This window comes from Sediminibacterium sp. (genome assembly GCF_030695065.1).
GTDB lineage: Bacteria > Bacteroidota > Bacteroidia > Chitinophagales > Chitinophagaceae > Sediminibacterium.
The window spans coordinates 57,672-115,342 of sequence record NZ_JAUYTR010000016.1; the positions used below are offsets into that span (position 1 = coordinate 57,672).

Consider the following 57,671-nt stretch of genomic DNA (forward strand, 5'->3'; position numbering starts at 1 on the left):
GGTAAAAGCTTCAGTAATATGAAGTTGATTGTGAATTTGGTAAATGGGAATATTCATTTTCTAGAAAAAGATGCCGAGTTTCAATTTATTGAACCAGTTAAAAAGATTACCTTATTTCATAGTGATGAGGGCCTGATTGATTCTACTGTTTTTATTAAAATGGCTGCTAATAATGCTGCTTTGTATGAACTAAAAGCCTATGGTTCTTCTTGCTATTTATTGAACCTTGTTCAAAAAAAGGCAGCTGATACCTATGATTATGGGAAGTCATCGGGCGGGAAAGAATTCCGCGTTTTTAATGAACCCTATTTATATCATTTAGCTACTTCAGAATTAATTGAAGTAAAAGGGAAAACCTTACTGGAATTATTTAAAGGGGATGCAGATAAAATTCCAACAGCGTATAATAAAGCCAAGAAAAAGCCAAACCTAAAAGATATTGCTGCTATAATAGCTGCATGGTAAGTAAAGATTTTTTGTTAAAATTATTTTAACAGGCAACGGCACGTATTTTGCCTGCATCTATCTTCTATATAAGCCAACCATTTATTTTTGGCTTTATTCCTAAAACTATTTGCTTGATAAAATCATGCTGTGTAATGCGGCCTGTAATATTATTGACTTAATAAAAAATAAATGGATGGCATAATACTACACTAAAACCTTAAACCATGAAAAAAACAAACCCCCTTTATTTTATTGCTGCTGCAGCAATTTTAGTGTCTTTTGTGTTTACTGCATGTAACAAATCTGCATCAGTAGAAAATCCAATTGGAACCCAGTCTGTATCCCTTTATTTAACGGATGCCCCAGGCGTTTTTGACAATGTTTTTATTGATATTAAATCGGTTTCATTGCTGATTGATACAAGTAAAGACACGCGTAAAAAGGATACTTGTAATTGGGATCGAATTGGAAGTTCTAGGCATGCAAAAAATGATTCGTCGTTGGTATGGCAAGACCTTGGTGTTAAAGCTGGCGTATATGATATCTTAAAGTTGCGTAACGGGGTAGACACTTTATTGGCTAGTAATACAGTGGTAAAAGGCGCTATCCGATTAATTAAAATAGAATTGGGTACTTCGCATTCTTTAGTAAAAGACAGTATCACCTATCCATTGAATATTCCTTTTAATGAACAAACCTATGTGTTAATCAAATTAAAAGGACATGAGTGGGACGAGTTCATGCCTAATAAGTCTAGACTTTGGTTAGACTTTGATATCAGCAGGTCTATCGTTGAAAAGAATAACCAGTTTTATTTAAAGCCTTTTATTAAGTTCTTCACAGTAAAAAATACTGCAGGCATTTCTGGTAAAGTAACTCCAAAAGAAGCACAGGCAGTTATTACTGTATTCAATAATAAAGACACGGCTTATGCATTGCCAAATCATGAAGGGTACTTTAAAATTCGTGGTTTAGCCGATGGTACTTATAGTGTTTTTGTAAATGCATCCAATGGATATGCCGATACTACCATCAATAATGTAATTGTATCTAAAACCAAAGAAGCCCAACTAGGTTTAATAACCCTCAAAAAATAGTTTGTTCATATTACCCTCGATTGTAAAAGTCCCGGCAGCATTTGTTGTCGGGATTTTGTATTTTACAGCATGCAAGAAAATAAATTTCTTTTATACGGGGCATATGGATACACTGGTAAACTTATTGCTTCAATGGCTCATCAATTTGAGTTGGAGCCTGTTTTAGCAGGAAGAAACGAAGCTGCTTTGTCTACAATGGCTAAAGAATTGTCTTTGGAATACATAGTAGTAGACTTAGATGATTCAGATAAGTTGGTTGAAGTGCTGCAATCATTCAAGGTTGTATTGCATGCTGCAGGACCATTTATGCATACGGCGCTAAAAATGGCTAAAGCTTGTATAAAAGCTGGGGTTCATTATTTAGATATTACCGGTGAAATAGGGGTGTTTGAATTATTGAAAAAAATGGGAAGCCATTTTGAGCAAAGCGGTAGGATGGTTATGCCAGGTGTTGGTTTTGACGTAGTACCTACCGATTGTATGGCAAAATTTCTTTTTGATCAAATGCCCAACGCATCGCATTTAAAATTGGCTTTTGCTTCTGTTGGAGGAAAACTTTCTCATGGTACTGCAACCACTATGGCCGAAGGAATGGGGGAGGGTGGTGCAGTTAGAGAAAACGGAAAAATAGTTAGAAAACCACTTGGTCATAAAGGGATGTGGGTCAATTTCAGTAGCAAAAAATTATTTACCATGACCATACCTTGGGGCGATATTTCCACTGCATTTACAACTACTGGTATACCCAATATTGAAACGTATACTTCTGTTTCCCCTAAAACTTTTTCTATGTTAAAATGGCAAGGGTTTTATAATTGGATATTGAAGCTTTCGTTTGTTCGCAGTTATTATAAAAAGAGAATCAAGAAAATGCCTGCAGGCCCAGACGAAGCAATGCGTAAAAAAGCAAAATCTTTGGTTTGGGGTGAAGTAACCAACGCAGATGGGCATACTTTAAGCGCCAATTTAGAAGGCCCAGAAGGATACACATTAACTGCATTAAGTAGTTTGATCATACTTAAAAAAGTACTTTCAGGAAATTTTAAGCCGGGTTATCAAACGCCTGCAGCTTGCTATGGAGCCAATTTGGTTTTAGAAATTCCTGGTGTTAGTAGAACAATGGCTTAATCTTCCTTTATTTAAAGCATATTTGCCACAATTGTTAATGTGTAGATTATGGCATCCAATAAAAAAGCAGCAGTTGGTTTTATTTTTATTACTATACTAATTGATGTTATAGGAATAGGGTTAATTATTCCTGTTGTACCCAAGCTTATTGAGGAATTGGTTCATAGTAGTAGTGCCAGTATTGCTTCTCAATATGGGGGGTGGCTTACTTTTTCCTATGCTTTCATGCAATTTTTGGTTTCTCCTATTTTAGGTAATTTAAGTGACCAATACGGAAGAAGACCCATCTTATTATTTTCATTGTTTGGTTTTGGAATTGATTATTTGTTTGTGGCATTTGCGCCAACTATTACTTGGTTATTTGTGGGTAGAATTGTTGCAGGCATCACTGGGGCTAGTATTACCACTGCATCTGCTTATATGGCCGATATTAGTACACCAGAAAATAGGGCGCAAAATTTTGGAATGATTGGAGCTGCTTTTGGGTTAGGTTTTATTATTGGACCTATGTTGGGTGGTTTGTTGGGCGAATATGGTTCAAGAGTCCCTTTCTTTGTTGCAGCTGCATTAGCATTAGCCAATTGGTTGTATGGTTATTTTGTTTTACCAGAATCTTTAGATAAAAACTTACGTAGACCTTTCGAGTGGAAACGGGCTAATCCGCTTGGCTCTCTAATGCAATTAAAAAAATACCCTGCTGTAACGGGTTTAATTGGCTCTTTGGTGTTGATTTATTTGGCTGCTCATGCAGTACAAAGCAATTGGAGTTTTGTAAATATTGAGAAATTCAAATGGACGCCTAGAATGATTGGAATATCCCTTGGTGTTGTAGGGCTATTGGTAACAGTAGTTCAAGGTGGATTAGTTAGAGTAATTAATCCCAAAATTGGGAATGAAAAAAGTGTTTATTTAGGACTTACTTTATATACTACTGGGTTAATTCTTTTTGCTTTTGCAATGGAAAGTTGGATGATGTTTGTGTTTTTAATTCCTTATTGTTTGGGAGGAATTGCTGGCCCTGCATTGCAGTCGATAATCTCTGGGAATGTGCCCGCTAATGAACAAGGTGAGTTGCAAGGTGCATTAACCAGTTTAATCAGTGCTACTTCTATTGTTGGTCCTTTAATCATGACCGGTTCGTTTGCTTATTTTACTGGCCCATCGGCACCATTTTATTTTCCTGGGGCATCATTTTTATTGGGAGCATTATTTATGTTATGCAGTTTAATTTGGGCGTATAATGCTTTGCATATTAAACGGGTGAAAAAATAAAAATGGCCCTGCAGATTTGCAGGGCCAGCATATCCCCCGATATGCGTCATGAACTATTTAAAGCTTTTTTAAATCGGCTATTATACTACCTAGCGTTTTCTTTTGTGGCTTCAACGAAAGCACTGGTGTATTGTTTAATGCTTTAATGCTTTGTTCGCTGTAATAGAATTGAGTGCCAATAAGCGAAATAGTAACAATATGAATTTTCTTTTGTAAAGGTATATTGTTTGCTGCAAAACTTCTGCTTGATAATTCAGGCTTTAATTGAATTACGCTATTATAATCGTCTGTGGTAATAAATGCAATGGTATTTTTATTCGTGAAATTAGGAGGGAGAATGATATTGAATTTTCCTTTATTCCCAATATTGTACAGGGGCCTTGCTAAAGAAATCCATCTTAGTTTGTTGGTGGTTATTTCATATCGTTCAATTTCTTTTGAACCGCTGTTGCCAGGTTGTTTAAATACCGATTGCAGGTAATCTAATGCAGTATTCTCATTCCAATTAAATAAAGGGTCTACCAATAATTGTGTGGTGTAAACAATAGACTCGTCGCCTTTGTATACTTTCATGTTTTGTTTTACGATATCGTCTTTATTGCCAACTCTAATTTTATAATTAACACCTGGTGCAATGCTTAACTCTTGTCCATAGGCAGTTGCAATAATACAAAAAGCAAGGTCTGATTCAAGTAAGTTTTCGTTGTTTAAAGAAGATTTGATGGATCGGATGAATTCCGATTTTTCGTCTAATAAAATGACTCTGATACTAATTGCGCCAGTTACAATTGCGCCTGCATTATTAACAAAAGCATTGGGTGGTAAAATTAAACTGAAATGATCTGAAAAAATAATGGTTTTGCCATTTGACCCCAATAAGGTATCGTTGTACTTATAAATAGATGTAGAATCACTGATTCTTTGTAATGCCAAACTGGTTATTGTAGAATAGGACCAGCTGGTATCATTCTGTTCATTACCTGCATAAGTAGTAAAATTTCCATCAGAAATCTCCTTATTGCAGGAAGCAATCAATACCAAGCCAATTGCTGCAAAAAGATAATATTTACTGAGTTTGAATAACATTACTATTGAGATACTTTGTTTGGTTTTATTGTTGCCTACCTTTTGTTTAAATTAAATCTAAGTCCCATTGCTAATCCACCAATACTGAAGCGTTGATTAAAGGCAGCTTCAGGATTAGTCATATTAGATAAATTATACCTTAAGTAAGGTTCAAAAAATAATTGTGTAGCGTAATTAATTCTTTTAGTTACAGTTAATCCTGCATACAATCCTAACCCAATATTACTTTTGTACACCATATTGGTTTCCTTGCTCAATGGCACTGCTGTTAAACTACTGTCTAGTATAACGCCTTGGTACCAGCTAGATAAATTCACAATTACGCCTGCAGTTAATCCAATACTCAAATCGTCATTCCCAACTTGATAACTTGCCAATATTGGAATATCTAAACTTCTGAACCTGTTTTTAACTGTATTGGTCTTGTAACCAACTTGTGTTAAAATACTGGTATCTCTTACTAATAAAGTGTCTCCTGGCGCTCTAATAATAGATCGCACTGTTACTACAGTTGTTGTTCTAGTTTCGTTTTCTGTTCTGTAGGTAAAGCGTTCGTTTATTTGAGAATATTGTAATCCCGTTTTAATGGCGAAGTTGTCGTTTAACGGTTTTACAATTCTAAATCCTGCAGAAAACCCTGGTCTTAAAGACTCACTACTGTCTTTTCTGCTCAATAATTGAGGACTGGCTGTATTATTTGTTACTGATTTAAATGGCATATCAGGTGAAACAAATACTTCTAAATCCCAATCCGTATTTCTCATCTTTCTATCAGTTGGACAAATCACTACATTTTTGAAACTAGATGCATGATTGTATGCGCTCATTTCTTTGTTAAAGAGGGCAGAGAGATTCCTTTTTTGTTTAATGAATGCATTCTCTGCTTTTTGAGATAATTCATACATTTCTATGTCCTCGGTTAATTTAACTTCTTCAGTTAACTCGTTATTGTATGTATTCCGTTCTACAATTGCTTGGTTTTTATTTTTGATGGATTGATCAAAAGGGAAAACCGACTCCGATTGCTTGAATGATTGAGTGATATTTTTCTTATTTAATTTCCAACTTATTTTGTTTTCGGTAGCTCTGTTAATTTTAGAATCTGTAGTTGTTTTTGTTGCGTTGTTTTCAATTACTAACGCAGACTCCGTTTTTTCTTGTATGCTGTCTAATTGGCTAGAAGAGGGTATTTCGTTGTTTACTTGCTTGTTTGCTGGGCTTTCTAACTGAACTGCTTCTGCTTCTTCATTGGTGAATGGGTTCCCGTTCATGAATAGGTATGCAGCTGAAGTACCTGCTAAAACAAGTAATAAGATAGATGCTGCAGCCATGTATTTTTTGGGGAGCCAAAAAAAGATTCTTCTTCTTTTTTCTTCCGCTGGTTTTATTCTATTCCAAAAATCGTTAGGAACAGCGGCACTATGGTTGTATAATTTGTGTTGGATGAATTCGTCAAAACCATCTTTAGGGCCAGATAGGTCTTGAGCTGCAATTTTATCCCATAACCCATTGGGCACACTTGAAGTGTACTGCTGTAGTTTTTGGTTAAAAATGATATCAAATTCCTTATTGGTCATTAAACGGCAATCTTTTGAAGTTGCAGGATTTGTGCCTGCAACATTTTTCGGGCTTTTACCAATTGACTTCTACTGGTTCCAGCTTGAATATTCAACATTTGGGCAATCTCGTCGTGACTATAACCCTCAATCACACTTAGGTTAAACACCATCCTATATCCTTCGGGTAAAGCACCAATCAATTTCAATAAGTCTTCTTCGCCTAAATAAGTAAATGCACTTGGATCAATCGAAGGAAGGTCTGCATGATGGTCGTCAATCTCTTTAAAACTCATTTTCTTTCGTTCTAAATGCCTGATTGCCGTATTCACCACAATTCTTCTAATCCAGCCCTCAAATGAGCCTTCAAATTTGAATTGATTAATGTATTGGAACACTTTTACAAACGCATCTTGTAACATGTCTTCCGCTTCCATATTGTCCTGAGCATACCTCACACATACGCCCATCATTTTACCCGCGTGACGCTCAAATAGCGTACGCTGGCAGGAAGGGTCCTGTTTTATACAGCCTTTTATCAACTCGTGCTCTGTCAAATGAGGTTAATTTAGGGTTGACATAATATAGAGGGCCTGTTCAGTTAAAATGCTGCCTGAGTGGTCTAAACTAGACAAATATGACTAAAAAAGCCCCTATATGAGTAGGGGCAGTATGATTTTATCATTATTTTAAGCTTAGACACTTAAAAATTGGTCGTGAATATAGTCTACCACACTAATTAAGCTCCCCGTTTCTTTATAAACTTTTAATTGTCTATCGGCACCTGTACCAACTTCAAATATTTTGGCTACATGTTCTACCACATGTCTACTACCTAGTTCGTCAACAACATCATCTACAAAATCAAGTAATTCATAAATCAAAGCCTTGGTATCTACTTCCGTTTCTTTCCCAAAATCAATCAATTTGCCTTCAATTCCATATCTGCTGGCTCTCCATTTATTCTCATTAATCAATGATCGTTGATAAATCATGAAGTTGAGGTTCTGGTTTCTGAGTTTATAAATTTTAGCACAAATAGCTTGAAACAAAGCTGCAATGGTCATGGTTTCCATTATATTCATTGGTACATCACATATTCTGAATTCCACTGTATTAAAAAAAGGATGTACCCTTAAGTCCCACCATATTTTCTTTGCGTTGTCTATGCAGTTGGTCTTAATTAAAAGGTTCACATAATTTTCATATGCTTCAAAACTTTCAAAATGATCTGGGATACCTGTTCTTGGGAACTTATCAAAAACTTTGGTTCGGAAAGATTTATAACCAGTATCCCTAGATTCCCAAAAAGGAGAGTTGGTACTTAATGCATATACATGCGGTAAAAAATAACGAGCTGTATTGGCTATATGAATGGCCATTTTTCGGTCTTCCATTCCAACATGTACATGAAGACCAAAAATTAGATTACTCCTTGCTGCTTCTTGTAATTCGTTTACTATTTGGTTGTACCGAACATGGTCTGTAATTAATTGATTTTCCCAATGGCTAAATGGATGTGTGCCAGATGCGCCAACCCAAAGACCTAATTCACCGGCAATTTGTGCAATATTCCCTCTAAGTGAAGCCACATCCTTAAAAGCCTCGTCTATATCTTTACAAATATCTGTTCCAACTTCTACAACGGCTTGGTGCATTTCGGCTTTAACCTTGTCTTTCATAGAGAGCTGACCTACTTGTACTATTTTTTGCTCATGACTTTTTAACTCCCTAGAAATGGGATCAATTACCATGTATTCTTCTTCAACTCCTAAAGTAAAATGCTTAAAACTTAAATTAGACATATGCTAAAACTGATATAGACTGATTAATAAAGTGGCTTTCCGTTGGCGCTTCTTTTTATGTACTCACCCCAAGTTAAATTGTCTTTTCCGTCTTCTTGAGCCAGGGCTTTTTCAATTGCATAATTTGCTGCTGTTTCAACTACCCAGTCAAAATTCTCTTGGCCAACACTTTTAATATCTGCATCTGGTGCAGGATTGCAAAAATCAATTGCATATGGAACTCCGTCTCTTAAAGCCAATTCAACTGTATTAAAATCGTATCCTAGATATTGATTAATCTTAAGTACTATATCCGTCATCATTTTTAGCTTTTCTGCTGAAGGTTTAAAATCTGCAGCATACCTGAGATGGTGTGGGTTTCTGGGTTCATAAGACATGATGCGTACATGCTTTCCTCCAATACAGTAACAACGATAATACTCTTCAAAAACAATTTCCTCTTGAAGCAACATGACCAACTGCCCTGTTTCGGCGTGCTTTTCAAAAAAGTCATTCATGTCGGTTAGTTTGTACACATTTTTCCATCCACCTCCAGCAAATGGTTTCATGTATGCAGGGAATCCTACGTAGTTAAATATTCCTTCCCAATCTAATGGGTAAGACAAATTACTAAAAGATAATTCAGCTGTATCGGTTGGCAATTCTTTAGAAGGGAGAATTACCGTTTTGGGTACAGCTACTTCAATTTTTGTTGATAAACAGTTATTGAAAAATTTCTCATCGGCACTCCACCAAAATGGATTATTAATCACAGCTGTTCCACAAAGTGCTGCGTTTTTTAAGTATGCTCTATAAAATGGTACATCTTGACTAATACGATCAATGATTACTGCATAACCACTGCTTTCTCCTTGAACTACTTTATCTATTTTTACGGGCTCTGCTGTAATACCCTTTACTTGTTTGCTATTGATTCTTTCAACAAATGCATTAGGGAAACTTCTTTCTTGCCCAAAGAGGATACCTATTTTTTTCATAATTGCAGTTTTTAAGGTTGATTTGTAATTTAAGCTATCTATACATAAATAAAAAAATATCGCTATCTATTTTTAATACGATGCCCTATTTTTCATTCATTACCCTATTTTTGATATTATGTCTAATCATATTATTATTCAACCACCTATAATGGAAATGGAGACCAGTGTGGTTCATTCTGAATATTTAGAACGAGATGTTGCCATCAATATTTACTTGCCATCTAAAATACATTACCTAGATCAGGTAAGTCTTTTATTAATAAATGATGGTCAAGATTTAATTAAAATGTCTTTTGATAAACTCTTTACTGAGTTATTAACCAATGGAAGTATTGAGCCAATTGTATGTGTAGGCATTCATTGTGGTCCGGAACGTAAAATGGAGTATGGCACTGCGTATTCTGCAGATTTTGATGGAAGAGGCGCTAAAGCAGGGTTGTATAGTAAATTTATTTTTGATGAGCTATTGCCCTTTATTAGAAAGAAATACAATGCTCCATCATTCAAAGACAAATCATTTGCCGGATTTTCTTTAGGCGCATTAAGTGCTTTAGATATTGCATGGAACAATGCCAGCGAGTTTAGAAAAATTGGATTATTTAGTCCTTCTCTTTGGTGGCGAAGAAAAGCCTATGAAGACGGTTATGATGATGAACAAGATAGATTGATGCATTTGCAAATTCGAAAGGGGAAGTTTCATCCATGGCTGCAATTTTTTATTGAATGCGGTGAATTAGATGAAACTGCAGATAGAAATAATAACGGAATAATTGATTCTATTGATGATGCATTAGATTTAATTGTTGCTTTAAAAGCAAAGGGGTATACCGAAAACCATATTCAGTATTTGCAAGTGGAAGAAGGTAAACACGATATTGAAACTTGGGGTAAAATAATGCCTCAATTTCTACAATGGGGTTGGGGTAAATAAAACCTTGTATAATTTCTACTAATGGTAATAAACAAAAGAGTCCCGAAAAAATTTCGGGACTCTTTTTATTTGTAAGCAATTATATTAGAAAATATAACGAACACCTAATTGCATAGACCATGTGCTGGCTAAGCTTAGGTTATCTTGCCATGGCTTAGTTACCAACTGGCCACCTTGTTGTTGTAAGTTGAATGTAGGACGACCTTGTGCATCATAACCTCTAAAGAGTAGGGGCTGAGCGGTAGTTACAATTTGTCTTACACCAGATGACTTGAACAACATATTTCCAAAGTTGAAAATGTCGGCTGTAACTTGAATGGTATGTTTGCGATTACCAATATTGGTGAAAATGTCTTGAACAACTCTTAAGTCAAAACGACTAACCCAAGGTAAATATGCTTCATTACGACCAGCATACTTGCCAATATTTTTTCTTAAATATGGACTGTTTTGAACAAATTGTTGCCATGCAGCTGTTTGCTCAGCAACAGATCTTGCAGGGTTTCCACCACTAGCAGCTTGTGCAACAAAATTTGGAACATAAGTAATATGCATTAAATCAGAAGCGTTATTTCCATCATTATTAATGTCTCCATTGTAAGTGTAGCTGAAGTTATTTCCTCTAGCAATCTCACCAAATAAGCTGAAAGTAGTAGCTAGATTTTTACCATAGTTAAGCTTGTAAGATAAAGACGTAATGATTCTGTCTGGATTCACATATGCTGAGTTGAATAATTGTTGGTCATTCTGTGTTCCAGTAGTTGGGTTACTCTGCCAAGTAGAAGTAGCCTGGCTACCTGGGTTAGCTGTTAACTCATTTGCATAACTCTTAGTGTAAGCAATCATTCCAGAGAATCCACTTTGAGTGGTCTTAGTTAATTGAACAGTGAAAGATCCACTATTACCTTTAGATGCATTTTCTAATATTATAGCAGATCCAATATTGCTGTATACTCTTCTATCAGCAGTTGTTGCAAATCTACCTCTGGTGTCATCTCCATTCGAAATTACAGCGTTAGTATTACGCTGGTTAGCATTTCTCATGATCACCGCGTTAATATCTTTGGTTAATAAGGCTTCAACTGTTAAACCCCAACCATTGCCTAGTTTTTTATCGAATGCGATATTGGTTCTCCAAATTTGAGGGAAGCGGAATTCCTTGTCCATCAATACTACATTCGCATTATTTGGTAACACGCCTGCAACTGGGCTAAAGCTTCCGCGGTAAGCATCTGGATTTGGGTTGAATAAGAAATTACCTAATAGAGCAGGATTCGTAACCGCCTGACTAGCTTGGTACATTTGGCTATTACCTGGCATATTGGTTAAGTATACAAAAGGAATTCTTCCTGTAAATAAACCGGTACCTCCTCTAACAACAATGTTCTCATCGTCAATTTTGTAACGGAAACCAATTCTTGGAGAGAAATAAACAGAGTTTTGCTTAGGCCACTCACTGGTTTTGAAATTGGTTGGTACGCCATTTCTATCAGGGAATGAAAGTGCCGATACATTAGGATTCTCTAATGGAGCTTCTGGGAATAATACTTTATCAATTCTTATTCCGTAAGTTAACTTGAAGTTTTCGTTCACGTTAAATTCATCCTGTGCATAAATGCCTAATTGACCCACTTTTAAATCTGCTGCATAAACAGATGGTTTATTAGGATCTAAAGAGAAAGTATAAGAGAATGCTGCTGGAGCTCTGTTGGTAATAAAATCATTTAATGAATTAAATGCATAGTAGCTAGCAGAACCTGGCATAAACATATTACCTACACTTTGGTACTCATAAGAAGCTCCACCTGTAATGGTGTGCTTACCAGCATAGTAAGTAAAGTTATTGGTAACAGTGAACACATCATTTTTAACATCGTTGTTTCTGGTAAATGGATCTGAACCAGCTGACATATAGTTTTGTCCATTGTTATTGAAAATATCAATAGTAGGGAAGAAACCTCCATCAATTGAACGAGTTGCTTGAATCTTAGAGAAAGTAGCAATAAACTGGTTAGAGAATTTGCCACCAAAAGATGAATTCAATTCCAATGATCCTGTTCTTACAACGTCTTTGAATTTATAGTTAGAATTAGAAAAAGACATTGAGTTCAAGCTGAAACGGTTATTCGGTAAACGTGATATTGAACCTCCGCCAGCAGGAGTAAATGTTGGGTTATTTGGAACACTTGATCCATTTAATTGCTGGTCGTTAAAGCTTGTTAAATCACTATACTTCAAGGTTAACTTGTGATTGTTGTTGATGTTCCAGTCAATTTTAGCTAAGATTTTTGTATTCTTAGTACTAAAATTCGGGAAGTTGTCAAAAGAACCTGGGTCGTAACCGTAAGCAGTTCTTAAATGATTTGCAAATTTGTTTAATGAATCAACACTAGTATTACTAACATTACCAGCTCCAGAACCACCTCTTGGGCTGAATGTAATACCTGGTTGGCTTCTTTCTTCATTCTCGTATGAACCAAAGAAGAACAATTTGTTTTTAATAATAGCACCGCCTAAAGTAGCACCATAAATTTTATTACTAGATTTTACTTGAGCAGGTAACTTAACATCACCTACATTGGTACCGTTGTAATCTTGGTTTCTATACAAACCATAAAATGTTCCTTTTAAAGTATTGGTACCGCTTTTAGTTACGGCGTTAATACCAGCACCTGTAAAACCAGATTGTCTTACGTCAAATGGAGCTATGTTAACAGAAACTTCTTCAATTGCATCAATTGATATAGGGCTTGCTCCACCACCAGGTAATGGATCAGAACTTAAACCAAAGTTGTTGTTTAAGTTAGCACCATCCACTTGTGTGTTGTTGAATCGGCCATCTCTACCAGCAAAGCTTGTACCGTTGGCTTGTGGGGTAACACGAGTGAAGTCTGTAATGCTACGACTGATGGTAGGCATTGTACTTAACATGCGTTGATTAATCACAGTAGAAGCTCCACCAGATTTATCTCCACTAGATTTTTTCTTCAATGCATTTACCACTACTTCACTCAATACTTTAGACTCGTCAATTAAAGTAGGGTTAATTACATAAGGCTCACCCAATAAAAGATAGATATCATTTACTGTTTCTACCTTCAATCCAGTGAAAGTGATTTTTAATGTGTAAGGTCCACCTGTTCTTAATCCAGGTAAAGTAAACACACCGCCTTTTTTTGCAAGTGTAGAATACTGCGTACCAGAAGGGGTGTGTACAGCAACAAGGCTGGCTCCCTCAATGGGTTGCCCATCAGCAGTTTTTACAACCCCTGAGATACTACTTGTAGTAACCTGGGCGGTTGTGATCAAAGTTGCTAGTGCAGCAACCATAATCATTGAAATTCTTTTAAAAATTCTCATAATCTTGGTTTTGTGCGGCAAATATCCGACTAAAGGCTTATGAACCCAAAATCTTGTTAAAATAAAGCTCCATTTTGGTAAAGTTTATGAACATATGCTCATTAAATTGACGCAGATATTCTTATTTAAGTAATTGATATACAATATAATATGTAGTTTAATTCAACCCAATTCGCGTTTGTTAAAAGCAACCGTTTGTTAATAAAAACTTAACCTACATCCAAGTTGGAACATCCAATTACCGCTATTTGCTGGGTTTAACGAGTTATTCAACTCAAAAATTGACTTTTCTAATAGGGTAGGATCAAAGGAATAAATGGGAATTAAAAGTTGATTATTTCTGAATCCATGAAAAGAAATAAGTCTTACTCTGCCTCCGGCAACTTGCAGTTGTTCTCCCCATTTTGAGTTGAATAAATTTGCCGCATTTAAAATTTCGAATGAAATATTTAAGTGAAGTTTTTCTGTGTGAATTTTTATTGGGATATACCAATTTGCTTTTAAATCTATCCGATGCATAAATGGAGCCCTGCTTCCATTTCTTTCGGCATATAAGCCTCTTCTTTTTTGTAGATATTTATTTGAGTTTATAAAAATATTTAAAGCTTCTTTTTGTTGATCACTGGTATAATAGCTGTCTTTTTTAAAAACTGGTTCAAAGAACATTTGATTTATTTCTGCTTCTCTTGGTATATAAATTAAATCGTAGCCAGTACTAGTTAAATCATCCCCTGATAAATTTCCTTTGCCATAAACAAAGCTAAATGGTGAACCAGATTGACCATTGTAATGAATAGAGCCACTGAATCGTTTATTTTTTCGTTGCTTTATTTGAATTTGGTATTCCGCATAAATTCGATGGCCTTTGCTAAAGTCTGAAGCAGACAAAGAAATAAGGTTTCTACCATTTGTTTGTTCCATTAATTTCCAATGATTCAATGCAATGGAATAGTTGCCATCATAAAATGAATAAGCTTTTCCATACAAATATCTAATTAAGCCATTTGAAAGTTGTTGTTGGTGTTTTACTTGTAAAGACATTTCGTAACCATATCCATTTTTGCTATTCGAATTCTTGATTAAGATAATATAATCATATGGATTAGTTCCATTTTGATTCATTGGAACTTTTAATGTATCGGTAGGAGCGTGAATTAATCTGTTATCAGGGCCCTCAAAATGTGAAGCCGCATTTCGGATATTAATATTTGGAAATTCAATTTCTGTTAGGTTACTGAAATACATTAATTGCATTGACCATTCTGTACTGGGGGTTAACTTTTTCTCTACATTTAAAGTGGCTCTAAATAAAGTAGGAAGCTGCAGTTTCGCGGAACTTAGGTAAACTGTTCCTTTGTTTATTGTATGATTTTGTGGGGGAATAAAATTGGTTAATGTATTGTTAGGATTAAAAGGATAGTTGATTAATTGATCTTGTTTCAATAGGTATTGTTCAATTTTATTTCCATTGTTAGATACAATTCCTGCTAACCAAGCATAGGGTATTCTTCCTGAAAAAATTCCAGTCCCTATTTTTATTCGGGTATTCCATTTAGGCAAAAATATTTTTATAAATGCCCTAGGTGAAGGCGTGGATAAGAGTTTGGGTAATTTTCCTGAAATGGCACCCTGCAAATCATGTATATGACTTAGTAATGGAATTGCCGTGTTGTTGGTGAACGAATCTGATTGTGGGGAATTTAGAAATTGTTCTTCATTCCATCTAAGTCCACTATGTAACTGTATGTTTTTATTTAGATAGATTCTATAATTAATAAAAAATGCCCATTTGAATAAATTCAACGTAGTTTCTATATCTTTTTGATTTTGTATGATTGAAAGTTTATTAATACTAAACGCTGCAGGACTTCTGTTTTGTAAAAAATTACTAATACTATAATAGAAATATTGTCCATTTCCATTTAGCATAAAATTGTTTTTTAAAACTGTATAATCTGCATCAATTCCAATATCAAAAAAATGTTTTCCGCTTAACATACTCCATCTATTGTTGATGTTAATATTAGATTGACTAAGTTTATTCATAAACGTTTCTTCAGACGCACCTAGCACAATCATGCCGTCTCCGTCTAATAATCGTATTAAGGGAAATGCTTGATTTTTAGAGTTGGTTATAGAAGAGTGGTTGTTGTAAGAGAGTAGTAGTCTATTTTGTGTGTAACTATTTATTTTGTATTTCCACTCTAAGCTAGCCGATACATTTTTCTGATTTTGAATTTTGCCATTATTCGAGTAAATCAGCATGCTTTCTGTACTGCCAGCGTTGCTGTTCCTATATGCTTTCGTTGTTCTAAAATTAAATACGAATTGATTTTTAGGGTTTAGCATTCCGTCTATTCTCATTGCAAATTTATTAGAGGTAGTATGTACAACTTCGTCCAATGTGCCGGGGTCGTAGCCAAATCTTTCTTGCATGGTTTGTTTAAATCGATTGAGCTTATTAATTTGATTGGTTTCGCCTAGGTATTCTGCGATTGAATAAGGTCTTAAAATATATTCATTTGCATAATCGAAATTGAAAAAGTAAAAAAGTTTGTTATAAACTATTGGACCTCCAATATTCATACCCATATGCTTATATAGATGCCTATTGCTTCTTATTGTTGTGTAAGCTTCTTGATATGGTTTGTTTTTGCCAGATTTTGTAACAATGTTAATGGCTGCCCCTGTAAAGTTTCCTAAGGATGCATCATAAGGTGATACCATTAATTGCATTTGTTCAAAACTTTCTGGTGCAGCAGCTAAATTGCCTGTTTCGCCCATGATGGTTCCAGTAGGGGATAAACCAAATTGGTCATTTTGTAAAACTCCATCAATGTAATAGGAATTGAAACGATTATTCTGTCCTGAAAACGAAGGAGCTCCACTATGGTCTGTTTTAATATATGCTTCCGGATGATGCATGAGCAACCTACTTAATTCGTTCGACTTGATTGAATTATTTTGTAAAAGATCAATACTAGATGCTGCTTTAATAGTAGTAGAACTATACACTTGTATGGGGGTTAATTGTTTCTCTTTAGGTTGAAATGGGATATTTAATAATATATCTTCCCCAACAATAACTTGAATGAATTGGATACAAATGGTATCTGCTAATGGATAGCTTGCTTTTAGTGTATAATTGCTGCTGGGTTTTAGTTGATAAAATCCATAAGCGCCGCTTTTATTGCTACTGGTTTTGATAATGGTTTGGGTGCTTTCATCTAACAAACTAATTTTGGCCCCATACACTCCTTTTTCATTAAATATTACTTTGCCACTGATAGCTCCAAATGTACTTTGTGCCATTGCCATATAATGCATTAATAGGATAGCGCTGATTAAACAAACCTTTTTCATTCCAACTATTTAATTTCAATGGTACTGTTATGAATTGTTAAAATGATTGGTATTTATACGGAACAAATTTGTTTTAAAGCGGTTCCATGGGTTGGTTTATGTAATTTTGCCGCTCAATTCCCAATTATGTTAGATAGTATAGCTGCTGCCATTGATGATATTCGATTAGGTAAAATGGTTATTGTGGTAGATGATGAAGACCGTGAGAATGAAGGTGATTTTATAATGGCTGCACGATTTGCCACTCCGGAAGCTATTAATTTTATGAGTAAAGAAGGCCGTGGTTTAATTTGTGCAGCTTTAACAGAAGAGCGTTGTGCAGATTTAGAACTAACACCAATGGTTAGTTCTAATACCTCTTTGCATGAAACTGCTTTTACTGTTTCTATCGATTTAATTGGTCAAGGAACTACAACTGGTATTTCTGCGCAGGATCGTTCAAAAACAATTTTAGCATTGGTTAATCCAAATACTAAAGCAAGTGATTTGGGTAGGCCAGGACATATTTTTCCGCTAAAAGCAAAAGCCGGTGGCGTTCTAAGAAGAAGTGGACATACAGAAGCTACGGTAGATTTAGCCAGATTAGCTGGATTAGAGCCTGCTGGGGTATTGGTAGAAGTGATGAACGAAGATGGAACTATGGCAAGATTGCCTCAACTGCTTGAAATTGCGCAGAAGTTTGGATTAAAAATCATTTCAATCAAAGATTTAATAGACTATCGATTAAAAGTCGATTCTTTAATTCAAGAATTGGTTCGCGTAAATATGCCCACTAAATATGGCCAGTTTCAACTAGTTGCTTTTAAAGAAAATTTATCTGGTGCAGAACATTTAGCTCTAGTAAAAGGTAATTGGGAAAAAGACGAACCGGTGCTTACTAGGGTTCACAGCAGTTGTTTTACAGGAGATATTTTGGGTAGTTTAAGATGCGATTGTGGAGAACAATTGCATAAAGCCATGCGTATGGTAGAAGCTGCAGGAACAGGGGTTATACTCTATATGAATCAAGAAGGACGAGGTATTGGGTTAATCAATAAACTGCGCGCTTATCAGCTTCAAGAAGAAGGGATGGACACAGTTGAAGCCAATATTCATTTAGGTTTTGGTATGGATGAAAGAGATTATGGCGTAGGTGCACAAATTCTTCGTTCTCTTGGTATAACTAAACTGAAACTAATGAGTAACAATCCAAGAAAAAGGGCTGGACTAAAAGGATATGGTTTAGAAATAGTGGAGACCGTTCCAATAGAAGTGGTTCCAAATGAACACAACGAAAAATACCTCACAACTAAAAGAGATAAATTAGGGCATTCTATTTTAGGAGACCAATAAGAATATTATTTTTTCTTCTTCTTAATGAGCTCCTTGGTTTCATCTAATTCTTTCTTTAGTTGAATCGTATAAAGGGTTAGCTCTTCTACTTTCTTTAGTAATAAGGCATTCATTTGACCAAGGTCTAATCCATCTTTCATTACTTCTGCTGTGGTTTGAATGCCTGGTAGGTGTTTATTGGTTTTGATGTATTCATCTAAAACATTTAATGGCATCAGTTGATAATCTTTGTTAAATACATGGTCGTACCAATCTTTAGAATTCTTTACTGCTACCTTTACTTTTTCTGTTAAAATACCTTGCTCAACATATAATTTGTATCCGTCCACTTGGGTATTTACATCTCCAATTTTTACTCTTCCTTCGTAAGAATCAATAGAGAAAAATTCTTTTTCAATGGCATCGGAACCCGCTTTATGACTAATTTTAAAAGTTTGAGGCGTTTTTAAAACCTCATCGCCTGAAACCCTGGCGCCAATAGTCCAATAGCTTAAATTCTTTGGATTAGACACGTCTCCATTAGAGAACATAATTGAAGGTTCGTTTTGTCCGCCAGATGCCCATTCATTACTCAATTTCAATAAGATGTTCTTATTCCTTGTATTGCCTGCAGCTTTTTTTATTTCAATTGGAGCTCCAGGGTTTAAAATACCTATACCTACAAAACCTGCTTCGGGAAATATATTTTGCTTGTCTCCAGTTGCTGCAGCATTGGCGTCAACAGGAGCTGTTACTACTTTAGGTTTACCGCTAGTTGTGGGCCTTTGGGCTTGCACACCCATTTGAAACAATACAGTTGCGAGGGATAAGAGCAAAACTTTTTTCATATATAACTGCTTATTCGGTTTAAAACGAAGTTAAATCAAAATTAGTGTTAATGGGTATTGGCAAAAATTAAAAAAGCGCCTTTTGGGCGCCTTCCTAACTTATCTATGGTGATGGGGGGGATGGTCCGCATCTTCTCTTTCTTTTTCTTTGTCGTATGCTTTAATGATTGCTTTAACCAAACGATGTCTTACAACATCTTCTTCGGTTAATTCAATATGTGCAATCCCGTCAATATTTTTAAGTATACGCGTAGATTTGTCTAATCCACTTCGCATATTTCTTGGCAAATCAATTTGGGTTGGATCACCCGTTATAATGGCTTTTGCATTGGCTCCAATTCTGGTTAGGAACATTTTTAATTGGAGGTCGTTGGTATTTTGTGCCTCATCTAAAATGATGAACGCATTGTCCAATGTTCTACCTCTCATATAAGCCAAAGGAGCAATTTCAATGGTTCTAGTGCTCATATAATACCCCAATTTGTCTGCCGGAATCATATCGTCCAACGCATCATACAAAGGCCTTAAGTATGGGTCAATTTTTTCTTTTAAATCACCAGGTAAAAAACCCAGGCTTTCGCCAGCTTCAACTGCAGGTCGGGTCAAAATGATTTTTTTTACCACTTTGTTTTTTAATGCTCTCACTGCAAGTGCAACTGCTGTATATGTTTTACCCGTACCTGCCGGACCAATAGCAAATACAATATCATTCCTATCGGCAGCATGCACCATCTTTTTTTGGTTCTGTGTTCTAGCCCGAACTGTTTTTCCATTAGGACCAAAAACCAAAATATCATTGGGGTTTCTGTCTACAAAATTATCTACCACTTCTGCATCATCTCCCCCTAATATTTGTTCAAAATAGCCTTCACTTAAATGACCATTTCTTTGCAAATATTGAACAATTAAGTCAATTTTTTCACGGGCAGTATCAATCTGTTCGGGTGCACCGCTCAGTTTTAATTGAGTGCCTCTTGATAGGATTTTTAATAAAGGAAATTTTTTCTTTAGTAAATCTAATTTGCCGTTGTTCACACCAAAAAATTCAATAGGATTTACCGACTCTAGGCTAATGATTGTCTCTGTCAATCTATAGGGTTTTAGTTAACGAATCAATGAATAGAGGTTATAAAACCTCTTCTCTCAAATTTAATTAATAGGGATACATATATCCTAATGATTCTTATTCACAGTTGTGGAAAGAATTAAAATTTAACCGTTTCTTAAAATACCTTTCTATAATGCTTTTAGTGCTGCAATAGTTGCAGTTGGATCTGCAGACTTAAAAACGGTATTGCCGGCAACCAGTACATCAGCACCTGCCGCAAGTATGGAAGGCGCATTTGCTAAAGTAACCCCTCCATCAATTTCAATTAAGCATTGGCTGTTTTTTTGAAGTATCAATTGTTTCAATGCCTTTATTTTTTCTAAAGTATGTAGAATAAAATGCTGTCCGCCAAAACCTGGATTTACACTCATTAAACATACTACATCAATGTCTTGAATTAAATCGCTTAATAATTGTATAGAAGTATGTGGATTCACTGCCACACCTGCTTTCATTCCCAACGATTTTATTTCTTGAATATTTCTGTGTAAGTGATTACAAGCTTCAATGTGAACAGTTAAAATATCTGCCCCTGCTTCTTTAAATGCAGCCGTATAGTTTTCAGGCTTTTCAATCATCAAATGCACATCACACACTTTTTGGGTTGCTTTTCTAATATGACTAATTACTGGTAACCCAAAGCTAATATTTGGAACAAATTGTCCATCCATTACATCTAAATGAAACCAATCGGCTTGGCTATTATTAAGCATATTGCAATCTTGTTCTAAATTCAAAAAGTTGGCACTTAATAGGGAAGGGGCAATAATTGGCATGTATATTTTGGTTTAAATCTTTGCAAAAGTAATTCCTTTTAGCACTTATTATAAAGCGAATCTTTAAAAGCTGTTGAGCTAGTCAACATTTTTCTGTGACAGTTTTCTGACAATAATCAGCGTTGATAAATCTAATTTTGCAGTTCATTCTCTTTATTATGAAAAAAATCATCATTTCTTTTCTGTGTTTTTTTGTTGTAGCAAATCTAATTGCTCAACCGGCAATAGTTAGTGCGCCTACTGTAAAAGGCGACACTTTGCGTTTTGAAGGCGAAAAATTTTTCAAAAATGTACAACAACTAACATTTGGGGGAGACAATGCCGAAGCTTATTGGAGTTTTGATAGCAAGCATATCGTTTTTCAAAGAACCAATCCAAAAGAAGGAATTAATTGTGATCAAATTTTTGTTGGAAAAGTACCTACCAAAGCGGGTGAGAAATTCGAATATAAGTTAGTTGGAACTGGAAAAGGTAGGTCTACTTGTGCTTATTTCATGCCCGATGGTAAGCATATAATTTATGCTTCAACACATGAGGGTGGTGACGATTGCCCTCCTGTGCCAGATAGAACTAAATACGGAAATAAATATATATGGCCTTTATATAATAGTTATGATATATATATGGCCGATTTAAATGGAAAGATTGTAAAGAAATTGACCAATGCAAAGGGCTATGATGCCGAAGCAACTTTGTCTTACGATGGTAAAAAAATGATTTATTGCAGTGACAAAAGCGGTGATTTGGAATTATATATCATGGATTTGGCAAGTGGAAAGGAGAAGCAGATTACAAACGAATTGGGTTACGATGGGGGCGCATGGTTTAGCCCAGACGGTAAAAAAATTGTTTGGCGTGCAAGTAGGCCAAAAACCGATGCCGATGTAAAAGAGTACAAAGAATTATTAAAAGAAGGATTGGTAGCACCAACAAATATGGAAGTTTGGGTTGCAGATGCGGATGGATCAAACCCTAAACAAATTACTAGTTGGGGGCAAGCCAATTGGGCACCCAATTTTACCCCTGATAGCAAGGGTATCATTATATCTAGTAATCATGAATATTCAAGAGGGTTTCCTTTTAATATGTATTTAGTAGACTTAGAAGGAAACAATAAACAAAAAATTAGCAGAGATAAAGGCTTTGACGCATTTCCAATGGTAAGCCCTAACGGTAAGCGCATTGTTTTTGGGTCTAATAGAAATAATGGTGGTACAAGGGATACCAATTTATTTGTTGCAGATTGGGTTCAGCAATAATTCAATTTTGTTTGTTTGTTTGGTTAGAATGGTTTACGCAATAGCGTAAACCATTTCTGTTGTATCTTGCTTCAAAATATTTTTTATGCAAACAGGATTTGTACATCTTCATAATTTATTGCGTTGGATTATTGTTGTTTTATTGCTTGTATCGATAGTAAAAGCTTATACCGGGTGGTCGTCTAAAAAAGTATTTGCTGCTGGTGATAAAAAAGTATGGTTGTTTACCATGATTGCATCTCATATAACCTTGTTGCTTGGACTATATCAAGTTGCTTTGGGCAGGTATGGTATTTTCACTACAACTTTACCAGAAGGTACTTCTTTTATGAAAGATAAATTCTACCGGTTCTTTTGGATGGAGCATCCAATTACTATGATAGGGGCAATTGTATTTATTACTTTGGCGCATGGTATGGCAAAAAAATCGGTAGCAGATGAAGTGAAATACAAAAAAGCATTCTACTTCTTTTTAATAGCAGCCGTCTTATTGCTAGCAGGTGTTCCTTGGCCTTTCCGTGGCGAAATTATTGGCCGTCCTTTGTTTCCAGGTGCTTAATTATGGTAACCTAAAATTATCGTTATGCCTCATTATATAAAATTGGGATCAGTTCCTCACAAGCGTCATACTCAGTTTAGAAAACCAGATGGTGGTTTGTATTCAGAGCAGTTGTTCTCTACTGAAGGATTTAGTGACGATTATTCTTTGTTGTATCATATTCATCCGCCCACACAAATTATTCATACAGATGAACCCATTGTGGTTGCGCCTAAAGTGGCAGAAGAAAAAATGTTAAAGCATAGAAGTTTTGAGGGCTTTAGCGTACAACCCGAAGCAGATTACTTAAATAGTCGTAAAGCGGTTTTGGTAAACAACGATTGCCATATTGTTTTAGCTGCACCACAGCAAAGTATGTTCAATTACTTCTACAAGAATGCAGATGCCGATGAATTGATTTTTATTCATGAGGGAACAGGAAAGTTGCTTACCCAATATGGTCAACTGGCTTTTTCTTATGGTGATTATATTGTTGTTCCTAGAGGTACTATTTATCAAATTCATTTTGATACACCAGACAATCGATTGTTTATTGTAGAAAGTTTTAGTCCTTTTAGGTATCCTAAAAGGTATTTAAGTAGACATGGACAATTATTGGAACACGCTCCTTATTGCGAGCGCGATATAAGAGGCCCTGAAAATTTAGTAACCATAGATGAAAAAGGAGACTTTTTAATTAAAACTAAAAAGAAAGGTGTTTTGTATGGGTTACATTATGGAACCCATCCTTTTGACGTGATTGGTTGGGATGGCTGTTGCTATCCCTATATTTTTAGTATACATGATTTTGAGCCCATCACTGGAAGGGTGCATCAACCACCTCCTGTGCACCAAACTTTTGATGCACACAATTTTGTAGTCTGTAGTTTTTGTCCCCGATTATACGATTATCATCCAAATGCAATTCCTGCACCTTATAACCACAGTAATATTGATAGTGATGAAGTGTTGTATTATGTAGCTGGCGACTTTATGAGTAGAAAGCATGTTACCAGGGGGATGATTACTTTACACCCTGCCGGAATTCCTCATGGACCGCATCCGGGTGCTGTTGAAAAAAGCATTGGAAAGAAAGAGACCCAAGAATTGGCTGTTATGGTAGATACTTTTCATCCATTGCAATTAACCCAAGAAGCACTGCGAATTGAAAACCAAGGTTATACTATGAGTTGGGCGGAATAATCAAAATAATCCTTAACTTATGGCTTAAACGATTGCTATATGATTAAATTCAACGACATCAAAATTGGAGATTACATGATGGGTGAGTTTGAAGGCAAGCTATGGGAAGGAGAAGTAACTAGGTTAAATGGGGATGAGAAGCAAGTGTGTTTACTTACATCCGTTCAAGAGTTTTGGTTTTCTACTGATCACCTGCATCCGATTCCTTTGGATGAAAATGCGCTCCTAAACCTTCATTTTTCTAAACAGGCCGCAGATGATGGTTCTGTAAAGTATTCAAAAGGTGCTTTTAGATTAGTAACGCCCAATGCAGGCGACTTTTCGTCAATTGAAATGTGGTACAGAGAAGACAGAAGGCATCATCCTAACGTCCATTTTGTGCATCAGCTACAAAATCAATATCTAGATATGGTTAAAATACATTTAACTAGAGATGCCATGTAATTCACACTCGTTTTACAATTTGGCGGGTTAAAATAGTAAAAGCCAGAATGGAAGTTCTGGCTTTTTGCATTATTTTTGCACCCGAAAATGCCTTGTTTTAGCCCTTTTGGCTGTGGAAAACCTGTTTTCTTGATTTTTTTTCCACATTTTCAAGAGTTTTTTCCCCTTATTTTTCATAATTCGGTTGTATTCTAATATCTTTGCAGCCCCAAAAATAGTATGTCGAAACAACCATTGATTAAACAAGACGGAGTAATTCTGGAAGCATTAAGTAATGCTATGTTCAGGGTTAAATTAGAAAATGGTCATGAAATATTGGCCACTATTTCAGGAAAAATGCGGATGCACTATATCCGAATTTTACCAGGGGATAAAGTTGGGGTAGAAATGAGCCCTTATGACTTAAGTAGAGGAAGAATCATTTTCAGATACAAATAAGTAGCTGAAGTTGATATAACAAAGTAGAAAAGGAACGAAAAAGGAATATAACAGTTAAACAACCAAACAATGAAAGTAAGAGCTTCCATTAAAAAACGCAGTGCCGATTGTAAGATCGTGAAGCGCAAGGGTAAATTATTTGTGATTAACAAAAAGAATCCTCGCTTTAAGCAGCGTCAAGGGTAATTCGATTAATCAAATTAACAGCATAAAACAATAATAATATGGCTCGTATTGCCGGTATTGATTTGCCAAAAAACAAAAGAGGTGAGATTGGTTTAACCTACATTTTTGGTATTGGACGTTCAACAGCTCAGTATATCCTTGAAAAAGCAGGTATTGACTTTGATAAAAAAGTAAACCAGTGGAATGACGAAGAGCAGACTGCTATCCGTAATATCATTAACAATGAGTTTAAGGTAGAAGGTGCACTTAGAAGTGAAGTATCTATGAGTATCAAGCGTTTGTTAGACATTGCTTGTTACAGAGGATTGCGTCATCGTAAAGGACTTCCTGTTCGTGGTCAAAGAACCAAAACCAATAGCCGTACCAGAAAGGGTAAGCGTAAAACGGTTGCCGGCAAGAAGAAAGCAGCTAAAAAATAAATAGTTAGCCCGAAGTAACCACTTCGGGCTTTCTTACATAAATAAATCCTTCGTGTTGGATCTCTTTTAGTTTAAAGAGGGAGATACAAAGGTTCCGTTCCAACGGATTTTTTTTAACCATCCCTTCGGGGAAGATTACCTAAAAAAGCAACAATGGCTAAACCACAAAAAGCGCAGAACAGTGCAAAAGCTGCTGCCAAAAAAAGAGTAGTAAAAGTAGATGCGGCCGGTGAGGTTAGAATCTCTGCTACATTCAACAACATCATTATCAGTTTTACCAACAAGACCGGTCAAGTAATTAGCTGGAGTAGTGCTGGTAAAATGGGTTTCAAAGGTTCAAAAAAGAATACTCCTTACGCTGCACAAATGGCTGCTGCTGACGCTGCTAAAGTTGCAATGGATGCTGGCTTAAAGCGCGTAGATGTATTTGTAAAAGGACCAGGTGCCGGACGTGAAGGAGCAATTCGCTCTATTGCACAATCAGGTATTGAAGTAACTTCTATTAAAGATGTTACCCCTATGCCTCACAATGGTTGTCGTCCTCCAAAACAAAGAAGAGTATAATAATCCTAAGCCCCAATAGGGGTAGTGGAAATAATATTGAGCCACAAGGTTTCATTTATCAAAAGGTTGCCCGATTCATTTTTTACGATTTTTAACCGATCGAAGCAACGAATTCTAAAAAAATCGAAATGAAAATTTAAACTATGGCACGTTACACAGGTCCTAAGACCAAAATCTCCAGAATCTTTGGCGAACCTATTTTAGGAAACGCAAAGTGGTTAGGCAAGAACTCTAACCCTCCAGGACAGCATGGTGCTGCCCGTAAACGCAAAACTTTAGGCGAATACGCACTACAGTTAAGAGAGAAACAAAAAGCAAAATACACTTATGGTGTATTGGAGCGCCAGTTCCGTAAAACTTTTGAAGAAGCTCAGCGTTTAAAAGGTGTTACCGGTGAAAACCTGATTAAATTATTAGAAGCACGTTTAGACAATACAGTATTCCGTATGGGATTAACAGCTAGCCGCCCTGAAGCGCGTCAGTTAGTTAACCACAAGCATATTACTGTAAACGGCGAAATCATGAATGTTCCTTCTTACACATGTAAGCCAGGTGACATTATTGCTTACCGTCCTAAGAGTGCCGACAACTCTGGTATTACTAGCAAAACTCGTGGTAAGAACCCTAAGTTTGGTTGGTTAGATTGGAACGAAACCGAAAAGAAAGGTACGTTCATTACGATGCCAGAGCGCGAGCACGTTCCTGAAAATATTAAGGAGCAGTTGATCGTAGAATTGTACTCTAAGTAATTTTTTCTATTCACCTAATAAGTAAAACACGTTTTAAAATGGCAATATTAAGCTTCCAAAAGCCAGACAAAATCGTTCTTCAGAAAGCAACTGATTTTGAAGGTCAGTTTGAATTTCGCCCTCTTGAGCCAGGATACGGTTTAACCGTTGGTAATGCACTTCGCAGAGTACTGTTGAGTTCATTAGAAGGTTATGCTATTGTAGGTATCAAAATTGATGGTGTAGACCATGAATTTGCTACTATCAAAGGTATTACCGAAGATGTTACCGAAATGATCCTAAACTTAAAGCAGGTTCGTTTTAAAAGAAACGCAGAAATAGAGTTGACTTCAGAGAAGATTAACTTGTCTGTTAAAGGTCGCAGCGAATTCACTGCAGGAATGATAGGAGAGCAGTCTCCTAGTTTCCAGGTAATGAATCCTGAATTGTTGATCTGCACAATGGATCCTACTGCTAAGCTAGACATTGAATTGACTATTGCAAGAGGTCGTGGATATGTACCTGCTGAAGAAAATAAAGTAAAAGATGCGCCATTTGGTTACATCGCTATCGATTCTATTCACACGCCAATCAAGAACGTTAAATACGCTATTGAAAACTATCGTGTTGAACAAAGAACCGATTATGAGAAATTAATCTTAGATGTTGCTACCGATGGTACTATTCATCCTGAAGATGCTGTAAAGCAAGCTTCTCGTATTCTAATTCAACATTTGATGATCATTACTGATGAAAACATCACTTTTGACAACAAAGAAGATAAGAAAGAAGATGTAGTAGACGAGCACGTTTTACAATTACGTAAAGTATTGAAGACTCCTCTAGAAGATTTAGATCTTTCTGTACGTGCATTCAATTGCTTAAAAGCCGCTAAAATTAACAGCTTGAGCGAATTGGTTCAGTATGAGCAAGAAGATTTGATGAAGTTTAGAAACTTTGGTCAGAAATCTTTATCTGAAATTGAACAAGTATTAACTGAAAGAGGACTAAGCTTCGGAATGGATCTTGGTAAACTTGGACTAGATAATTTAGATAATTAATTCATCACGCTGTTTCAAATTAATTTGGAATGGCACCCTCCACAAATCCTGACACGGTGTGGAGCTAAAACTTAAATGTCATGCGTCACGGAGACAAAATCAACAACCTAGGCCGTAAAAAGGCACACAGAGTAGCATTATTGCAAAACCTTGCAAGTCAATTAATCACGCATAAGCGTATCGTTACTACTTTAGCAAAAGCTAAAGCATTAAGAGCTTATGTTGAGCCATTGATCACTAAGACAAAAAAGAATGAGTCTGCATCTCAAATCAGTCACAATCACCGCTTAGTATTTGCTGAATTACAAGATAAAGCTGCAGTTAAAGAACTTTTTACTGTTGTAGGTCCTAAAGTTGCTTTTCGTCCGGGTGGTTACACTCGTATTTTGAAACTCGGTATTCGTCCGGGTGACAACGCAGAAAAAGCAATGATTGAATTAGTAGACTTCAATGAAATCTACGGTAAATCTGTTGCTTCTGCTACTGAGCCAGCTAAGAAAACTCGTCGTAGTCGTGCTCCTAAAAAAGCAGAAAACGAAGAAACTGTAGTTGCTCCTGAAGCTACTTCAACTGAAGAAAAAGCTGCTGAATAATATATGAAGCGGTATTAAAAATAAAAGGCAAAATCGTTTCGGTTTTGCCTTTTTTCATATCATCAATGTTAGCAACTTCATTGGTTTTTTTAATAAAATTGATTTTCTTTTGCACTCATAAAAGCTACTATGCCTCAGTCTACTACATCTAGAAAACCCGCAGTATTAGTTCTTGCAGATGGACATGTTTTTCATGGCTTGTCTTTTGGTAAAATAGGTACTGCAACTGGTGAAATTTGTTTTAATACCGGAATGACTGGATACCAAGAAGTATTCACCGACCCTAGTTATACTGGTCAGGTTCTTATTATGAATACCGTTCATATTGGAAACTATGGGGTAAAAGATACCGATGTAGAGAGTAGTTCAGTTAAAATTCACGGCTTAATTGCCAGAAATTTAGAAGAGCAATTTAGTAGGCATCAGGCCAATCAAGATTTGAACGCTTACTTAGTAGATAATAATATTGTTGCCATTGATGGAATAGATACCAGGGCATTGGTGGCTCATATTAGAACAGAGGGGGCAATGAACTGCATTATTTCTTCAGAAGATTTATCTGTTGAACAATTAAAAGAGCAATTGAAAGCAGTGCCTAATATGGATGGTCAAGAATTGGCTAGTACAGTTAGCACTACAACTGAATATGAAATGGGGGATACTAATTCTGCCATTAAAGTAGCAGTATTAGACTTTGGTGTTAAACAACATATTCTTCAATGTTTAGTTAGTAGAGGCGCCCATATCAGAGTGCACCCTGCTAAAACAACTTTAAGTAGGTTAAAGGAATTTAACCCAACTGGTTATTTTATTTCGAATGGCCCGGGCGATCCTGCTGCAATGCCTTATGCGGTAACTACTGTTAAAGATATTTTAGCAGAAAAGAAACCAGTATTTGGTATATGTTTAGGACATCAACTCTTGGCATTAGCGAATGATATCCCAACCTTTAAAATGCACCATGGGCACAGAGGCTTAAATCACCCAGTAAAAAATATCATTACTGGTCAGTGCGAAATAACCACTCAAAACCACGGTTTTGGTGTTGACCCTGTTGCGGTAAATAATCATCCTAACGTAGAAGTCACTCACTTGAATTTAAATGACGACTCTATTGAAGGTATTAGATTGAAAGATCGTCCTGCATTTAGTGTTCAATACCATCCCGAGAGTACGCCAGGTCCTCATGATAGCCGTTATTTATTTGATCGTTTTGTAGAAATGATGCAGTAATTTCAATAAATGAAAATAGCCATCATCAATGGACCTAATTTAAACCTGCTGGGTAAGCGGGAGCCGGATATTTATGGAAATCTATCTTTTGAATCTTTCTTTGAAGCACTTCAAACAAAATTTCCTACCATTCAGCTGGTTTATTTTCAATCTAATGTAGAAGGCGAATTAATTGATGCCCTTCAATTACATGGATTTGATGCCAATGGTATCATTATTAATCCTGGTGGGTATACGCATACCAGTATTGCAATAGGAGATGCCATTGCAGCCATACCAGCTAAAGTAATTGAAGTGCATATCAGTAATATTCATGCTAGAGAAGATTTTAGAAAATTATCGCATGTTTCTGCCAAAGCTGTGGGTACTATAGCAGGATTAGGCTTAATTGGTTATACCCTTGCAATTGAATGGTTTATTCAGCATAAATCTGCTTAAAAACACTTCAATCAATTTTTACGTACTTTAGCCTTTAAAATTCCAGCTTCCCCCATGCTGTTGGTAAAATCCTATACAAGACCAGTATTATTCCTAATTGGGTTTAATATTATTATCAAATTATTGTTGGCTCCGCTAATGGAGTTGGGCAATGATGAAGTGTATTACTGGACTTATTTACTTAGACCCGATTGGAATTATTTTGATCACCCTCCAATGGTTGGCTGGTTAATGCGGGTTTTTACACTGAATGGTTTTTGGGCTTCTGAAACGTCTTTACGTTTAGGTAGTATTGTAGCTTCTACCATATCAATTTGGTTCATATTTAAAATTGGCAAGCTTTTATCTAGTGAAAGAATGGGTTGGTATGCAGCCATTTTGTATTCGGCTTCTATTTATACTGGATTTATTGCAGGTTTCTTTATTTTACCCGATTCTCCACAAATGCCTTTTTGGACCGGAGCTCTTTATATTATGGGGCATTTGATGTTGCGTAAATCAGATGAAAACAATTGGGGTATTTGGATATTATTGGGTTTGGTAATTGGATTGGCGGCACTTTGTAAAGTGCATGCTTTATTTCTTTGGGCTGGCTTTGGCTTATTTATTCTGCTTCAGAAAAGACAATGGTTAACCAATCCTAGATTGTATATTTCTGCATTCATTACTATTCTTTGTTTAGCACCTATTTTGTATTGGAATATACAATACGATTTTATCACTTACCGGTTTCACTCAGAAAGGGTAACCAATACAGGGGTTCAAATTGATTCTTTTATTCAAGAAATTATAGGAGAGTTTGCTTACCAAAATCCCGTTGTTTTTGTATTGGTTTGGATTGCTGTGATCTTATTTGCCATGCGAAAATTTCGATTCAGACAAAATAGAATTGGCATTTGGTTATTGTGTATGAGTTTGCCCATGCTACTAATATTTTGGGGTATTGCTTTATTTAATCCCACACTGCCGCATTGGTCGGGCCCAGCCTATATTCCACTTTATTTTTTAGTAGCAGCTTGGTTTGAACAAGGGAAGCCAATTTTTTTTCCATTTGTATTTAAAATGGCTATAGCCTTAGTGGCAACTGTTTTAATTGTTGCTACAGTTGCAGTTAAATTTTCTCCTGTCAATTTTGGATCAAAGTCTCCTGAATCTTATGGAGAATACTGTCCTACATTAGACCTTTCTGGTTGGAAAAAATTGGGCGAAAATTTCAAAACGATGGTGGCTGAAGATATTGAAAACGGCGAAATGAAAGAGGGTGCAGTATTGCTTACCAATAAATGGTTCCCTGGAGGACATATAGAATTTTATGTTGCTAAACCAATGGGGATGCCTTTAATAGGAATTGGTGAATTACAAGACCTTCATCAATTTGCTTGGTTAAATAAAGAACGCAGTCCATTACAATTAGGACAAGATGCATATGCAATTGTTCCTTCTAATTTGCCTTTGAATGTAGCAGTTGCATATGGAGACTATTTTAAAGTAATTGAAAAACCAGAAAAACTATTACAACAGCGGGGTGGGGGTGTTGTTCGATATTTTTATGTTTACAAATTGAAAGATTGTAAAAAAATACCTGCGCCTTTAATTCACTAATTTTTTTGAATAGGAGTTTGAATAATGATTTCTTTTTCTTTATTACCCCAAAGCTTTTCGAAGTCTCTTCTATAAGAAATACTGGCACCTGTTCTGTTCCTTCTTCCAAAATTGGAGCCACTTATATCTAAGCTGTTTTTATTAAAAATAATGGCCCTTAGTTTTCTGTCTTTGGTTAATATGATTTCAATGTTTAAGTCGGGTAGCCATTGGAAATTACCATTTTGAACACTGGAACTTGCGCCTAAATTAAAGTCTAAGTCTCCGCCAAATGTGACTATTACATTGTTATTCAAAAAGCTTTTACCCAATTTAAAGTTTACCCTAGATCGGTCTAATACACTGCTATTTGATTGTACATTTCCACCTGTAGTTCCAAAAATACTTGAACTATTGTATAAAGATGCCCCTAGGTCAAATCGCAAACTTCTATCTCCAGTTAGCTTGTACAATAATCCTGATAAGGCTTTGTTAACTTCATTGGTTAAAACCTGAGATAAGGTATTTATACCAAGTGAGCTGATATTATAAGGGTTGCTGCCACTTCTATTGCTAAATTCTCCGGGAGGAGCAAATGTTCCAAACACAATTAAGAACGAAACTTGTTTTAATATTTCGTTTTCGTCTCTTTGTATTCTGTTTAAGAATGCGGCAAATTCATTGTCGTTTTTTACTGGACTTCCTTGAGGAAAATCTAGTCTAAAACTAATATCGGGTTTACTTAGTTGGTTTCTTAATTCTGCTATAACATATACATCTCCTCTATAGCCCTTTACTGAACCACTGAATATATTGTTCCCAATTAAATCGGAAAGAGAAATTCGTTCTGCAGTGTATTGTGCGTCTATACTCATTACTGCCTTAAATGGATCCCCATTCCATTCTATGAAATTATTTGAATTAGGTAATAATTCAAATGGTTTTTTTAATAAAGATTGGAAATTGAAATCGTAGTTACCCCTTTCTATATTGTACCTGCCTTTGATGGTTAATGGTTCAACTGTTCCTGCTTTTATTATTAATCTTCCATTGCCTTCTGCCTTAATGATATCCCCGTTTATTTCATCTAGTATAACATCAATCTGTACTTTATTATTGGCAGTAACATCAAGGTCTACTGTTAAATTGAAATTACTTTTTTTACTTGACTCTTGTAATTCGGTTCCATAGGTTTTAAAAACAATAAAGTCGGCAAAACCGCTTTCTTTACTTTGCTTATTCGGGATGGTGATATGCGAACTATCATTGGCTTCAGCTACAATATTCATTCTGCAGTCGTATTCAGGTCCTTTAAAACTGAGTGTAGCTTTACCTATTGCTTTTCCATAAAATTGTTCATTGTCTTTGGCTTTGGTATCTATCATCAGTAACTTTTCTGTTCTAAGGTCAAAATCAAATGCCATATTCTTGAAACCTTTTTCTAGTAGTTTCCCGGTTACTGTGCCAGTATTTCCATACATGTCTTTAATGGTGAGCCTTCCAAAGTCTATGCCATCGTCTCTAAATTTGAGTTCTGCAGAATCAATGGTATATTCTACTTGGGTAAACTCTACCTTAAGTTTTGCATTGCGTAAACTAATATCTCCTAAAAGTTGAGGGGCGTTTAAGTCTCCACTAATACTTAAATTACCTTTTGCCAATCCATCTAAATTGCTAAACAGTCCGGTTAGTAAACTCTCTATAATATCAATTTTTGTTTCATTCAATTGAATATTGGTATTGAATGAATTTCCTGTACTGTCTTTTATATTGTATGATCCATTGGCAACTAAATCATAGTTTTTATTGGGTGAATTAATTTTAAATGGAATTAATCCTGTTTTGCTGTCGTAGCCAGCATCAATATTGACTACTCCAATAGAATCTTGCTCATAACTAAATTCTGTTGCTTGTAATGTTGCTTTTGCAGAAAAGTCTCCTAAGAATTCTGTAAGTGTAATTTCTCCACTTACAACACCTTCCAAGGTTTCCTTTTTCATGAAGAGGGAAGTGATATCGCCGAGTACAATATTTTTTAATTTAACCAATAAGTTGCTGGTATTTCCACCATCTTCTTCCTCCGTTTCAATTTTAATTTCTTGGAAACCACCTTGAGAAAACTGAACATTATTAGCTCTTAATAAATGTTTTCGAATGATTAATTCCCCTTTTTCTTCAATTGTCCAACGTTTATCGTTTAATACAAAACTAGATGGCCTGAACATAATCCTAACCCCATCTTCTAGGGTATAAACATCTGCTAAAAGAGAAGCATCATCTAAAGTGCTATTTGCTTTGGTATTGATGGAAACTATGGAATGATCATTTGCTGAAGTAATATTAATGACCGAATTCGGTAAATTTAAACTGTCTCCAATTTCAATGTTTTTAATATTGGTTGTTACACTTAAGGAGTCAAAATTTCCTTTGCCCTCTAATTGAAATCCGGTAGTTGCATATTGATCATATTTACCATAAGGCACATAAGCATTTACCCCTAGAGCAATATTTTTAGTATCAATAGACCCATTTATATTAACATCATTGAATCCACTTATTTTATTGGTGAAAATTTTAAAATAAGGTTCTATATAAAAACTGTTAAAAGTAAAATTGAACTGCTGATTTTTTGGGGTCGTTTTTGGAGACTTTATGTAAGCAGGGTAGTAGTTGTGCAAAAACGCTTCAAAGCTTGAGGGTAATTCTGCTATATTGAATTTGCCAATAATACTTGCATTAAAATCGTTACTTCCTACATGTAGGGTTTTTATAGAATCCGTATAACTAGAAGTTAAATTTAAAGAGTCAAACTGTATGCTGGTATTTGGATTTTGAATACTTGCATTTAATAATTTAGCAGAACCTATAAATTGGTCTATATTTTTTCCGGAAAAGTTTACATCTAATAAGCCAGCTACTTTTATTTCATTTTTAATGAGATTTAGTGCAAACAAATCTGCTTTTGAAAGATCACCTACAATATTAAACAAAGGGAGCTCTTTACTAAAATCAACTTCCACATTGCTCGTAAATCCTAAATTGGGATCGTCAATTTCTAATTCACCATTAAATGATTTTTTCTGAATGGTGCCATTTGCAATGATATTGGTATAAGTGTAATTATTGAAATTGACTGAATGAACCGTGCCGTCAAATGTTGTTTTTAATTTATCAATATTGAAACTACTTCCTGTTAATTTTCCACTGAAGTTAATTAGCCCCAAAGAATCAATTTTCAAAAACTTCCCTAGATTAAACCGTTTAGTACTTATGAAGCCATCAAATGAAGGTTCTCCTACTGATGGCAAATTCAAGCTAATATTGGTTTGTACTCCTCCCAATTTTGTGGAGAATACGCCAGCTGTATTAAAGTTCTGAATGGTGCCACTGAAATTACCTCTATAAATAATATTGCCCAGCGCACTTAAATTTGGATTGGTAATGCCCTTTAGTTCAGGAACAAATATTCCCAAATCGTAGGCATTGGTTAAAAGTGTGCCATTACTTAGTTTAATTTGGGTAGTATTTATTTCTGGCAATCCTTTCATCATTAGATTACCTGTTAATTGGGTGCTTGCTCCAATATTTGCATTAAGCGCGGTAACATTAAATGCTGCTACAACTCCCTCAAAATTTCCTCCTATATCAATACGTTTATTCCAATTCTTTAATTCTGGGGCAAAATAAGCGATATCATCGCTATGTATGGTTGCTTTATTGAACTTTGCAACCATTGTTACTTTATTAATGTAGTCTGCAAAATCCTTATTGAAATCTTTATACCGCATTGCATAATAGTTCCCCAATTTGCTCTTAGTTGTTTGCAAATCGAGATTGCGGAATTCCATTATTTGTGGGGTAAACTTAATATCTGCAGCTAATTTTCTTAATTCAAAACCACTTCTGTCTTTTACCCTAATTTTTGCTTTTGCAGAAATAGTGTCTTTATTCATTTCGAGCGAACTGAGTGTTCCATTCAAATTGAACAATTCAATATGTGCTTCATCAAAACCTTTTTTAGCCTTGTTAGCATTGCCCTCAATAAATAATGAGCCATCTTTAATTTGAATGTTTTTTACCTTGATACCTATGCCGCCTGGATTGAAATACAATTCTTTGCCATCATAATAAGGAGTACTTTTTTTAAGTTTTGGGGGTCTTAAACCTTCTAAGTTCTGTAGTATGACCCTTGGCTCTGTTAGTGTGATATCATTTATATGGTATAGATTTTTTACAAAATCAATTTTTTCCGCATCAACTTCTAATGCCCCCACATTAAGTGTATTTTGAGTGCCAACCCATAAATCATTTTGAAAAAAATGAACGTTTTTAAGATTGATTTTTTTCAAATTCAAGTTGAACCCATTTTTCTTCTTCTTAGTAGAGTTGGGAGAGCTAAAATAATCAGCTATAAACTGGTAGTTCCAGATGGAGTCTTTTCTCTGCAATTTAACTACTGCATTTTCTAAGCCAATAAATTTTAATTCAGCCTTGTCTTTTAAGAAAAACCAATCGGTGATATTTAATTTTAAACTACCGGCATATAATAGCGTATCTTTTTGTTGGTCTCTAATTAAAGTACCATCCATGCTTACTTTACTGAATAGAGAAATACTGACTTTATTAATGCGAATTTCTACACCTAAAGAATTGCTCAGTTTCCCAGTTGCATACTTAACCAATGCATTTTGCACTACATCTGTTTGTATAGCTAGATACAATAGAATTAGTACCGTTAATAGGATCAATATAAATTTCCTGAATATGATCAAAAATTTACGCAGGGCTGAGCATTTTACTTTTTAATAATCAGGTTAATGAAGCAATTTAAATACCAAACTAATAAGCAGGGTTTACGCCTGTATAATTAGAAGGGGAAATGGCTTTTAATTCTTTTTTGAGTGCAGGGCTAATTTTTAATGAATTGATAAATTGATGAATTGCCGCTTTATCAATTTTTTGTTTGCCCCTTGTTAAGTCTTTTAAAGCCTCATATGGATTGGGATAGTTTTCTCTTCTTAAAATGGTTTGAATGGCTTCAGCAACAACAGGCCAATTGTTTTCTAAATCTGCTTTAATAGCTTGCTCATTTAATATAAGTTTAGATAATCCTTTTTCTAAGGATTGAATAGCTATACTAATATGGCCCATTGGAACACCCATATTTCTTAATACAGTAGAATCGGTTAAATCTCGCTGCAATCTACTAATGGGTAATTTGCCACTTAAGTGCTCTAGCAATGCATTGGCAATACCTAAATTGCCTTCTGCATTTTCAAAATCAATTGGATTTACTTTATGTGGCATAGCCGAAGATCCAATTTCTCCTTTTTTGGTTTGTTGTTTAAAATAATCCATACTAATATAGGTCCAAATATCTCTGCACAAGTCTATCAAAATATTATTGATTCTTTTTAATGCATCAAAATGAGCAGCTAATGAATCATAGTGTTCAATTTGTGTTGTAAACTGCATTCTTTGTAACCCTAATACTTCCTCCACAAATTTGTTTCCAAGTAATACCCAGTTTTTCTTTGGGAATGCAATATGGTGGGCATTGAAATTGCCTGTTGCTCCCCCAAATTTTGCTGCATAAGGAATGCTGCTAAATAATTCAATTTGGTTGTGTATGCGTTCTACATACACCATAAACTCTTTGCCTAGTTTAGTAGGTGAAGCAGCTTGACCATGGGTTCTTGCCAACAAGGGAATATCCTTCCATTGAGATGCAAGCGAATAGATCATGTTTTGTAAATTAATCAAAGCAGGTAAGTATTCATGTTCCATAGCATGTTTCCAGCTTAGTGGAATAGCCGTATTGTTGATATCCTGAGAAGTTAATCCAAAGTGAATCCATTCTTTCAAATGGGTTATACCCGCTTTTTCTACTTGCTCTTTTAAAAAATATTCAACCGCTTTTACATCATGATTGGTAACCGACTCTAATTGCTTAATTTGATTGGCATCGTCTACACTAAAGTTTTCCAACATAGTACGAAGCGCTTGTTTAGCTTTTATTGGAAGTTTAAAGAATTTCTGGTCTGCTAAAAAAAAGAAATACTCTACTTCAACCAATACCCTGTATTTAATTAGGGCGTATTCTGCAAAATATTCGTCTAAATGTTCCACTTTTTTTCTATATCTGCCATCTATGGGCGAAAGCGCTGTTAATTGAGTCAGTTCCATGTGATTTTTAAATAGGGAATAGTTAAATAGTATAATTAATCTTTTCTTTGTACAAAAGTAGCTGAATTGAACAAGAAGATACGTGTTGGGGCCGTAAGTTATTTAAATACTAAACCTATGATGTTTGGTATCAAAAGGTCGGGCTTATTAGACCGCATAATTCTAACCGAAGATTACCCTGCCAGAATTGCTGCTGATTTAAAAAACGACCAGATAGACATAGGTCTAATTCCGGTGGCTATGATCCCTTCTATCAAAAATGCCCATATAGTTGCCGATTATTGTATTTCTGCAGAAGAAAATGTAGCATCGGTAGCTATTTTTAGCGAAGTGCCTTTGCAGGAAGTTAAAAAAGTATTGCTCGATTATCAAAGTCGTACTTCGGTTAATTTGGCCAGAATTTTATTAAAAGAATATTGGCAGTTAAACGTTGAATTAGAGTCGGCTTCATTGGATTTCAGGGAACAAATAAAGGGAACAACGGCCGGAGTAGTAATTGGGGATCGGGCCTTAGAGCAACGGTTGATTTCTCCTTATATGTATGACCTTGCTACGGCTTGGAATAACCATACTGGGTTGCCCTTTGTTTTTGCAGCTTGGGTTGCCAATAAACCGATTGATCCTGATTTTATTGATGCTTTTAATAGGGCTTTGGGCTATGGGTTAAAACATTTAGATGAGGTAGTGGCAGAGCAGTCTTTCCCTCACTATGATTTGAAAACCTATTACACCCAAAATATTCAATATAATTTGAGCCCAGAAAAATTAATCGCTATTGAGTTATTCCACCAAAAATTGAAACAATTACAATCAGTAGAACTTTCATGAATGCAATAACTGTCATTTCTATTTGTTTTAATAATCTATCCGATTTACAAAAAACCTGTATTTCTGTAGATGAACAAACAGTACATCCCAATGAACACTTGATTATTAATGGCTCTACTACTGATGAAATTGCCAATTGGTTAATAAGCCATCCACAACCGAGTTATAGAAGATGGATTAATGAACGGGATAAGGGCATTGGAGATGCGTTCAATAAGGGAATCCAAAACGCCCGTTTTTCAATCACCCATTTATTACATGCGGGGGATAGTTACGCTTCAGAAAATGTTTTAGGAATTGTGAAGTCTTATTACAATGAACACCCTTTTGTTCAATGGACCAGTGGAAATATCAGGGTAACAAGAGGTGGCGAAATGGTGGTAGTAGGAAAGCCCTTTGACGCAACTAAACTTTATCGAGGAATGAGAAGTGTGGCTCATCCTACCTGGTTTGTGAAGAGAGAAGTGTACAACCGAATAGGGCTATTCAATAATGATTTCAAAATAGCCATGGATTATGACTTAATGTGTAGAATAGCCAATGAACCTTATGGTTATATTAACGAAACCATTGCCATATTTGATGATTCGGGCATCAGTACAAAAAATTATCTTCAGTCTTTAAAAGATAATATTGCTATATACGAGCACTATTTTGGGTTCTCCGTCAAATGCAGAATTTGGCAATTGCGATTACGCATTTTGCATTGGTTATTGCAAACGCGTTTTGGAAAATGGTTGTTTAAAATTAAAAAGGGCTTGGGATTGGCCAATGCATAAAATGCTTACGGCTTTACTGCCGACCTTCCTGTTTCATCCATTCTATGCAATAGAATCCCAATTTGGTTTGCTGCTAAATATTCATCTACTGCTTTTCTAGAGCCTTTCCAAAAACCATAATCATCAATAATTAGCACACCTTTAGATACTAAGAGTGGATAGAGTTGTTCCATTTCGTGTTTGGTAGATTCATACCAGTCGGTGTCTAATCTTAATAAAGCCGTTTTGCCTGGTAAAGTGGCAGGTATGGTCTTCAAAATATCTCCTTGAACGAAATGAATTTTTTCTGTTGGGTAACCAGTTAATGCAATATTTCTTTTTACTTCTTCTAAACCAGAATAAGCCCAAACCACGCTAGCTGTTTTTTTATTCAGGTCTTGTTTTAACTGAGAAGCTGCATCTCTATTGAGCTGATCTACATCTTCGGCAGTAGGTGCTGTCATACCTTCAAAAGTATCATAGAGGTACAAATCTCTATCATTCACACCCAAGGTTAATAAGGTTTCTGCAATAGCCATCATAGACCCGCCCTTCCAAACACCGCATTCTACTAAAGCCCCCGGAATTTGGTTATTTACAACGTATTGCACACTTTCAATTAACCCATACAGTCGTTCAGGGCTAGTCATAGTATAAGGTCTTACTTTGGCAATAATGTTTTGGTGAATGGTTTCAAAATCAGGAGGCAATGCTGCTTTTTGTTCGTCTTTACCAAAAAAAACTTTGAGTGCCTTTATAGGTTTAATCTTCATTACTATAACTTAAGAAAGTAAAAATAACTGCTATTTAAATAGCTTGATACAATTTGAGGGTTTGATTGGCTGTTTTGTCCCAATTAAATAAATGCGCTCTATTATGGCCTAATTGTACCAATTGATTTTGCAGGGATTCATTGTATAATAACTCATTCATTTTTTGGGTCATTTCATCGGTATTATTTGGGTTGATTAATACCGCCGCGTCACCAGCAATCTCTCCAGTACTTGAACCCATTGAAGTAATAACCGGACAGCCACAAGCAAATGCTTCAATAATAGGAAGGCCAAATCCTTCATATAAACTAGGATATACCAAACATTGCGCATGATTGTACAATGATGCCAGTTGTTCGTTGTTGTGAATGGGTTGGTATATTACTCTATGATTGAGTTGTAGTTTATTCAGTTGATTTAATTCTGCTTTTTTAAATGCGCCTCCACCTGCACAAACCAGCCATAAGTCTGGGTTGGCTTTCATAATGGGTATTAAGCTTTGCAAAAAGCGGTCAAAATTTTTATAGGCATAACGCTTACCAGTGTAAAGCAGGTATGGCTGTTCAATTAACTTGGGTTGAGTAAATCTGTCAATATTCAAATTAAAACTGTTCCCATGATAAATGGTTTCAATTTTATTGGGGTCTACTCCGCATAATTCAATTAAATCATTTCGGGTATTTTCGGAAACGGCAATAATTTTATCGGCTTGACTAATATGTTTGGCCCTTAGTGCAATGATGTTCTCATAGGCAACTTGGCCTTTATGAAATCGCTCATCTATCATATCATGAATGGTAATGACCATTGGCTTGCCAGCCGTTCTGTTCAAGGATGTTTTACTGTAATAGGTTGGATGAAATACATCGAAGGGTTGCATTCTTGCAGCAAAACTATCATAGGCATTCGAAAGCAATCGGTTCAAGTCTTTTTTGCCTTTGAATTGCAATTCATTCCAAAAATTCTTCCCTTTTAACTGCTCTAAGAATATATTGTCTGCAGATAATATGTCCAATTGAATATGGATGCCAGGTTTCTGCTGTAGTCTATATATTAATTCATAATAGTATCTAGAAATACCACCGTAGGGTTGTTCGCAAAAAATCTGGTAATCATACCTAATTGTCATATTCCGTATCTTGCCCTGCAATTGCTGCATTTGATAATATGGTACCTAAAAACTTCAACCCCTCGTATAAACATCCTCTTTATTTTATAAGAAAGGGTTTGTACCGTAAAATTAGTTTATATGCGCCACAACTCAAGGGTAAACTCCTCGATTTTGGTTGTGGCGAAAAGCCATACCAATCATTGTTTACAAATGTGACTGATTATATTGGATTAGATTATGATGGGGAAGGGCATGATCACCAAAACGAAGCCGTTGATATTTATTATGATGGCAAGACCATTCCATTTGAGAACGAATATTTTGATTCGGTCTTTACCAGTGAAGTATTCGAACATGTATTTGGATTACAACAAATATTACCCGAAATAAACCGTGTAATGAAGCCTGGGGCACAAATTTTACTCACTTGCCCCTTTGCCTGGGAGGAACACGAAATACCTATAGACTATGCAAGGTATACCCAGTTTGCTTTAAAAGATATGGTAGAAAAAAACGGGTTTAAAATAATCCAAATAGATAAGAATGGTCATTTTATGAGTGCTCTGCATCAGTTATTTGTTTTGTACATTCACGACCATTGGATGCATAAGGTGCCTATTTTGGGTAAGTCTAATTTTTTTAAAAAAATGGTTCGCCAAATTGGAATACCCATTATGAATATGGGATTTAGTTTAGTTGAGCCATTTTGGCCTAAGTCTGATCGGTTTTATTTAAATACCATTGTAATTGCTGAGAAAATAGCTCACTAAAACAAGCATGAAAAAAATTGTTTATACCGTTTGTTCTGCCAATCATTTAGCGCATTGTAAAACAATGGCAGATTCATTTGTTCAATTCAATTCAGGGTATGAGTTATTCATTATTTTGATTGACCAGGTAAATGAAAGGTTTAATTTAAATTCATTTAGCCCTTATAGTATATTGGAAATCAGTAAATTGGATATTCCTGATTTTGATTTAATGGCTGGTCAGTATTCTGTTATAGAATTGAATTGTGCCATGAAGCCCTTTGTTGCTAAATGGCTTTTTGAGCAATTTCATCCAGACATTTTATTATATATCGATTCAGACACATGGGTTTTTTCTCCTTTTGTAGAAGTAGAAAAGAGTTTACTTGAATACGATTTAGTGATTACGCCTCATTTTACCAATGCCTATCCAGACAATGAGTTACTTCCTAGAGAACGCGATATTTTACGATCTGGTTTATACAATGCAGGCTTTTTAGGCATGCGTAATTCTGCCAATACCCATGATTTTTTAAATTGGTGGGCCGGGCATATGAGAACTGAATGTTATTACAATTTTGCGGAAGGGATGGGGGTAGATCAAATCTGGATTAATTTGGTTCCCTTATTATTTAATCAAGTTCAAATTAATCAAGACCCTGGTTTAAATATGGCTTATTGGAATTTACATGAAAGAACTCTCCATGTTAAAGATGGGCTTTATTGGGTGAACAATAACCATCCATTGGTTTTCTTGCATATAAGTGGATACCAGTTTAATACGCCATTTATTATATCTAAGCACCAAAACAGGTATTCTTTTGCTGATCATGGGGTATTAGAAGAATTGTTTGCGATTTACACAACAAAAGTGAAAGAGAATGGATTCGATTTTTATTCAAACCTTGCTTGTGCTTATGCCATTCCTAAAAAGAAAAGTAGGGGGATTATGAAAACCCTGAATCAATTCATTAAACCTTTAGGAATCAAAATTACTGACCTTTAATTGCCGGTTCTTCCCGTAACAACTGGTTTATTTTTCTTTGATTGTTTTTTATTGAAATCCATTACTTCTTTGGGAAGTATTTTGGTTGCCGTTTTTTTTGCTGTATCTGCCGATTGTTTGGTAACAGAACTATTAACTAGTTTTTCTGCTTCAACATCCGCTTTTAATTTTCCCATGATATATTCTTCGGTTTCTATCAAAGCGCCTTTATTGGGTGAGTAGGTTTTCCAGATTCCATGTTTAATTGAATTGCCATCGTTTTTTACAACAATTCGTTCGTATTGGTTGGGATTGCCCGGATCTACCACATCTAATGTATCATATGCTTTATCTGGATTCACCGCTCTCCAACTTTCTTCTCTGGCTAATCCTGCTAGCGTAAAATATAAGCATCTGCCATTTTTATTACCCCATTTAAAGTTTTCCTGTGCAATTAGGTCTCCCATTAAATTAAAGGTTCTCCACAATCCCTCTTTTCGATTGTTTTTAAATACACCTTCAGCTTCAAACCCTGGTTCGCCTCTTAATTTGGGAGTGGTTACAATCCATCTGCCTTGTTTTAAATCATTAAAATCTACACAGTTTAACGTATCTCCATTACTAGAAAGTTTATACGATTTACACTGTGAAAAAATGGTATTCACCGAAAAAATGAGCAGTGGTAGCAATAGAAATCTCATATTACTTACATTCGGATTCGAAAATACAAAGCCGATATGAGAAAAACACTATTGTCACTGTTAATCATTTCTTCAATTTTTGCAGAAGCGCAGGTAAAACCTACTAGTCCTGCGGAAAGATTGAAGAGTATAGAACTGCGCAAACAACTAAGTCAGCAGTCCGTAGCCAATAAAACGGAGTTCCGTAATATAGGTCCTAGTATACAAAGTGGTAGAGTGGTAGACATTGATGTAAACCCCGCTGATCCAACAGAATTTTATGTGGCTTATGCTACTGGTGGTTTATGGCATACCTTAAATAATGGTATGAGTTTTACACCCATTTTTGATTCAGAAGACATTATTGGAATTGGGGATATTGCGGTAAACTGGAAAACCAAAGAGATTTGGGTGGGTACTGGTGAAGTGAATAGTAGTAGATCTACTTATGCTGGTTTAGGTGTTTACAAATCGAACGATAATGGTAAAACCTGGACTTGGTTAGGTCTTGCAGACAGTCATCATATTGGTGAAATAAAATTACATGCTACAGACCCCAATACTGCCTGGGTGGCCGTTTTAGGACATTTATACTCCCCCAATAAAGAAAGAGGTATTTATAAAACATCCGATGGAGGTAAAACATGGAAGCAAACGCTTTATGTAGACGAAAATACAGGTGCAGTTGATTTAGATATTAACCCAGCCAACTCTAATGAATTGTATGCGGGTATGTGGTACCGTACACGTAAAGCTTGGAATTTTGAAGAAAGCGGGAAGTCTGGTGGAATCTTTAAAAGCACTGATGGTGGCGAAACTTGGCAAAAAATTTCTGTTGAAGGTGCTGGTTTCCCAACAGGGGATGGTGTTGGCAGAATTGGTTTAGCCATTTATCCTAAGAACCCTAATATTGTTTATGCAGTGGTGGATAATAATGAAAAAAGAGCTGCAAGAACAACAGCCGCTAGCACAACTGATACAAGTGCTTATATTTTGGATATGTTCAAAGGAATTACTAAAGAACAATTTGCTGCTTTAGACAATAAGAAATTAAATGCCTTTTTACGTAATCCAAGAAATAGGATTCCCGTTGAATATACTGCTGAAAACATTAAAGCTGGGGTTGCCGCTGATAAGTATGCACCAAATGTACTTTGGGATTATTTGTACGATGCCAATGCCGCTATAACTGCTGCAGAAGTAAAAGGTTGTGAATTATATAGAAGCGATGATGCAGGTAAAACCTGGAGAAAAACACATGCTGATCCTATTAATATCTATAGCTCGTATGGTTATTATTTTGGAAAAGTATTTGTGAGTCCTATCAATGAAAACAATGTGGTTTTAACTGGTGTTGACCTTTTATTAAGTAACGATGGCGGTAAAAAATTCAAATCAATTGGTGGACCAACTGTTCACTCCGATCACCATTCTTTCTGGTTCAGCAATACAAAAGACAATCATGTAATTAATGGGAATGATGGTGGGTTGAATATGAGTTATGACGCTGGCCAAAATTGGTCAAAATTGAATACTCCTTCTGTTGGACAATTCTATGCAATTGAAGTTGATATGGCTAAGCCTTACAATGTATATGGTGGCTTACAAGACAATGGAACTTGGTTTGGGCCTAGCACCAATAGAGAGAATATTCGTTGGCATTCAGGAGGAGACTATCCTTTCAAGAGTATTGGTGGCGGAGATGGTATGCAAGTGCAAGTAGATTGGAGAGACAATCGTACGGTTTATAGTGGCTCTCAATTTGGTGCATATAGTAGACAAGTGCTTGGTGCACCTGCAGCAGCAGGTAGAGGTGCAAGAGGAAACTCTGTTAGACCTTCTAGAGCATTAGGTGAGTCTGCATTGCGTTTTAACTGGCAGTCTCCCATTTTATTAAGTAAGCACAACCAAGATGTATTTTATTTTGGTAGCAATAAATTCCATCGCTCTTTTAGTAAAGGGGATAGTTTGGTATCTATGAGTGGCGACCTTACTACTAATCCGCAACAAGGTGATGTGCCATTTGGAACATTGTCTACCATGAGCGAAAGCCCTATTCGTTTTGGGTTAATTTATACTGGCTCCGATGACGGGTTGATTCATGTAACCAAAGACGGTGGATATTCTTGGAATAATATCAATGGTAAATTACCAAAGGGCTTATATATAAGTAGGGTAGTGGCTAGTAAGTTTAAAGAAAGTAGGGTTTATGTTACTTTAAACGGCTATAGAAACGATTACTTTAATGCTTTGGTTTATGTTAGCGATGATTATGGAACAACATGGAAACAAATTGCCAAAGATCTTCCATATGAATCTGTAAACGTTATTAGAGAAGATCCAACCAATGAAAATATTTTATACATAGGAACAGATGGTGGATTATACGTTAGCTTAAATGGTGGTAATACTTGTATGATGTGGAACAAAGGGTTACCATACAGTATTCCTGTACACGATATAGCCATTCAACCAAGAGACAATGAAATTGTTTTGGGTACACACGGAAGAAGCTTATATATTGCTGGTTTAGGAGACATTCAAAAAGCAGCTAAATAAATTGACCCTTGTAGGCCAATCTACCTAAAGAAAAATTTTCTTGAATTGATGATATTTTAATCCCGGTTGCCGTTGGTGGCCGGGATTATTTTTTTGATTACCCAGCAGTCTTGTCCGCCCATTTTTTCAGGGTGCTGCTTGCCTTCCCAACACTGTACAATGCTGAAATGTTTTTGCAGCATTGCTATTAAATGGCTTGCTGTATGATAGGTGGTTAATGAACGATGACCTGCTTGTTTAAACGAATTGGTAAATGCACCTTCATTGTGCAATTGCATTTGTTGCTGTTGACTAAGTTGCTGAAAATATTGGGTCCCGTGGGTTGAGAGAATGGCTATTCCATTAGGTAGTAAAACTCTATTCAATTCGTTCACCCAATTTTGGGTAAGTGTATGAGGTATATGGGTTAATACGGAAATGCCATATACCATATGAAAGTAATTGCTAGGGTAGGGTAGGGTTTGGTGTTCAATACAATCAAAATAAACAGATTCTATAGATTGTCTGCACCATTGAATGATGTTGCAATCAATATCTGCTCCGTAGCAAATTGCCTCTTTTTTTAAATAAGGAATATGCCTAATTACTCTTCCTGTTCCGCATCCCCAGTCTAATACAACTGGTTGTTGCATGGTTTTGATTCCGCCCCAATCAATCATTTCCTCTGCTGCTAAAAGTCCATCTTCGTAATACTTTTTATGATCTAGTTGAAAGGTATTAAAAAGCGCTCTGTCTGTTGGAAAGACAAAGCGCTTTAATGGTTGTTTGTAAGTCTTGTTTTTTCTTAAAGACCAAATTTGTTGAAAGCGGAAGTTTAATTCGTTCATTATTGGGATGGCTCCCATTAATTCAACTATTTTTTTCCCTGCTTGCTTCAAACGGCTATTCATTTTCCAAAGTTACTTCTCTGGAAATAAAACGGCATTAATCATATTTTTACTATCAAATACGGTTGTAGCTGCTTTTTTAATGTCCTCGATGCTCACTTCTGAAACAATGTTTTTGTAGTTCAGTATTCTATTGGGGTCATTTTCAGAAAAATAAATTCCCTGTAATACACCACTCCAATAACGGTTGTCTTTCATGTTCACCGCGTATTTTTCGAGTAGCGATTTTTTTACCTTGTCGAGGTCTTTTTGCTCTGGTCCGTTTTGTTTTATTTTTTCAATCTCTGCTGTTGCGGCTACACTTAATTTTTCTACATTTTCAGGTCCACATGGCAATTGTAATACCATGGTATATCCCTGAAATGGATATTTATTTAAGGACCCACTTACACCTCCACCATAGATGCCGCCAATTTTTTCTCTAAGTTCTTCTATAATTTTAATATTCAAAATTTCGGCTAGCATTTCTGTATGTAATGCATCTTGTTCAGAATAAGTGGCATTACCCGAGTAAATATTAAATATGAAACTCTTGGGCTCTTTTCCTTTGTAAAATTCCAACTTTTTTTGGCCAGGTAATATGCGCAAACCATTGTCTACAAATGCACCTTTATTTCCTTTTGAAGGCAGTCCTCCAATATAAGTGGCCAATAGTGGCTTAACTGTATTGAGGTCAATATTGCCCACCATAATAAAGGTATAGTCGCTCGCATCATTGGTTTGTTCCTTAAAAATTTCAATGGCCCTATCTAAATTAATTTGATCAAAATCTGTTGCATTGGGAATAGCAGAAGGAGCCAATGGATTGCCTCCATACATTACTTTGTACACAGAATCTATAAATGCACTGGTAGGGTCAGCCATCATGAATTGAACTTGGCTTTTAATTTTTTCTTTCCATCCATTAAACAATGGCTGATCTTTTCTTACCTGCGTAAAATTCAAATACATTAATTGGAACATGGTTTCCATGTCTTTGATACTGCTGTTGCCGCTTACTCTAGTACTTAATGCGTTTAAGCCTATATTGGCATTGGCTGTTTTGCCCGACAAGAATTTTCTTAAATCAACTGGATTGAAATCTCCCACACCCATTTGCTGTATAGCTGAAGTGGCGTAAGCAGCACTGTATTTATCTGCCAATCCATATGCATTGGTGCCTCCTTTTTTAAAGCCAGTTAAAATAATTTCATCCTGTTTAAATGAAGTGTTTTTTACAATCACTTTTGTGCCATTACTGAAGGTTAATTCAGTAATATCTAATGCTTCATTCTTAGTCTCATTAACTAAACTGCCTGCTTTAGGCATTGATTTAAGTAAAGAAGCTGCAATGGCTTTTTCTTCGTATGCCTTAACGGGAATAGAAGAAGCGGTTTCTGCAGCAGCAATTAATTGCGATTTATTGGGCAAAGTGAAATTGCTTTTTTCTGGTCCTTGAAAAGCAATGAATAATTTTTCATTCTTCTTTAATTCGTTAGCCAATGCATTTACTTCAGCTAACTGAACCCCTGGCATTAATGCGTTTTTGTATTCAAATTCGCGTTCTATACCAGGAATGGGTTCTTGTTGTAAAAAGTTTCTGATGTATTCTTCTACCAATATTCCTGACTCTGTTTTGTCTCTATTGTTGTATGATCTTTCAATAGATGCTAATTGTTGTTTTTTGGCTCTTTCTAATTCGCCTTGTGTGAATCCAAATTTTTTAACTCTTTCCAATTCTGTTAATACTGCATGTAACGCAGTGTCAGGCCCTTTTGGTCCAGGAATGGCAAAAGCATTAAATGCTTCGTGTCCCCGTGCATAAGATCCAAAATTACCTCCAGCAAAGCTGAATGGCGGATTACCACTTTGAGACAATTCATTCATGCGTTGATTTAGCATGCTGGTGAACAATGACTTAATGATAGAATTTTTTCGATAATCTTCAACAGTAAGTTCTGGTTTTGTTTTAACTGTTGAATAGTTCAATTCTATTTGAAAATTTGTTGCTTCTTTGTCTGTAACAACTAATGCATCGTTTTTGGTTCTTGCGGGAACAGTTGCATTTATTCGTGGTCTTAGATTGGCTGGGTTCTTTAATCCACCAAAATATTGTTTAATTAATTTTTCTGTTTCCGCTATTTCAATATCTCCTACAACCATTACTGCCATTAAGTTAGGACGATACCAGTCTGCATAAAAACGCTTGATAGCGCTGTGTTTAAACGTTTTTAATAAACTGTCTTTACCAATTGGTAAGCGTTGTGCATACCTTGAGCCTTCGTATTGTTTGGGATAAATTTTTCTGAACATTCTATCTTCTGCACCCTTACCTAATCTGCTTTCTTCTAAAATGATTCCTCTTTCGTCGTCAATTTGTTTTCCTTCAAAGCTGATTCCTCCTGCCCAGTCTTGTAAAATTTGTAATCCCTTATTGAAGTTTTTTGGGTCACTTAAGGGGATGGGTAAAATGTAAACGGTTTCATCAAAACCTGTATAGGCATTTAAATCTGCACCAAAATCTACGCCAATACTTTGTAAAAAATTAACCAATTCGTTTTTCTTAAAATTCTTGGTGCCATTGAAAGCCATATGCTCAGTAAAATGGGCCAATCCCTGTTGGTCATTGTCTTCTAATATGGATCCTGCATTTACTACTAAACGGAGTTCTACTTTTTTCTCTGGTTTACTATTCTGTCGAATATAATAGGTTAATCCATTGGCAAGTTTGCCTATTTTAACCTTGTTATCTAGCGGAAGTTTCTCCGATAAATTGATTTGTGCGGTTACTTGAAAACTAAATGAAATGCAAAGCAGTAAAGCGATTGCGAAAAATGATATTCGTTTGATCATAAAAAAAGGTTGTACCGCAAGATACAACCTTGATTGAATAGTTTTTTATTATATTAAAACTATTGTGAATATTTTATTCACTACTTTAATACTTCTACTATTGGGTTCCCAATATTACCACTGGGTTCTTGAATTTTGAGAAGGCTGGCTAACGTTGATGCTATATCGTGCATGTAAACTCTTTTACTTGAACGTCCATGTTTTATACCAAAACCATACCACAATAATGGAATATGGGCGTCGTATGAATACCAAAGTCCATGCGTAGTTCCAGTTGCGCCACCATCAATATATCCAGACTTCAACACCATTTGAATATCTCCGCTTCTATTATATAAAAAGCCATTGGCTATTTTTTCTCTTAAATACTGAGGCATTGGACTGGTGAGGATTTCATTGGTAGGAAAAGCATTTAATATATAGTCCTTCTTCATTAAATATCGAACCATAAATTGGTTAATGGCTTTTGTATCAGCATTTAAGCTGTCTAATAAATCTCTATTAAAGTGTACTTGATAATTGGTTAAGCTTACCACCAGTTTGTCTATACCAAATTTAGCTTTAATAGCTGCATTCATTTCATTCATTGCTGCTTTATCATCTAACAAACCTCCTGGTAATTTATTCTCTTTCATGAAACCTGGAACATGCGCAACAGCATGGTCGGCACTTAGAAATGCGGTATACTTACCCTTGCCTACAGTTGCATCTAAAAAGTCGAACATTCTTCCGAGTTCTTCATCTAGTTTAATGTAATTGTCTACTACTTCCCATGAGTTTGGGCCAAAACTATGACCAACATAATCGGGTGAAGAAAAGCTAACTGCTAGCATATCGGTAACTGCATCCTTTCCCATGTCTTCAGCCAATACTGCAGCTTTTGCTAATTCAACTGTTAAGGTGTTTCCCCATGGGGTGCTGCTTAATTTTCCAAAACCTTCATTGGCAGTTCTGGTTAATTCATAAGGCATTTTTGTTTGATTGGCGCCAAATGGCTTGCCCTCATAGTTCTTTTCATCAGCTGTAGCATATTGCAAATAAACAGCATCAGTTAACGATTTATTCCAACCCAATTTCATTAACGAGTCTGGAATATGTCTATCATTAAACTGCTTAACCCAATTGGGTAATTCTTTATAATAATAAGTACTGGTAATAAAATTGCCCGACTTTGCATCAAACCAATAGGCGCCATTAGCGCTATGGCCTGCTGGTAATATGGCTCCTCTGTCTTTTAAGGCAATTCCTATTACTTTGCTCTTAAAATTATTGGCCATTCTCAATTCATCTGCAATGCTGGTAGTGAGCATATTTTTTGGACTCATCTTGCCATCACTTGCACCCGCTGCACCAACGCCATCTACCGTTCTGTCTTCACTACAGTATACATTTCTTTTAAGTTGTGTATCGTACCACCCATTTCCTGTTATTCCATGAATAGCTGGTACAGTTCCTGTATAAATTCCGGTATGTCCACATGCGGTAACAGATGGGGTATATCCAATTTGGCAGTTGTCGTTACTAAAACCCTGGTTCATCATTCGATTGAATCCACCATTGGCTTTGAATAGGGGCGCAAATCTTTCTAAGTAGTCCCAACGCATTTGATCTACCACAATTCCTACTACTAAACGAGGCCCTTTTTCTGTATTTGTAATGGCTTTAGTTTTTTGGGCATCAATTGAATTGGTAGCAGAAATAGCTAGCATTGCAAAGAGCACCAAGCCCGATTTTATTTGTTGCGTTAACAAGGGATTAAAGTTTAATATGATTAGTTAAATAAGGTCTGCAAGATACAGTATGCAATACAATATGCCTTGTGCTTTGGTGCTTTATTGTTAAATTTGCAAAAAATTAATAACCAATCAATTGTTTGTATGGCAGACATTTTTGAGAAATTGTTGAAGAATGCGGGTCCACTAGGACAACATCGCGAAAGAGCACATGGATATTTTGCTTTCCCTAAGTTAGAGGGTGAAATTAATAGTCGCATGAAATTTCGCGGTAAAGAAATGATAGTTTGGAGCCTGAACAATTACTTGGGATTGGCCAATCATCCTGAAATTAGAAAAGTAGATGCTGATGCATCAAAAGAGTTTGGTTTGGCTTACCCAATGGGTGCCAGAATGATGAGTGGAAATTCTACCTATCATGAACAATTAGAAAGTGAATTGGCTGCATTTGAACATAAGGAAGACGCCATTTTAATGAACTTTGGTTACCAAGGTATCATGAGTGCAATTGATGCTATATGTGGTCGTCATGATGTTATTGTGTATGATGCAGAAAGTCATGCATGTATTATTGATGGGTTAAGATTGCATCCAGGTCATAGATATGTATTTAAGCACAATGATTTGGAAGATTGCGAAAAGCAATTGAATAGAGCAACTCAATTAATTGAGAAGCAGGGTGCAGGCGGAATTCTATTGATTACGGAAGGTGTTTTTGGTATGGCAGGAGACCAAGGTAAATTAAAAGAGATAGCCGAATTAAAACACAAATATCAATTCAGGTTATTGGTAGATGATGCACATGGCTTTGGCACCTTGGGTAAAACCGGTGCTGGAGCAGGGGAGGCACAAGGTTGTCAAGACGCTATCGATTTATACTTTTCTACTTTTGCCAAAAGCATGGCTTCTATAGGTGCATTCATGGCTGGTGATAAAGCCATCATCGATTTTATTCGTTACAATATTCGCAGTCAAATTTTTGCAAAGAGTTTACCAATGCCTATTGTTATTGGAAATTTAAAGCGTTTAGATATGCTGCGCACCATGCCAGAGTTGAAAGACAAACTTTGGAGCAATGCATTGAAGTTGCAAAATGGTTTAAAAGAAAAAGGATTTGATATTGGGAATACCAATACACCTGTTACCCCTGTTTATATGAAAGGTGGGGTAGAGGAAGCCACTGCAATGGTGATGGACCTCAGGGAGAATTATGGCATATTTGCTTCAATTGTAGTGTACCCAGTTATACCAAAGGGACATATCATTTTCCGCTTAATACCTTCTGCTGCACATACTGATGCAGATATAGATGAAACACTAAAAGCATTTAGCGAAACCAAAGCCAAGTTAGATGCTGGTGCATATAAATCTGAATTAATACCAGATATGGCAGAGAGTAAATAACTATGATTATTATAAAATTGTACGCACTTATTTGATAAAATAAAAGACCCGAAATATGACTTTCGGGTCTTTTTATTGAAACTAGATATTTGTTTTAGTTAGGGTGTAGGGTGCTATGTAAATATTAAAACCCTCACATTGTCAATTTATAATTTCGCAATCAATTCTTTAGCCATTCTAACATAGTCTGCATTCTTAGCTTCTGTGGCAATAGTGATACACTTCTCTGCACTTGCTTTTGCATCTGCTTTTTGACCCATGTCTTTTTGAATTTTAGCAGTTAATAAAAACAACCAAAATGCTTTTGGATTGGCCTCAGTAGATTTAATTGCATTTTGTAATGCTTTAGCATAATCCTTGTCCCACTCATAGTAAAAATTAGCAGCAGCTTGATAAGCATTTGGGTTTACTTTCTCTGCACCTAAGGCAGCTTCCACTTGTGCACGTAGTCTATCTTTTACATTGGTGCTGATTGGAATACTCACAGCTACTTTGCCCCAAGTAAGGTGTAGATCAATACTTTCTGCTTCTACATTGGCAAACTGAAAAGTAAAAGTTTCAACATTGCTATTGGTTTTTGCGGCTTTTACTTTAAAACGTACAACGTCTTCGCTTTGTTTGTATCCATCGGTACCCCAGTTGGTTAATCCTTTGTTTACTAAAACTTCCCAATATTCTGTTCCTGGAATGGTATACAATACATATGCACCTGTATCAAGTGTAGAGCCCCCCATGGTTACTTTATCAGAAAAATGGATTCTAGTTGCAGCATTGGCACCTGTTCTCCATAGTTGGTTTAATGGTACTAATTCTGAATTCTCTTTTAACATTGCTCTTCCTTTCATATTCGGACGAGAGTAGGTCAATTCAATTTTTCCCATTCCAAAGTCTTGACTGATTTTTTGAGTGGTACTGGGTTGTGGCATTCTTATTTGTGCAAAACCCATTACGCTGCATAATAGCGCAGCTGCAAGCAAAGTCTTTTTCATATTCAATAAATGTTTGAACGCCAAACTTAGGTTTTCCATCTCAAATACAGCAATTTTTTTAAAAAATTAGGATAGATGGAAGAGGATTTAACAAATGCGATTATTTGAATCCAGGATGAAAACGCTGTAGGGTATCTTTTAAAAAATGACTGTCTAAATGAGTATAAATTTCCGTAGTAGTAATGCTTTCGTGTCCCAACATTTCTTGAACTGCTCTTAAATCGGCTCCTCCTTCTACTAAGTGAGTGGCAAATGAATGCCTAAAAGTATGTGGGGAAATGATTTTGGTTATACCTGCTTTTAGCGCAAGGTCTTTAATGATATAAAAAATCATTACCCGACTTAATTTTTTACCCCTTCTATTCAAAAATAAAATGTCTTCGGACCCCATTTGTATGGGTTGATGTACCCTGATTTTATCTTTATAAATTTTGATGCATTTAATTGCTTCTGTACCAATGGGGACTAGTCTTTCCTTATCTCCCTTGCCCGTTACTTTCACAAAACCCACGTCAAAATAAAGCCCCGATATTTTGAGATTAACCACTTCGCTTACCCTTAGGCCACAACTGTACATGGTTTCTAAAATGGCTTTATTCCTGCCTCCTTCAGGGCTACTTAAGTCAATTTGACTAATGATTAATTCAATTTCATCAAAATGTAATGTGTCGGGTAGCTTTCTTTTAGATTTTGGTGCATTTAATAAAATGGAAGGGTCCAATGTACATATTTGCTCTAATAAACAATATTTAAAAAAACTGCGTATGCCCGAAATAACCCTTGCTTGTGAAGTAGCAGTCATGCCTAATTCACTTACCCATTTAACAAATGCTTGTAAATCTTTTAATACAATATCAGTCGGGGCTTTGGTTTGATTAGTTGCTAATAAAAAGGAGGTCAGCATTTCAATATCGTGCAAGTAAGCTTCCACAGAGTTTTCGCTCAAAGATTTCTCTAATTGCAAATATGCTTTAAATCCTTTTTTATATGCATTCCACATGATTGATAAAGATAACAGCTATATGATTATATTCGCTTTTAGTCTATTTTAAAAGTACGGCAGTTTTATGCAAGTTAATCTTAGATCGTTTAAACAGAAAGTACATCATCATGCAAAGGGCATGAAAAAGTTTTTAGGGAAGCTTGAAAAGAATCCTCCGAAAGGCTTAGATAAAATGGCAGAGAAAATTGATGCAGAAGTGTGGAAAGAAGTAGACTGTTTAAGTTGTGCCAATTGCTGCAAAAGCATGAGCCCTACTTTTACTGCAAAAGACTTGAAAAGGATTGCTGCACATGCTGATATGTCTGTTGCTGAATTCAAAGAGAAATGGTTGTATTTTGATGAAGAAGATGGAGATTGGATGAATAAAAAACAACCCTGTCAGTTTTTAAACTTGACTACCAATATGTGTAGCATTTATGAAGTGAGGCCCGATGATTGTGCAGGGTTTCCTCATTTGAAGAAAAAGAAAATGGTGGAATACATTCATGTTCACCAGCAAAATATCAGTTATTGTCCAGCTACCTATAAAATGGTAGAAAAATTTCAAGAATTATTGGCGCCAGCAGTAAAAAAATAAGGATTAATAATTGATAGCTAGTTGGGCTATTTTTCCATTGCCACCAGCTAAATAAACAGCTTTTCCGTTTTTGGCTTTCTGAACAACATGAAAGCTTTGTGTAGAAATATTCTCCCAATTCATCCCTCCATCTTTAGATAGGTCTACGCCTGAAGTGCCGCATGCAACCAAGGTTTTGTTGGTTAGGTAAATTACGCATGACCGATATCCAAATGGCGGTGTTTGTGGTTGGTTAAACTGAATACTTGGTTCTAAGTTAACAGCAATGGAGTTGCCAGCTCTAAGGGTGTCTTTTGCGAAATCTCCTCCAACTATAAATGCATTTTTACCTGATGGGCTTAGGGCAATAGAGTTGGCGCCTGTAGATTCCTTTCCTTGCAAAAGGGGCAATGGATATTGGTCTCGTTGGTCTCTTGCATTCAATAACCTTGAAACTTTACCTCCTGTTACCATGAATGTTCCTTTCTTAAAAGTATTGGAGGATTTGCTAATTTGTAAATTGGTTCCACTTGAAGCAAAAAATGCTTCTCCTTCATTTAATTCAATGCCATCTAACTTATTGGTTTCCCAGGTTTCTCCTAAATTGTTACTCAATGCAAAAAAGGCTTTTCCATTTATTGGATCGCCAATTACTTGAATCGTTTTTGCTTCTGCATGCATTGCATCTAAAAACATTCCTTTTGTGCTGTCTTCAAATACTTTGTACCAGTTTTCTCCACCATCAATTGTTTTTAAAATAAGCGCTGGTTCTGCAACCGCCATAATTATGGCTGTTTTATGATTGTATGCTTCAATATCCCTGAAATCTCTTTTTTCGTATCCTTTTATGGTCATCCATTTAAATGTTTTGCCTCCATCAATAGACTTCCCAACAGAACCGGCACTTCCAGATACCCATATTATTTTATTGGAAACTACACTCAGCCCTCTAATACTGGTTTTTCTTCCTTGTTCAATCAATTGAACGGGATTATTAGTTTGTGAAAAAACAATAAGACTGTTCAGGAAAACTGTCAAGCTTAAAAAGATTTTAAAATATGGCTTCATACATTCATTTTTGTGTATTCATCAACAAGTTAAACTAATTCCTTTTTCCCATTTTTAATTTTAGCAAGATATGATCCCGTATTGGATGAGTAGAACACAATTATTGCTCGGTGATGAGCCATTAGAAGCATTAATGAATAAACATGTATTGATAGTGGGTCTTGGGGGCGTAGGAGGTATTTGTGCTGAAATGATAGTTCGCGCTGGAGTAGGGAAAATCACCATTGTAGATGCCGACACGGTAGACTTGAGTAATGCCAATCGTCAGATACCTGCCTTGCATTCTACAGCTGGTAAATTAAAATCTGAAGTAATGGCCGAACGATTAAAAGACATTAATCCTCAATTAGAAATCATTGTTAAATCTATTTATATTAAAGAAGAGCTTACCCAAGATTTATTGGATGAAGCCCCGTACGATTATGCGGTAGACTGTATTGATACTTTGTCTCCCAAAGTGTTTTTTATAAAGGGTTGCCTAGATCGAAATATTCCTATTGTGAGTTCTTTAGGAGCTGGTGGCAAATTAGACCCTTCTCTAGTAGTGATAACAGATATTTCTAAAACTTATCAATGTAACCTAGCTAGTTATGTACGAAAAAAATTACATGGCTTAGGTATCTATAAAGGTTTGACTGTTGTATTTAGTGCCGAAAAAGTAGATCAATCAAAAATTATTGAAACCGAAAAAGCTTATCCTAAAAAATCAATCATTGGCACCATGTCTTATATGCCTGCAATTTTTGGTTGTATGGCGGCTAGTGTGGTTGTTAGAGGGTTATTAAAACAATACTAGTATAGTAAATAATTGCTTACT

At 35.8% G+C, this 57,671-nt stretch carries 50 protein-coding genes (2 of these 50 cut by a window edge); 28 read left to right on the plus strand and 22 right to left on the minus strand.

Features of this window, described 5'->3' with window-relative positions; all coding sequences use genetic code 11:
* The 4 genes from Q8S25_RS07160 to Q8S25_RS07175 all read left to right on the plus strand — a co-directional run.
* Window positions 1-465 carry the 3' portion of a hypothetical protein gene (locus Q8S25_RS07160; protein WP_305536243.1) on the plus strand. Its footprint begins 210 nt before the window's first position, so the window shows 465 of its 675 coding nt (coding positions 211-675); the start codon falls outside the window, past its left edge; the stop codon is at window positions 463-465.
* 206 nt (window positions 466-671) lie between these two features.
* Window positions 672-1,544: a DUF4382 domain-containing protein gene (locus Q8S25_RS07165; RefSeq protein WP_305536245.1), complete on the plus strand. Its 873-nt coding sequence runs from the start codon at window positions 672-674 to the stop codon at window positions 1,542-1,544.
* A 69-nt stretch (window positions 1,545-1,613) separates the two neighbouring features.
* Window positions 1,614-2,672: a trans-acting enoyl reductase family protein gene (locus tag Q8S25_RS07170; RefSeq protein WP_305536247.1), complete on the plus strand. Its 1,059-nt coding sequence runs from the start codon at window positions 1,614-1,616 to the stop codon at window positions 2,670-2,672.
* Between the two features lie 48 nt (window positions 2,673-2,720).
* The gene (locus Q8S25_RS07175) at window positions 2,721-3,944 is read left to right on the plus strand and encodes a TCR/Tet family MFS transporter (protein WP_305536249.1); all 1,224 of its coding nucleotides are present in this window, start codon (window positions 2,721-2,723) and stop codon (window positions 3,942-3,944) included.
* A 57-nt stretch (window positions 3,945-4,001) separates the two neighbouring features.
* On the opposite strand, the gene Q8S25_RS07180 is transcribed toward Q8S25_RS07175, so the two are convergent.
* From Q8S25_RS07180 to Q8S25_RS07200, 5 genes are all read right to left on the minus strand, one after another.
* A complete protein-coding gene (locus tag Q8S25_RS07180; RefSeq protein WP_305536251.1) occupies window positions 4,002-5,030 on the minus strand; it encodes a hypothetical protein in 1,029 nt (342 codons plus the stop codon).
* Between the two features lie 35 nt (window positions 5,031-5,065).
* A complete protein-coding gene (locus Q8S25_RS07185) occupies window positions 5,066-6,607 on the minus strand; it encodes an outer membrane beta-barrel protein (RefSeq protein WP_305536252.1) in 1,542 nt (513 codons plus the stop codon).
* Window positions 6,607-7,143, minus strand: coding sequence for an RNA polymerase sigma factor (locus Q8S25_RS07190; protein ID WP_305536254.1), 537 nt, complete (start codon window positions 7,141-7,143; stop codon window positions 6,607-6,609). The genes Q8S25_RS07185 and Q8S25_RS07190 overlap by 1 nt, the downstream gene beginning before the upstream one ends.
* 138 nt (window positions 7,144-7,281) lie before the next feature.
* Window positions 7,282-8,391 (minus strand): carboxylate-amine ligase, encoded by a 1,110-nt coding sequence (locus Q8S25_RS07195; RefSeq protein WP_305536256.1) that lies wholly within the window; start codon window positions 8,389-8,391, stop codon window positions 7,282-7,284.
* 23 nt (window positions 8,392-8,414) lie between these two features.
* A complete protein-coding gene (locus Q8S25_RS07200) occupies window positions 8,415-9,368 on the minus strand; it encodes a RimK family alpha-L-glutamate ligase (RefSeq protein WP_305536258.1) in 954 nt (317 codons plus the stop codon).
* Window positions 9,369-9,486: 118 nt separating this feature from the next.
* Here Q8S25_RS07200 and Q8S25_RS07205 point away from each other — a divergent pair, with 118 nt between their 5' ends.
* The gene (locus Q8S25_RS07205; protein WP_305536260.1) at window positions 9,487-10,302 is read left to right on the plus strand and encodes an esterase family protein; all 816 of its coding nucleotides are present in this window, start codon (window positions 9,487-9,489) and stop codon (window positions 10,300-10,302) included.
* A gap of 84 nt (window positions 10,303-10,386) precedes the next feature.
* Here the strand turns inward: Q8S25_RS07205 and Q8S25_RS07210 are convergent, their stop codons facing one another.
* Window positions 10,387-13,662, minus strand: a complete 3,276-nt coding sequence (locus Q8S25_RS07210; RefSeq protein ID WP_305536262.1) for a TonB-dependent receptor domain-containing protein — start codon at window positions 13,660-13,662, stop codon at window positions 10,387-10,389.
* Window positions 13,663-13,860: 198 nt separating this feature from the next.
* Window positions 13,861-17,025, minus strand: a complete 3,165-nt coding sequence (locus tag Q8S25_RS07215) for a TonB-dependent receptor (protein WP_305536264.1) — start codon at window positions 17,023-17,025, stop codon at window positions 13,861-13,863.
* Window positions 17,026-17,151: 126 nt separating this feature from the next.
* Here Q8S25_RS07215 and Q8S25_RS07220 point away from each other — a divergent pair, with 126 nt between their 5' ends.
* Window positions 17,152-18,357, plus strand: coding sequence for a bifunctional 3,4-dihydroxy-2-butanone-4-phosphate synthase/GTP cyclohydrolase II (locus tag Q8S25_RS07220; RefSeq protein WP_371131586.1), 1,206 nt, complete (start codon window positions 17,152-17,154; stop codon window positions 18,355-18,357).
* Window positions 18,358-18,362: 5 nt separating this feature from the next.
* Here the strand turns inward: Q8S25_RS07220 and Q8S25_RS07225 are convergent, their stop codons facing one another.
* From Q8S25_RS07225 to rpe, 3 genes are all read right to left on the minus strand, one after another.
* A complete protein-coding gene (locus Q8S25_RS07225) occupies window positions 18,363-19,184 on the minus strand; it encodes a hypothetical protein (RefSeq protein WP_305536268.1) in 822 nt (273 codons plus the stop codon).
* A 99-nt stretch (window positions 19,185-19,283) separates the two neighbouring features.
* Window positions 19,284-20,273, minus strand: coding sequence for a PhoH family protein (locus Q8S25_RS07230; RefSeq protein WP_305536270.1), 990 nt, complete (start codon window positions 20,271-20,273; stop codon window positions 19,284-19,286).
* 147 nt (window positions 20,274-20,420) lie between these two features.
* A complete protein-coding gene (gene rpe / locus Q8S25_RS07235; RefSeq protein ID WP_305536272.1) occupies window positions 20,421-21,068 on the minus strand; it encodes a ribulose-phosphate 3-epimerase in 648 nt (215 codons plus the stop codon).
* Between the two features lie 158 nt (window positions 21,069-21,226).
* Here rpe and Q8S25_RS07240 point away from each other — a divergent pair, with 158 nt between their 5' ends.
* The 14 genes from Q8S25_RS07240 (at window position 21,227) to Q8S25_RS07305 (ending at window position 31,774) form a co-directional block, all read left to right on the plus strand.
* Complete coding sequence (locus Q8S25_RS07240; protein WP_305536274.1) at window positions 21,227-22,327, plus strand: hypothetical protein; 1,101 nt, start codon at window positions 21,227-21,229, stop codon at window positions 22,325-22,327.
* An 85-nt stretch (window positions 22,328-22,412) separates the two neighbouring features.
* Window positions 22,413-22,886 (plus strand): hypothetical protein, encoded by a 474-nt coding sequence (locus Q8S25_RS07245; protein ID WP_305536276.1) that lies wholly within the window; start codon window positions 22,413-22,415, stop codon window positions 22,884-22,886.
* A gap of 24 nt (window positions 22,887-22,910) precedes the next feature.
* Window positions 22,911-24,068 (plus strand): homogentisate 1,2-dioxygenase, encoded by a 1,158-nt coding sequence (locus Q8S25_RS07250; protein ID WP_305536278.1) that lies wholly within the window; start codon window positions 22,911-22,913, stop codon window positions 24,066-24,068.
* Between the two features lie 39 nt (window positions 24,069-24,107).
* A complete protein-coding gene (locus tag Q8S25_RS07255) occupies window positions 24,108-24,512 on the plus strand; it encodes a hypothetical protein (RefSeq protein ID WP_305536280.1) in 405 nt (134 codons plus the stop codon).
* A 219-nt stretch (window positions 24,513-24,731) separates the two neighbouring features.
* Window positions 24,732-24,950, plus strand: a complete 219-nt coding sequence (gene infA / locus Q8S25_RS07260) for a translation initiation factor IF-1 (protein WP_026752042.1) — start codon at window positions 24,732-24,734, stop codon at window positions 24,948-24,950.
* A 69-nt stretch (window positions 24,951-25,019) separates the two neighbouring features.
* Complete coding sequence (gene ykgO, locus Q8S25_RS07265) at window positions 25,020-25,136, plus strand: type B 50S ribosomal protein L36 (RefSeq protein WP_071790319.1); 117 nt, start codon at window positions 25,020-25,022, stop codon at window positions 25,134-25,136.
* Window positions 25,137-25,174: 38 nt separating this feature from the next.
* Complete coding sequence (rpsM, locus tag Q8S25_RS07270) at window positions 25,175-25,555, plus strand: 30S ribosomal protein S13 (protein ID WP_026752041.1); 381 nt, start codon at window positions 25,175-25,177, stop codon at window positions 25,553-25,555.
* 153 nt (window positions 25,556-25,708) lie between these two features.
* On the plus strand, window positions 25,709-26,119 hold the full coding sequence (gene rpsK, locus Q8S25_RS07275) for a 30S ribosomal protein S11 (RefSeq protein WP_295185612.1): 411 nt from the start codon (window positions 25,709-25,711) through the stop codon (window positions 26,117-26,119).
* Between the two features lie 143 nt (window positions 26,120-26,262).
* Window positions 26,263-26,868: a 30S ribosomal protein S4 gene (rpsD, locus tag Q8S25_RS07280; protein WP_295185610.1), complete on the plus strand. Its 606-nt coding sequence runs from the start codon at window positions 26,263-26,265 to the stop codon at window positions 26,866-26,868.
* Between the two features lie 38 nt (window positions 26,869-26,906).
* Window positions 26,907-27,908 carry a DNA-directed RNA polymerase subunit alpha gene (locus Q8S25_RS07285; RefSeq protein ID WP_305536285.1) on the plus strand — a complete coding sequence of 334 codons (1,002 nt, stop codon included), beginning with the start codon at window positions 26,907-26,909 and terminating at the stop codon, window positions 27,906-27,908.
* A gap of 80 nt (window positions 27,909-27,988) precedes the next feature.
* The gene (rplQ, locus tag Q8S25_RS07290; protein ID WP_305536287.1) at window positions 27,989-28,501 is read left to right on the plus strand and encodes a 50S ribosomal protein L17; all 513 of its coding nucleotides are present in this window, start codon (window positions 27,989-27,991) and stop codon (window positions 28,499-28,501) included.
* Window positions 28,502-28,630: 129 nt separating this feature from the next.
* Window positions 28,631-29,734: a glutamine-hydrolyzing carbamoyl-phosphate synthase small subunit gene (gene carA / locus Q8S25_RS07295; RefSeq protein WP_305536289.1), complete on the plus strand. Its 1,104-nt coding sequence runs from the start codon at window positions 28,631-28,633 to the stop codon at window positions 29,732-29,734.
* A gap of 9 nt (window positions 29,735-29,743) precedes the next feature.
* The gene (locus tag Q8S25_RS07300) at window positions 29,744-30,172 is read left to right on the plus strand and encodes a type II 3-dehydroquinate dehydratase (protein ID WP_305536291.1); all 429 of its coding nucleotides are present in this window, start codon (window positions 29,744-29,746) and stop codon (window positions 30,170-30,172) included.
* Between the two features lie 54 nt (window positions 30,173-30,226).
* On the plus strand, window positions 30,227-31,774 hold the full coding sequence (locus Q8S25_RS07305; protein WP_305536293.1) for a glycosyltransferase family 39 protein: 1,548 nt from the start codon (window positions 30,227-30,229) through the stop codon (window positions 31,772-31,774).
* Here the strand turns inward: Q8S25_RS07305 and Q8S25_RS07310 are convergent.
* Together Q8S25_RS07310 and purB are read right to left on the minus strand one after the other, a co-directional pair.
* Entirely contained in the window at window positions 31,771-36,474 is a 4,704-nt protein-coding gene (locus Q8S25_RS07310) for a translocation/assembly module TamB domain-containing protein (protein ID WP_305536295.1), read from the minus strand. The genes Q8S25_RS07305 and Q8S25_RS07310 overlap by 4 nt on opposite strands.
* A gap of 118 nt (window positions 36,475-36,592) precedes the next feature.
* Complete coding sequence (purB, locus tag Q8S25_RS07315; RefSeq protein ID WP_305536297.1) at window positions 36,593-37,939, minus strand: adenylosuccinate lyase; 1,347 nt, start codon at window positions 37,937-37,939, stop codon at window positions 36,593-36,595.
* Window positions 37,940-38,005: 66 nt separating this feature from the next.
* On the opposite strand from purB, the gene Q8S25_RS07320 reads away from it, so the two are divergent.
* The gene (locus Q8S25_RS07320; protein WP_305536299.1) at window positions 38,006-38,767 is read left to right on the plus strand and encodes a menaquinone biosynthetic enzyme MqnA/MqnD family protein; all 762 of its coding nucleotides are present in this window, start codon (window positions 38,006-38,008) and stop codon (window positions 38,765-38,767) included.
* Window positions 38,764-39,546 carry a glycosyltransferase gene (locus tag Q8S25_RS07325; RefSeq protein WP_305536301.1) on the plus strand — a complete coding sequence of 261 codons (783 nt, stop codon included), beginning with the start codon at window positions 38,764-38,766 and terminating at the stop codon, window positions 39,544-39,546. Before Q8S25_RS07320 ends, Q8S25_RS07325 begins: the two co-directional genes overlap by 4 nt.
* A gap of 5 nt (window positions 39,547-39,551) precedes the next feature.
* On the opposite strand, the gene Q8S25_RS07330 is transcribed toward Q8S25_RS07325, so the two are convergent.
* A complete protein-coding gene (locus Q8S25_RS07330) occupies window positions 39,552-40,298 on the minus strand; it encodes a TylF/MycF/NovP-related O-methyltransferase (protein ID WP_305536303.1) in 747 nt (248 codons plus the stop codon).
* Between the two features lie 34 nt (window positions 40,299-40,332).
* The gene (locus tag Q8S25_RS07335) at window positions 40,333-41,427 is read right to left on the minus strand and encodes a glycosyltransferase family 1 protein (protein WP_305536305.1); all 1,095 of its coding nucleotides are present in this window, start codon (window positions 41,425-41,427) and stop codon (window positions 40,333-40,335) included.
* Here Q8S25_RS07335 and Q8S25_RS07340 point away from each other — a divergent pair.
* A complete protein-coding gene (locus Q8S25_RS07340; protein WP_305536307.1) occupies window positions 41,421-42,179 on the plus strand; it encodes a class I SAM-dependent methyltransferase in 759 nt (252 codons plus the stop codon). The genes Q8S25_RS07335 and Q8S25_RS07340 overlap by 7 nt on opposite strands.
* Before the next feature lie 7 nt (window positions 42,180-42,186).
* Entirely contained in the window at window positions 42,187-43,164 is a 978-nt protein-coding gene (locus Q8S25_RS07345; RefSeq protein ID WP_305536309.1) for a hypothetical protein, read from the plus strand.
* Here the strand turns inward: Q8S25_RS07345 and Q8S25_RS07350 are convergent.
* Entirely contained in the window at window positions 43,161-43,844 is a 684-nt protein-coding gene (locus Q8S25_RS07350) for a hypothetical protein (protein WP_305536311.1), read from the minus strand. The genes Q8S25_RS07345 and Q8S25_RS07350 overlap by 4 nt on opposite strands.
* Before the next feature lie 36 nt (window positions 43,845-43,880).
* On the opposite strand from Q8S25_RS07350, the gene Q8S25_RS07355 reads away from it, so the two are divergent.
* Window positions 43,881-46,382, plus strand: a complete 2,502-nt coding sequence (locus tag Q8S25_RS07355) for a hypothetical protein (protein ID WP_305536313.1) — start codon at window positions 43,881-43,883, stop codon at window positions 46,380-46,382.
* A 56-nt stretch (window positions 46,383-46,438) separates the two neighbouring features.
* On the opposite strand, the gene Q8S25_RS07360 is transcribed toward Q8S25_RS07355, so the two are convergent.
* From Q8S25_RS07360 to pafA, 3 genes are all read right to left on the minus strand, one after another.
* Entirely contained in the window at window positions 46,439-47,272 is an 834-nt protein-coding gene (locus Q8S25_RS07360; protein ID WP_305536315.1) for a bifunctional 2-polyprenyl-6-hydroxyphenol methylase/3-demethylubiquinol 3-O-methyltransferase UbiG, read from the minus strand.
* Between the two features lie 9 nt (window positions 47,273-47,281).
* Complete coding sequence (locus tag Q8S25_RS07365) at window positions 47,282-50,101, minus strand: pitrilysin family protein (protein WP_305536317.1); 2,820 nt, start codon at window positions 50,099-50,101, stop codon at window positions 47,282-47,284.
* Between the two features lie 80 nt (window positions 50,102-50,181).
* Window positions 50,182-51,852, minus strand: a complete 1,671-nt coding sequence (gene pafA / locus Q8S25_RS07370) for an alkaline phosphatase PafA (protein ID WP_305536319.1) — start codon at window positions 51,850-51,852, stop codon at window positions 50,182-50,184.
* Window positions 51,853-51,978: 126 nt separating this feature from the next.
* Here pafA and Q8S25_RS07375 point away from each other — a divergent pair, with 126 nt between their 5' ends.
* Window positions 51,979-53,238 carry a pyridoxal phosphate-dependent aminotransferase family protein gene (locus Q8S25_RS07375; protein ID WP_305536321.1) on the plus strand — a complete coding sequence of 420 codons (1,260 nt, stop codon included), beginning with the start codon at window positions 51,979-51,981 and terminating at the stop codon, window positions 53,236-53,238.
* A gap of 146 nt (window positions 53,239-53,384) precedes the next feature.
* Here Q8S25_RS07375 and Q8S25_RS07380 read toward each other — a convergent pair whose 3' ends face one another.
* Together Q8S25_RS07380 and xerD are read right to left on the minus strand one after the other, a co-directional pair.
* A complete protein-coding gene (locus Q8S25_RS07380; protein WP_305536323.1) occupies window positions 53,385-54,227 on the minus strand; it encodes a DUF2911 domain-containing protein in 843 nt (280 codons plus the stop codon).
* 100 nt (window positions 54,228-54,327) lie between these two features.
* Window positions 54,328-55,227: a site-specific tyrosine recombinase XerD gene (xerD, locus tag Q8S25_RS07385; protein WP_305536325.1), complete on the minus strand. Its 900-nt coding sequence runs from the start codon at window positions 55,225-55,227 to the stop codon at window positions 54,328-54,330.
* A gap of 67 nt (window positions 55,228-55,294) precedes the next feature.
* Here xerD and Q8S25_RS07390 point away from each other — a divergent pair, with 67 nt between their 5' ends.
* Entirely contained in the window at window positions 55,295-55,807 is a 513-nt protein-coding gene (locus tag Q8S25_RS07390; RefSeq protein WP_305536327.1) for a YkgJ family cysteine cluster protein, read from the plus strand.
* Between the two features lie 3 nt (window positions 55,808-55,810).
* Here the strand turns inward: Q8S25_RS07390 and Q8S25_RS07395 are convergent, their stop codons facing one another.
* The gene (locus tag Q8S25_RS07395; protein WP_305536329.1) at window positions 55,811-56,854 is read right to left on the minus strand and encodes an oxidoreductase; all 1,044 of its coding nucleotides are present in this window, start codon (window positions 56,852-56,854) and stop codon (window positions 55,811-55,813) included.
* 70 nt (window positions 56,855-56,924) lie between these two features.
* Between Q8S25_RS07395 and Q8S25_RS07400 the strand changes: the two genes are divergently transcribed.
* A complete protein-coding gene (locus Q8S25_RS07400) occupies window positions 56,925-57,650 on the plus strand; it encodes a tRNA threonylcarbamoyladenosine dehydratase (protein ID WP_305536332.1) in 726 nt (241 codons plus the stop codon).
* On the opposite strand, the gene Q8S25_RS07405 is transcribed toward Q8S25_RS07400, so the two are convergent.
* Window positions 57,647-57,671: the final stretch of a DUF1343 domain-containing protein gene (locus Q8S25_RS07405; RefSeq protein ID WP_305536334.1), read on the minus strand. It continues 1,148 nt past the right edge of the window; 25 of the gene's 1,173 nt are visible here — the last part of the coding sequence; the start codon falls outside the window, past its right edge; its stop codon occupies window positions 57,647-57,649. The genes Q8S25_RS07400 and Q8S25_RS07405 overlap by 4 nt on opposite strands.

Excerpts from the sequence above, each read along its gene's own strand:
- Q8S25_RS07390 (WP_305536327.1), top strand. The coding sequence starts at position 55,295 with ATGCAAGTTAATCTTAGATCGTTTAAACAGAAAGTACATCATCATGCA.
- Q8S25_RS07325 (WP_305536301.1), top strand. The coding sequence starts at position 38,764 with ATGAATGCAATAACTGTCATTTCTATTTGTTTTAATAATCTATCCGAT.
- Q8S25_RS07400 (WP_305536332.1), top strand. The coding sequence starts at position 56,925 with ATGATCCCGTATTGGATGAGTAGAACACAATTATTGCTCGGTGATGAG.
- purB (WP_305536297.1), bottom strand. The coding sequence starts at position 37,939 with ATGGAACTGACTCAATTAACAGCGCTTTCGCCCATAGATGGCAGATAT.
- infA (WP_026752042.1), top strand. The coding sequence starts at position 24,732 with ATGTCGAAACAACCATTGATTAAACAAGACGGAGTAATTCTGGAAGCA.
- Q8S25_RS07300 (WP_305536291.1), top strand. The coding sequence starts at position 29,744 with ATGAAAATAGCCATCATCAATGGACCTAATTTAAACCTGCTGGGTAAG.
- Q8S25_RS07185 (WP_305536252.1), bottom strand. The coding sequence starts at position 6,607 with ATGACCAATAAGGAATTTGATATCATTTTTAACCAAAAACTACAGCAG.
- Q8S25_RS07175 (WP_305536249.1), top strand. The coding sequence starts at position 2,721 with ATGGCATCCAATAAAAAAGCAGCAGTTGGTTTTATTTTTATTACTATA.
- Q8S25_RS07350 (WP_305536311.1), bottom strand. The coding sequence starts at position 43,844 with ATGAGATTTCTATTGCTACCACTGCTCATTTTTTCGGTGAATACCATT.
- ykgO (WP_071790319.1), top strand. The coding sequence starts at position 25,020 with ATGAAAGTAAGAGCTTCCATTAAAAAACGCAGTGCCGATTGTAAGATC.
- Q8S25_RS07375 (WP_305536321.1), top strand. The coding sequence starts at position 51,979 with ATGGCAGACATTTTTGAGAAATTGTTGAAGAATGCGGGTCCACTAGGA.
- Q8S25_RS07195 (WP_305536256.1), bottom strand. The coding sequence starts at position 8,391 with ATGTCTAATTTAAGTTTTAAGCATTTTACTTTAGGAGTTGAAGAAGAA.
- rpsM (WP_026752041.1), top strand. The coding sequence starts at position 25,175 with ATGGCTCGTATTGCCGGTATTGATTTGCCAAAAAACAAAAGAGGTGAG.
- rpe (WP_305536272.1), bottom strand. The coding sequence starts at position 21,068 with ATGCCAATTATTGCCCCTTCCCTATTAAGTGCCAACTTTTTGAATTTA.
- Q8S25_RS07330 (WP_305536303.1), bottom strand. The coding sequence starts at position 40,298 with ATGAAGATTAAACCTATAAAGGCACTCAAAGTTTTTTTTGGTAAAGAC.
- Q8S25_RS07360 (WP_305536315.1), bottom strand. The coding sequence starts at position 47,272 with ATGAATAGCCGTTTGAAGCAAGCAGGGAAAAAAATAGTTGAATTAATG.
- Q8S25_RS07250 (WP_305536278.1), top strand. The coding sequence starts at position 22,911 with ATGCCTCATTATATAAAATTGGGATCAGTTCCTCACAAGCGTCATACT.
- Q8S25_RS07170 (WP_305536247.1), top strand. The coding sequence starts at position 1,614 with ATGCAAGAAAATAAATTTCTTTTATACGGGGCATATGGATACACTGGT.
- Q8S25_RS07355 (WP_305536313.1), top strand. The coding sequence starts at position 43,881 with ATGAGAAAAACACTATTGTCACTGTTAATCATTTCTTCAATTTTTGCA.
- Q8S25_RS07220 (WP_371131586.1), top strand. The coding sequence starts at position 17,152 with ATGTTAGATAGTATAGCTGCTGCCATTGATGATATTCGATTAGGTAAA.
- xerD (WP_305536325.1), bottom strand. The coding sequence starts at position 55,227 with ATGTGGAATGCATATAAAAAAGGATTTAAAGCATATTTGCAATTAGAG.
- Q8S25_RS07200 (WP_305536258.1), bottom strand. The coding sequence starts at position 9,368 with ATGAAAAAAATAGGTATCCTCTTTGGGCAAGAAAGAAGTTTCCCTAAT.
- Q8S25_RS07165 (WP_305536245.1), top strand. The coding sequence starts at position 672 with ATGAAAAAAACAAACCCCCTTTATTTTATTGCTGCTGCAGCAATTTTA.
- Q8S25_RS07335 (WP_305536305.1), bottom strand. The coding sequence starts at position 41,427 with ATGACAATTAGGTATGATTACCAGATTTTTTGCGAACAACCCTACGGT.
- Q8S25_RS07205 (WP_305536260.1), top strand. The coding sequence starts at position 9,487 with ATGTCTAATCATATTATTATTCAACCACCTATAATGGAAATGGAGACC.
- Q8S25_RS07180 (WP_305536251.1), bottom strand. The coding sequence starts at position 5,030 with ATGTTATTCAAACTCAGTAAATATTATCTTTTTGCAGCAATTGGCTTG.
- rpsD (WP_295185610.1), top strand. The coding sequence starts at position 26,263 with ATGGCACGTTACACAGGTCCTAAGACCAAAATCTCCAGAATCTTTGGC.
- carA (WP_305536289.1), top strand. The coding sequence starts at position 28,631 with ATGCCTCAGTCTACTACATCTAGAAAACCCGCAGTATTAGTTCTTGCA.
- Q8S25_RS07365 (WP_305536317.1), bottom strand. The coding sequence starts at position 50,101 with ATGATCAAACGAATATCATTTTTCGCAATCGCTTTACTGCTTTGCATT.
- Q8S25_RS07225 (WP_305536268.1), bottom strand. The coding sequence starts at position 19,184 with ATGAAAAAAGTTTTGCTCTTATCCCTCGCAACTGTATTGTTTCAAATG.
- Q8S25_RS07285 (WP_305536285.1), top strand. The coding sequence starts at position 26,907 with ATGGCAATATTAAGCTTCCAAAAGCCAGACAAAATCGTTCTTCAGAAA.
- rpsK (WP_295185612.1), top strand. The coding sequence starts at position 25,709 with ATGGCTAAACCACAAAAAGCGCAGAACAGTGCAAAAGCTGCTGCCAAA.
- Q8S25_RS07380 (WP_305536323.1), bottom strand. The coding sequence starts at position 54,227 with ATGAAAAAGACTTTGCTTGCAGCTGCGCTATTATGCAGCGTAATGGGT.
- Q8S25_RS07305 (WP_305536293.1), top strand. The coding sequence starts at position 30,227 with ATGCTGTTGGTAAAATCCTATACAAGACCAGTATTATTCCTAATTGGG.
- Q8S25_RS07215 (WP_305536264.1), bottom strand. The coding sequence starts at position 17,025 with ATGAAAAAGGTTTGTTTAATCAGCGCTATCCTATTAATGCATTATATG.
- Q8S25_RS07395 (WP_305536329.1), bottom strand. The coding sequence starts at position 56,854 with ATGAAGCCATATTTTAAAATCTTTTTAAGCTTGACAGTTTTCCTGAAC.
- Q8S25_RS07210 (WP_305536262.1), bottom strand. The coding sequence starts at position 13,662 with ATGAGAATTTTTAAAAGAATTTCAATGATTATGGTTGCTGCACTAGCA.
- Q8S25_RS07245 (WP_305536276.1), top strand. The coding sequence starts at position 22,413 with ATGCAAACAGGATTTGTACATCTTCATAATTTATTGCGTTGGATTATT.
- Q8S25_RS07255 (WP_305536280.1), top strand. The coding sequence starts at position 24,108 with ATGATTAAATTCAACGACATCAAAATTGGAGATTACATGATGGGTGAG.
- rplQ (WP_305536287.1), top strand. The coding sequence starts at position 27,989 with ATGCGTCACGGAGACAAAATCAACAACCTAGGCCGTAAAAAGGCACAC.
- Q8S25_RS07240 (WP_305536274.1), top strand. The coding sequence starts at position 21,227 with ATGAAAAAAATCATCATTTCTTTTCTGTGTTTTTTTGTTGTAGCAAAT.
- Q8S25_RS07345 (WP_305536309.1), top strand. The coding sequence starts at position 42,187 with ATGAAAAAAATTGTTTATACCGTTTGTTCTGCCAATCATTTAGCGCAT.